This is a genomic window from Pedobacter caeni (genome assembly GCF_900129215.1).
GTDB classification, from domain to species: Bacteria; Bacteroidota; Bacteroidia; order Sphingobacteriales; family Sphingobacteriaceae; genus Pedobacter; species Pedobacter caeni.
On sequence record NZ_FQUQ01000004.1, the window covers coordinates 115,343 to 173,013 of the forward strand.

Consider the following 57,671-nt stretch of genomic DNA (forward strand, 5'->3'; position numbering starts at 1 on the left):
ACATAACGATTTTTTAAGCATCCTTAAAGGATGCTTTTTATTTTAATTCCAGCTTAGCGCATGCAGATTTTAGCAGTATCCGATTCAAAGACAAAAAGAGAATTTTTAAACGTTGCCCGTTTTCTATATAAAGGTGATCCCAATTGGATCTGTCCGCTGGACCCTGAAATTGAGCAAATATTCGACGCGAAGAAAAACCCTTTCTTTAAACACGGTAAATGCACACGCTGGATTTTAAAAGACGATCAGGGAAACACCATCGGCCGGGTGGCTGCTTTTGTCAATGATAAAAAAGCACACCAATATGAACAACCTACCGGCGGTATGGGTTTCTTTGAATGTATCAACGATAAAGCTGCCGCTTTCCTCCTGTTCGATACGGCAAAATCCTGGCTACAGGAACAGGGAATGGAGGCCATGGATGGCCCCATCAATTTCGGGGAGAACGATTCCTTCTGGGGATTACTCGTAGAAGGCTTTACACCCCCTTCTTACGGCATGAATTACAACCATGCATACTATCACAGCTTTTTTAAAGATTATGGATTTGAGACAGCCTATGAGCAAATCACCAATCACCTGGCAGTACGTAAACCTTTCCCGGAACGTTTTACAAAAATCGCCAACTGGGTAGCCAATAAGCCAGGTTATACTTTTGAATACTTTTCAAAGAAAAACTCTTCAAAGTATGTACAGGACCTGATGGAGATCTACAATGATGGATGGCAGGATTTTGAAAACTTCGTGCCCATCAAAAAAGAAACTTTAGAAGAGAGTTTTAAGAAGATGGAGGCCATTATGGACGAGAAGCTGATCTGGTTTGCCTATGTGAACGGTGAACCGGCCTCTTTTGTGGTGATCATTCCCGATGCGAATCAGATGATCAAGGGTTTCCATGGAAAATTAGGCCTGATAGAAAAGCTGACTTTTCTTTACAAGCGCTGGGTTGGAGTGAGCAGGATGCGTGCGATTGTCATGGGCACTAAGAAAGCTTATCAGAAACACGGACTTGAATCTGCACTATTCATTAAACTGAAAGAGTATGTGCTGCCTTTAAACCAGTATGACGAACTGGAGCTTTCCTGGGTTGGAGATTTTAACGATAAAATGCTTTCTATTCACGAAGCAACAGGTGCCACTTTTGGTAAGCGACACCTGACACTACGTAAGGTCTTCTAAAAGCTTATTTTTCTCTGATTTCTTCATAGAGGTCAATCACCTTCTTCTGAAGTTTGATGATCTCTTCTTCTCTCAAAGAAAGTTTATCTTTCAGGCTATTGATTTCTTCAAAATTAAGTGACTGTGGGTTCTCTCCTTCTTTAGAGATGATGTCCATAGTCGATACTGCAAACAGGTTTGCAATTTGTTCTAATCTTGAGATGTTAATATCTGTGATACCAGTTTCGATTTTAGAAAAGGCAGGAATAGAAATATTTAGACGTTTAGCCACTTCCCCTTGGCTCCAGCCATTTTTCTGGCGTAGTTGTCTAATGTTTTTTCCAATGATATTCATGTGATTAATTTAGGTGTATTGTTAACAGTTAGTACTTTAATTTATTTTGTATTCAACTCGCGTGCCAATTTCACCAAATCCAGTCCACCAAAATTCCCGGAGCTCATTAACAATAAGTTAGTACCAACAAAATTCAACCCTAATAAGTAATCTTTAAGCGCATCTGAATTATTAAAAAACTGCAATTCCTTACGCTGAAACGCCATTTGAACCTCAATTTCGCTAAAAGGTTTAATCTTTTTATGTTCAAAAGTTTTTTCATCAATATATACAATTGCCGTATCAGCCTGTATCATCGTGTTCGCATATTGTGCTAAAAAATCTTTATTCAAACTACTAAATGTATGTAACTCTATACACGCTACCAATTTCCTTTCAGTAAATTGAGTTTTCACGGCCTGAATAGTCGCTTGCAGTTTTGACGGGGAATGTGCGAAGTCCTTATAGACATTTGTCTGATCAGTTTTACTCAGCAATTCCAGCCTTTTTGCAGCTCCTGTAAAGGAAGAAATGGCCGCATTAAACTGCTCATCACTTAACTCTAAAGCATTACAAACCAACCTGGCCGCATTGAGGTTCATCAAGTTATGATTTCCAAAGACATTTAAGACCGTGTGATCAGGCAACAGGGAAGTTATACCATCTTTCACCTCATGCTGAGGAATTTCATAACCTATTTTTTCTACATTGGCGGTCGACTTCAGGACCATTTGATTCAATTCTTCATCTTCCCTGCAGTAAATCAGCTGACCACCTGGTTGAATGGTATCGATAAACAGCTCAAACTGGCGCGTATAATCTTCAAAAGTAGGGAACACATTGATGTGGTCCCAAGCGATTCCACTGATCACGCCGATATTTGCCTTATACAAATGGAACTTTGGCCTCCTGTCAATAGGAGAAGCCAGGTATTCATCTCCCTCAATAATGATCAGCGGAGCGGAATCCGTTACCTTTACCATGGTATCAAATCCTGCCAGTTGTGCACCCACCAGGTAATCAAAATCCCTGTTGTAATAATTTAATACGTGCAGGATCATGGAAGTAATGGTCGTTTTGCCATGACTTCCACCAATCACCACGCGAAGTTTATCTTTTGTCTGCTCATAAATATACTCCGGATAAGAGTAAATTTTCAGTCCCAGTTCCTGGGCCTTCAATAACTCCGGATTATCCAGCAAAGCATGCATTCCCAGAATCACCACATCTAAATCAGCCGTAATGCGACTGGCATCCCATCCCATATTTTCAGGCAGGATACCATGCCTGGCAAGCCTGCTTACAGAAGGTTCAAAGATAACGTCATCAGATCCCGTTACCTGATATCCTTTTTTATGTAATGCAATGGCAAGATTGTGCATGGCACTGCCACCGATAGCTATAAAATGTACGCGCATATTTCAATGATAAAAATGAATAAATTATACCGCCGGAGCGGTATTAATCTTTTTTAAAGCGGGCAGCAACCCATTCTCCGATTTTCTTATGATCGACATACCTGATCTGGAATTTCTCACATTCAGCCTTGATCATGTCCAGGTCCGGCGTTTCATAAAAGCCACTGAAAAAGATGCTACCGCCAGGATTCAGTACCGAAGCATATACTTCAATCTGATCCAATAAAATATTCCTGTTGATATTGGCAAGAATGACCTCAAAAGGTCCCGCCGGAATTGTTTCTTTTCCGCCACATGCAGCAGTAATATTGCTGATCTGATTGAGTGCGGAATTCTCTAAAGTACTTTGGTAACACACCTCATCATTGTCTATCGCAACCAATGATGACGCTCCTTTTTTGGAAGCCAGAATAGCCAGAATTCCTGTTCCACAGCCCATATCAAGAACGGTCTTGTCCTGAACATCATCCGACAGGATATACTGCATCATCATCGTAGTGGTCTGATGATGTCCTGTACCGAAAGCCATTTTAGGATCAATCACGATCTCGTAGGGATATTGAGGTTGTGCTTCATGAAAAGTGGCCCTTACATAACACTGATCGTCAATGATCAGGGGCTCAAAATTCTTCTCCCACTCTTCATTCCAGTTTTCCGCAGCAATTTCTGTGATGGTGTAATTGGATTCAAATTCCCCCTCATACCTGGCCAGAACATCGCCAAGGTTTTCCTTCTTATAACTATCGAAATCAATAAATGCGGCAAATCCATTTTCAGTATCTTCAAATGTATTGTAACCGATTTCTGCCAGATCACTGATCAGCAGATCCTGCTGATATGCTTCTATCGCTGTAAAGCTGAATGTTACCTGTATATACTGCATTAAGAATTGAAAGTTTTAACGATGTCTACAAAATCTCTGGATTTCAATGATGCACCACCAATCAGGCCACCATCAATATCCGGCTGAGCAAATAACTCGGCTGCATTTTTCGGGTTGGCACTTCCACCATAAAGGATAGAAGTCGCTTCTGCAATCTCCTGACCATATTTAGCTGCAATTTCTTTACGGATATAGGCATGAACTTCCTGAGCCTGGTCTGATGTTGCCGTTAAGCCTGTACCAATTGCCCATACCGGCTCATAAGCGATGACCAGTTTAGAAAAATCTGCAGCCTCCAGGCCAAAAACACCTTGCTCAAGCTGAGATTTAAGCACCTCAAAATAACTTCCGTTGTTTCTTTCGTCTAAAGTCTCTCCGATACAGAAAATCGGGGTTAATCCGTTTTTCAAAGCAATCGTTGTTTTCTGAGCCAGTAAGGCATCGCTTTCTGCAAAGTACTGACGTCTTTCAGAGTGTCCGATGATCACATATTCGCAACCTACAGATTTGATCATCTTTGCAGAGATCTCTCCCGTAAAAGCACCACTTTCGTTCTGGTGACAATTCTGAGCACCAATCTTAACGGTTTCGCCACCTAGTTTTGCCAAACTGTTTAAATGAATATAAGGCGAGCAGATGATGGCGATCTGATCCCCTTTTTTCTCATCTCTTACCATATTTACAATTTCTGAAAACAAGGATACACCTTCGGCGTAATCCAGGTTCATTTTCCAATTTCCGGCAACAATCTTTTTTCTGGTCATATATTTATTGTTTTAGCGCGCATGAGGCAAATCAGCACCTCAATTCTGCTGGTTTTTCTATTGATTAATGTCTGTAAGCCTGAGTCAGCTCAAAGACTTCTTTTAAAATGTTTCTTTCTATTTCGTCGAATGGTGTTTTTCTCCGCTCAAAGACCTTCTCTGTGGTTTCGAACATCTTATCCAGCTGATAGGTCTCAAAGCCATCTGCACCGCCCCAGCCAAAGTCAGGGATAAAGTTTTTGGGGAATCCGGAACCAAAAACATTGGCACTTACGCCAACTACTGTTCCGGTATTGAACATGGTATTGATGCCGCATTTGGCATGGTCGGCCATGATCATCCCACAAAATTGCAAGCCCGTTTTACGAAGGCCTTCTGTTGCATAATCCCAGAGTTTGACCTCTGCATAATTATTTTTAAGGTTGGAATTATTGGTATCCGCGCCGATATTACACCATTGACCCAATACAGAGTTTCCCAGGTAACCTTCGTGGCCTTTGCCGGAATACCCCCAGATGACGGCATTATTGATCTCTCCACCTACCCTGCTAAAAGGCCCGATGGTGGTTTGTCCGTAGATTTTAGCACCCATCTTTACCTGTGAATCATGACAAAGTGCAAAAGAACCCCTGATGTGTGATCCTTCCCAAACCTGACTGTTCTTTCCAATATAGATTGGTCCGTTCAGGCTATTGAATGTTGAACATTCTGCACCTCCACCTTCTTCAACGAAAATATCGTCCCCAAGCAAAGTATTGGTATGGCTCAACAACTGGGATGTTCTTCCTTTTGTCAGTAAAGCAAAATCTCTCTTCAACTCTCCATCATTGTTCCTGAAGATATCTTCCGGATGATAAATTCTGATCAGCTCCTGCTCATAAGCTACAGGTGCTAAAGTTAAAGCCTGTTCCAATTGCATACCCGCTGATCCGCGATAAGCGATCACCAGGTCCTGTTGTTTCAAAACCTCTCCTTCAGCAAGTTTGTCGATGGCTTCCAGCAATCCGGAATCAGGACATACCGACCCGTTAATAGCCAGGGTAGCAGCCGCTTGAGCCGGATATTTAACCGAAAGATAAGGAGTAGTCAAAAAACCCGCAGTTGCATCCAGGTGCTTCTCCCATTTTTGAGCGATGGTTAAAATTCCTACACGGAGGTCAGCAACCGGTCTGGTAAAAGATAACGGGCGAAGGGATAGCCAGGCATTATCATCAAATAAATTGATTGTCATAAGCTACAAAAATAAAAAAAGTCCCGAAGCAACAGCATCGGGACTTAAAATAATTACCTTTTTTGGTGGAATTACTTCTTAGCGTAACGAGTTTTAAATTTATCGATACGACCAGCAGTATCTACCAACTTCATTTTACCAGTATAGAAAGGGTGTGAAGTGTGTGAAATCTCTAATTTGTAAAGAGGATATTCGTTACCATCTTCCCACTGAATTGATTCTTTAGTATCTACACAAGATTTAGTTAGAAAAGAATATTCGTTTGACATATCTTTAAATACTACAAATCTATAGTTTGATGGATGCAGATCTTTTTTCATAATGTTTATATATTATTATATTTCCTTATTTCTCGCTTATTTTTAAGGTTGCAAATATCCTAAAATTATTTTTCATTAGCAAGTAAGTGTGGAAAAATTATCTACTATACTTTTTCCGGGTTTCAATTTTCTCTTTTTGCCTTGCCAAATAGGCATCAGCGATGACTTCAGCAGAGGGCAGCTCAGAATTACTGATCAGCAGTTGCTTCAATTTATCCTCATTTACATCTGTACGGTACAATATATTCATCATTTTGGAGATGTCATTGTCCAGCAGATAGGCAAAAGCCTGTACCAGTCTTTCTCTTAACAAAGCTTCCGATACTAAATCCTCAATCTCAAAATCCCGGCTGATGATGGTACTTAACGATTTCAGGTCTTCCATTATTCCGTTTTTATTTCCTGACACAATTCTACCAGGACTCCGTTTGTTCCTTTTGGATGCAGGAAACAAACCAGCTTATTGTCGGCCCCTTTTTTAGGCTGCTCATTTAATAAGGTAAAGCCTTCTCCCCTCAGCCGCTCCATTTCTGCCTGAATGTCTTCCACATCAAAAGCAATGTGATGAATTCCCTCCCCTCTTTTTTCCAGGAACTTCGCAATCGGACTGTCCTCGTTTGTAGCAGCCAACAATTCGATCTTGTTTTCTCCGGTTTTGAAAAAAGCGGCATTCACCCCTTCTGAAGCCACCTCTTCTTTTTTATAGCAAGCGGTATTTAATAACTTTTCGTAAAGATCGCAGGATAAATCCAGGTCCTTTACGGCAATACCTATATGCTCAATCTTCCTCATATTTGTTTAAACGGTTAGAAAAATGTAAAAATGCATGTTTTAACTATACGGTCATAGCTATTATTTATTATTGTTGGCATTCTTTTTTCGTACCTTTGTGTATTAATAAGAATAAATATATACGATGGAACTTCCTATTTACTTAGATAACAATGCGACTACTCCTCTTGATCCAAGGGTTTTAGAAGCGATGCTACCATATTTCACCAGCAAATTTGGTAATGCTGCCAGCCGTAACCATGCTTTTGGATGGGTTGCTGAAGAAGGTGTTGACTACGCCCGTGAACAGGCCGCAAAACTGATTGGCTGTACTGAAAAAGAAATCATCTTTACCTCAGGCGCAACAGAAGCAGACAATTTAGGTATCAAAGGGGTTTTTGAAATGTACTCAGATAAAGGTAATCATATCATTACCGCGACTACTGAACATAAAGCTGTTTTAGATACTTGTAAACACCTGGAGAAATTAGGTGCTAAAGTAACTTACCTGAAAGTGAAAGAAGATGGATTGATCGATCTTCAGGAACTGGAAGCAGCAATGACAGAACAAACGATCTTAGTCACCATCATGTATGGTAACAATGAGATCGGTGTGGTTCAGCCTGTTAAAGAAATCTCTGCAATTGCACATAAATTCGGTGCCTTATTCATGACAGATGCAACACAGGCTGTAGGAAAGATTCCTGTAGATGTAAATGCAGACGGAATTGACTTAATGGCTTTCTCTGCACACAAAATGTACGGACCTAAAGGTGTTGGTGTATTATATGTACGTCGTAAAAACCCAAGGGTTAAAGTAACCGCACAGATTGACGGTGGTGGTCATGAGCGTGGCATGCGCTCAGGAACGTTAAATGTACCTGGAATCGTTGGTTTAGGTAAAGCATGTGAGCTTTGTCGTCTGGAAATGGACGAAGAAGCAAAACGCTTATCTAAATTGAGAGATAAACTGGAAGCTTCATTGAGCCAGATGGAAGAAAGCTATGTAAATGGTAACGTAGAACACCGTTTACCACATGTAGCGAACATCTCCTTTAAATATGTAGAAGGTGAAGGCCTGATGATGGCGATGAAAGACTTGGCGGTATCTTCAGGTTCAGCTTGTACTTCAGCTTCACTGGAACCTTCTTATGTGTTAAAAAGCTTAGGTCTTTCGGATGATTTAGCACACTCTTCTATCCGTTTCGGATTGGGTCGTTTTACGACTGAAGAAGAAATTGATTATGCTATTGAGAATACTAAAAAAGCAGTTAACCACCTGAGAGATCTTTCTCCACTGTGGGAAATGTTTAAAGAAGGAATTGACTTAAGCAAAATTGAATGGGCAGAGCACTAAGCTTTACCCTTAAATAAACAACATTAAAATCAATCCCTCTGACCAGGGATGTGGAGGAAAAACAAAATGGCATACTCAGAAAAAGTAATGGAACACTATACCAACCCCAGAAATGTTGGTACTTTAAATAAAGATAGCAAATCTGTTGGAACAGGATTAGTTGGCGCACCTGAGTGCGGTGACGTGATGCGCCTTCAGATTGAAGTAGATGAGAACAATGTAATTACAGATGCTAAATTCAAAACCTTTGGTTGCGGATCTGCAATTGCTTCTTCTTCTTTAGCTACAGAATGGTTAAAAGGAAAAACTGTGGACGAAGCGTTAACCATTGACAATATGGATATCGTGGAAGAACTGGCTTTACCTCCGGTAAAAATCCACTGTTCTGTATTGGCAGAAGATGCGATCAAATCAGCAATCAACGATTACCGTGTTAAAAATGGTATGGAGCCGATTGCAATGCCAAAATCTCATCACTAGTTTTTTATCAGATTTTAGTTTGGTATAACATTTGAATTATCATTCCTGAAATTAAATTTTATAAAAGATGATTACGATAACCGATAAAGCGAAAAGCAAAATTGATCACCTGATGCAGGATTCGCATCTTGATGAAAAATATTTTTTGCGCGTCTCTGTTAAAGGTGGAGGCTGCTCAGGTTTATCATACAATTTAGATTTTGATAACGAAGAGAAACCCGGAGATCAGTTTTTTGAAGACCGAGGAATAAGGATCGCATTAGACATGAAATCCTTCCTATATCTTGCAGGTACTGAACTTGACTTTACAGATGGTTTAAACGGAAAGGGATTTAACTTCAATAATCCCAATGCAAGCCGCTCTTGCGGTTGCGGCGAAAGCTTTTCAGTTTAACTGATAAACCTTATTTATTTTAAAGGGCACAATAGTGCCCTTTTTTCATTTCCAAAGAAAAAAGTTTATCATTGTCCCTCCAATCAAACAAAACAAATCAATATGGTATTATTCAATGAGTTTTCTACTATCCCAAGCCTCTTGAGAAATGTGGTGGAAAACATCCATAAACCAGAGGAAACCTTTCTTATTCATAAGAAGAATACGGAATGGGAAGAAATCTCCTTTGGGAAAACACTTGAACACGCTGATGCTGTAGCCACATTTTTCCTCAACAAAGGAATCGTAAAGGGCGACAGGATGGGATTAATGATCGAAAATTCACCGGAATATGTGTTTTACGATCAGGGCATTCAACAGATTGGAGCCATTAATGTTTCCATCTATCCCACCCTATCCGAACATGAGGTAGAATACATCATCAACGACTCAGGAATCAAAGCCATATTAATAGGCAATCCTTTTCTCTATAAAAAGATCGTTAAAATTGCAGGAAACTGCAGACAACTGTTATACATCATCCCCGTTTTTCCGGAGTATCAGAAGATTGCTTTACCGGAAGACCTGAAAGCGGAGATCATTCCTTTTTCCGAAGTACTGGAACATCCGGTAAATGACGAAAACCGATCAGAAATTACACGTTTACGCATGGCTTTAAGCCCTTCGGATATCTCCTCCCTGATCTATACTTCGGGCACCACAGGAACACCAAAGGGAGTGATGTTATCGCATTATAACTTTGTTGAAAACGTAAGGGCCTGCCTGGAGCAGATCACAGTGATCAACGAAACAGACACATTTTTATCCTTCCTACCGTTGTCTCATGTATTTGAGCGTACTGCAACCTATCATGTATGTTGTGCTCAGGGTTGTAAAATCGCCTACGCCCAAAGCCTGGAATTGCTGGCAAAAAACATGGGAGAGATCAAACCTACAGTGATGAGCTGTGTTCCCCGTTTACTGGAAAGGATTCATGATAAAGCCATCAAAAGCGGAACTGCTGAAGGTGGCCTAAAAGCGAAGATTTTCCTTTGGGCACTGGAAACCGGACAGGAATACCGCAGACAGAAAGAAGCAGGTAAAAATCCCGGAATCATCCTATCCGGCAAAAAGGCAATTGCCGAGAAACTGGTATTCAGCAAGATCAAAGAAAAAACCGGTGGAAGGCTAAAATTCATGCTTTCCGGCGGAGCAGCGCTTCCGAAAAATGTAGGCGAGTTTTTTGGTAACCTGGGAATTAAAGTACTGGAAGGATTCGGATTAACGGAAACTTCTCCGGTAATGGCGGTGACAGAATACGACAGACAGGTCTATGGAACTGTTGGCCGCGTAATTCCGGGAATAGAGATTGGTATCCAAAATGTAGAAACAAAAGAAATACTGAGCATTCAGACACACGAAACATTCAAGGAAGACTATGAATGTGAAGAAGGAGAAATCATTGTTCGCGGTCATTGCGTCATGCAGGGATATTTCAATAAACCTGCAGAAACTGCGGAAGCGATAGACAAACACGACTGGTTCCATACCGGAGATATTGGCCGCTTCTTTAAAGGAAACCTGCAGATTACAGACCGCCTGAAAAATATGATCGTCAATGCTTATGGTAAAAATGTATACCCTACCCCGGTAGAGAACATTTACCTGAAAAGTCTTAAGATTGACCAGCTGTTTTTAATTGGTGACAAAAGAGAATACCTGACTGCTTTCATTATTCCGAATAAGGAAAACCTGCAGGAGGAATTTAAACTTCCGGAATCGTTTTTCCAGAAACCTGATTTGTTTATAGAAGATAAAGAGATTGTGGAATGGATCGGAAAAGACATTAAAAAGCTGTCTAATGACCTGGCGAAATTTGAACGCATCAAGAACTTCAAGATCAAAAGAAACCCTTTTAGCATTGAGGAAGGTGAAATGACACCAACCTTGAAGATAAAAAGAAAGGTTGTTGAGAAAAAGTATGCCGCTAACATTGATGAAATGTATGCGGAATCTGTGGAAGCGGATTAAACACCATTCTATCTATACCCTTTCTTATCATCAGCACAATCAGATATTAAAAAAGGATGTACAGAGCCTGTGAAAAATGGTGATTGTACATCTTTTTTTTAAAACATATGTTGTATTAATACAACATATATTTTATTTATATCCATATAATAAATATTAAAATATATAAAAACACTTCAAATCGCTATTTTTGCGTAAACACTAAAAACTGTGTTGAATCAATAACACAACAAACATTTTCCGGCGAGATGCCGGACAGATCACATATATGAGTACAGGACTATCAGAACAAGAGTTATTGCGCAGAAATTCGCTAAATCAACTCCGTGAATTAGGGATTGATCCCTACCCTGCTGAAGCATTTGAAATCAATGCGAATGCGGCAGATATTTTAGCTAACTACGAAAGAGATAAAACAGCTTATAAGAATATCAGCATTGCAGGCCGTATCATGACCCGTAGAATTATGGGAAGTGCTTCCTTTGTAGAATTACAGGACTCCACAGGCAGAATCCAGGTTTATCTGAAAAGAGACGACCTATGCCCTGATGAGGATAAGACCTTGTACAATACTGTATTTAAGAAGTTATTAGATCTTGGCGACTTTATCGGTGTAAAAGGTTATGTTTTCACCACTCAGACAGGCGAAATCTCTCTTCACGTGACTGAATTTAAATTATTGTCTAAATCCTTAAAACCTTTACCAGTGGTAAAACGTGATGAGGAAGGAAATATTTACGATGGTTTTACTGATCCGGAAATGCGCTACAGACAGCGTTATGTGGATCTTACGGTAAACCCTGGGTTCAAACAAATCTTCATCAACCGTTCCAAAGTGATCAATACCATGAGGAACTACTTTGATGAGCAGGGATGGATGGAAGTGGAAACACCGATCCTTCAGCCGATCCATGGTGGTGCTGCTGCGCGTCCTTTCGCTACGCATCACAATACCCTGGATATGCCATTATACCTTCGTATCGCCAACGAATTATACCTGAAAAGATTAATCGTAGCTGGTTTCGACGGTGTGTATGAGTTCGGTAAAATGTTCAGAAATGAAGGTATGGACCGTACACATAATCCGGAATTTACTTCCATGGAGATCTATGTAGCCTATAAAGATTATATCTGGATGATGGCGATGGTAGAAGAGTGCCTGGAGAAAATCACCCTGGCAATTCATGGAAAAGCGGCAATTGAAGTGGGTAAACATACCATCAACTTTGAAGGTCCTTATGAAAAACTAACCATGTATGAGTCGATCCAGAAATACACTGGCATTGATGTTTCTGCCATGACAGAAGACGAAATCAAAGACGTTTGCAAAAGTCTGAACATCGAAGTTGATGCTTCTATGGGCAGAGGTAAACTGATTGATGAATTATTTAGTGAGAAAGTAGAAGCTAACCTGATTCAGCCAACTTACATCACGGATTATCCTCTGGAAATGACCCCTCTTGCTAAAAAACACAGAAGCAAAGAAGGTCTGGTAGAGAGATTCGAATTATTTGTAAACGGAAAAGAAATCGCAAACGCTTATTCTGAGCTGAACGATCCGATTGATCAGAAAGAACGTCTGGAAGATCAGTTAAAACTGGCTGCAAGAGGTGATGATGAAGCCATGGCCATGGATGATGATTTTATCCGTGCGCTGGAATACGGAATGCCTCCAACCTCAGGTTTAGGAATCGGAATCGACAGACTCGTAATGTTGATGACCAACCAGTCGACCATTCAGGAAGTATTGTTCTTCCCTCAGATGAGACCGGAGAAAAAAGCAAAAGTAACTACTGATGAAGATTTCGTGAATGCCGGAATTCCTGCAGAATGGGTTCAGGTGATCAGAAAGATGAACATCAATACGATTGAAGAGTTAAAAGCAGCCAATCCGAATAAAGTTTTCAATGACCTTGGTGGCATGCGCAAGAAAATGAAGTTAGAATTAACCATGCCTTCAAAAGAGGACGTAACTACCTGGTTTTCTTAACAAACTGATAACAAAAATTTAAAGGCTTGCTACAAATAATGTAGCAAGCCTTTTTTATTTTTAGACATATTTAAATCACCCAAAATTATGAACAGTTCAAGTTTAGAAATAACCGAAAAAGAATACTGCATCAAGTTAAGCAAAGATGCCTTTGACCTGACCCTGATCCGTCAGCTGATCACCAGAATCCAATCCGAGCAATTGTTCTTCAGCAAGAAGAAGGATTATATGGAAGATGACATCATCAGCAGAACTACACGCGATAGCATTGAGAATTTCGACAGATTGAGTGAAAAATAAAAAGCCACATTTGCATGTGGCTTTTATTTAATTTTTTGATGTTATCTGTATCTTACTTGTTGTTGTCTATCCATCATTCCCATCTGATCTTTCATCTGTTTGATCTGATCGGCAAGTAATTTATTCTTATCGGCTTTCTTCGCTTCTGTCAGGTACATCTGCGCTTCTCTCTTGTTTCTCTTTCCCATTGCAATTCCTGCAAGGCTTAATTTAGCCAATGCAATATTGTGGTCCATTGTCATTCCTAATGAAAGTGCTTTCTTGAAGTATTTCTCGGAAGCCATAGGTGCTTTTCTGGATTCAATCAAACCGATCAACAGGTTATAATAACCGTGTTGGGTTCTGATCAATTGTTTTTCATAGTTGGTAATCCTGTTCAGAAAAACTTCTGATTTAGGCATGTTATCTTTTCTCAGATACCATTGCGCAAGCAACATATTCTCATTGAAGAAATAAGTCACCAAAATTAAAATACTTATGAAAAATGCTAAAATTCCCCATCCCCATAAACCGAAGACCATCAGGGCTATTGCCCCTCCTAACACTGCAAAACCTAAAATAAGGCGAACTATATTTGGCATATTCCTTTTAAATTATTTTTTGCAAATATCGTGTTTATATAACAAAAAGTAGATTTAAAGTTATAATTTCAACAAAAAAAGGAAGGAGCGCTGACCTCTTTAAACAAGGAAAGCGATTATAGATCGCGATAAGCCCTTATTCTATGAAAAAACAACAGATTACCATGAAAAAATTAATCAGCGCTGTACTATTACTATTCGCCATGAATGCCAGTTCACAAGAAATCAATAAGAAATTTAAGGATGATGCAGGCAATGTGCTTGGATTGATCAACACCTGTACCAGAGAAGGTTTAAATGCCATTCCGGAAATGAAAAGCAGGTACGAGGTAGAATATCCGAACTACCAACCGGACAGTGCTACCTTAAAAGCCTTAAAACCACTGCTGAAAGGAAAGAAAATCACCATTGTGATGGGTACATGGTGTGGTGACAGTCATTTACAGGTTCCCCATTTTTACAAAATCCTGGATGCCCTGAAGGTTTCCGAAAAAGAAACCACACTCATTTGTGTAGACCGCAGCAAAAAAGCAGAAAACGGACTGATAGACCAATTGAACATTTTACACGTGCCGACCTTTATCTTCACAGAAAAAGGAAAAGAAATCGGCCGCATTATAGAATCTCCAAGGGAAACCCTGGAAAAAGATATGTTGAGTATCTTAGCAAAAAAATAATTTTATGCCTGTTGATTTAGATAAAAGCTGGGTGAAAGCCCTGGACGGTGAGTTTGATAAAGCATACATGAAAGCTTTAAAAGCATTCTTACTGGAAGAAAAAGAAAACGGATATACCATTTATCCTAAAGGTGCAGACATTTTTAATGCACTGAACCATACTCCTTTTGAGAAGGTAAAAGTGGTGATTTTGGGGCAGGATCCCTATCATGGTGTCGGACAAGCACATGGCTTATCCTTCTCTGTACAAAAAGGAATGACCATCCCTCCCTCTTTAAAGAACATTTACAAAGAATTAATGGAAGACGTTCCTGGTTTCCAGATCCCTTCGCATGGAAATCTGACCCAATGGGCAGATCAGGGGGTATTGCTGCTGAATGCAACCCTGACCGTAAGGGCACAAACTGCTGGCTCTCATCAGGGAAAAGGCTGGGAAAATTTTACAGATAAGGTCATCACCGAATTATCTGCTCAAAGAGAAGGCTTGATTTTTATCCTTTGGGGAAGGTATGCACAAAACAAAGCGGCACTGATTGATACCAGTAAGCATACTATTCTTACTGCCGCTCATCCCTCTCCTTTCTCTGCTTACAATGGATTCTTTGGAAGTAAACATTTCTCTAAAACAAATGCAAAACTAATTGAGGAAGGCAAAGCCCCGATCGACTGGCAAATCAGTTAAAATAACAAATCAGCTAAAAAAAATAAGGGGGTTGTATCAAACAACCCCCTTATTTATAAATCAAAAGAGAGATTTTCCCTCCTCAAAATCAACTTAATACTCCAAAGGAACAATCGGTTCTTTTTTCGTTGTAGACATGATCATCATCGTCTGAAAAGTTTTCACTACAGAGATCTTACTGATCTTATCCATGATCAAACGCTCGTAAGCTTTGATATCATTCACGTATACTTTTAACAGAAAATCTGCCTGACCGGTTACATGGTGGCATTCGGTAATCTCCTTGATCTGATTCACCTCATCAAGAAAGATCTGGATGGTATTGTTCTTATGAAAGTCCAGTTGAACCTGGATAAAAGTTTTGATGCCTAAGCCCAGCTTCTCCTCATCCACCAAAGCGTGATAACTCTTTATAAAACCAGACATTTCCAGTTTACGTACCCGCTCTAAAGTCGGTGCCGGAGAGAGTCCAATCTCCTGAGACAGTAGTAAATTGGTAATCCTACCATTCTCCTGTAGTAATTTAAGTATTTTAAAGTCTGTTTTATCTAATTCTGCTGCCATCTGTGTTTTAAAATATGGCCAAAGGTAGGCTATCAATGTGCAATTCACCAAATTTTATTCTAATAATCGTGTAAATAATTATAGTTTATTTCTCTTTATTTTTTTAGATTTGTCTAAATATTTAGTTAGATACACAAAAATGCAATCATTCACTGAAGAGAACTACCTGAAGATCATCTATCACTTATCAGAAAACAATGACCAGGCGGTACAAACCAATGCCATCGCTGAAAAAATGCAGACGAAAGCTGCTTCAGTAACAGACATGATTAAAAAGCTCGCCGATAAACAACTGATAGACTATAAAAAATATCAGGGTGTCCGTTTAACAGATACCGGAAAGCGCGCTGCCATCAATATCGTCCGGAAACACCGCCTCTGGGAAGTCTTTCTGGTAGAAAAACTAAATTTCAAATGGGATGAGGTGCATGATATCGCAGAAGAACTGGAACACATCAACTCTGCCGAACTGGTAGAACGTCTGGATGAATTCCTCTCTTTTCCAAAAAATGATCCTCATGGTGATCCTATTCCGGATAAAGACGGAAAATTTGATGCCATTCCATTCGTCAAACTGGGTAAACTTAAAGCAGGAGATCAGGGCCTGATCATGGGGGTCAGTGAACACTCCTCCGCATTTTTAAAACACCTGGAAAAACTAGGGCTTACCCTGGGAAAAACATTAACATTAACCACCATTACAGATTTTGACGGTTCGGTAGAAATCATCGTCGAAGGCAAAAAAATCAGCGTAACCAGGGAAGTAGCCAAACACATACTCATCAGGATTTAATATGAAGCATTCCGAATCATTAAGCGAAGTAAATCAAAGTGTAGACACCAGTAAACGAACCGGATGGCGACGTATATTATCTTTCATTGGCCCGGCCTACCTGGTCAGTGTGGGCTATATGGATCCGGGAAACTGGGCAACAGACATTGCAGGCGGAAGTAAATTCGGTTATCAGCTGATCTGGATTTTACTCATGTCCAACCTCATTGCCTTGTTGTTGCAGTCGCTGAGCGCAAGACTGGGAATTGTACGCGGACTCGATCTGGCACAGGCTTCCAGAAATGCTTATCCGAAATGGATCAACATCCCTTTATTTGGACTGGCCCAAACCGCCATCATTGCCTGCGACCTTGCAGAGATCATCGGAATGGCCATTGGTTTACAACTCTTATTTGACCTTCCGCTGATCTGGGGAATCAGTGTCACCATTTTTGACACCGTTTTACTCCTCTTCCTCCTCAACAAAGGAATGCGCAAAATGGAAGCTTTCATTGTTTCCATGGTCTTTATCGTGGGCCTCTCCTTTCTGGTAGAGATGTTCATTGTAGAACCTTCCTTAAAAGAAATTGTGAAAGGCTTTGAACCTTCTATGTTATCAGGAGATGCCTTATATATTGCCATCGGGATCATCGGGGCAACGGTAATGCCACATAACCTATACCTGCATTCTTCCCTGGTTCAGACCAGAAAGTTTGAAAGGGATCAAAAGGGGATTAAAGAGGCTATCAAATTTAATTTTATTGATACTGCTGTAGCACTGAATCTTGCTTTTTTTGTCAATGCAGCGATCTTGATTCTTGCCGCAGCCGCATTTTATAAAAACGGATTACATGAAGTTGCAGAGATTCAGGATGCCCATAAATTGCTTCAGAACATCTTTGGAAATGTAGCGCCTGCCCTCTTTGCCATTGCCTTAATTGCCGCCGGACAAAGCTCTACCGTTACCGGAACACTTGCCGGACAGATCGTGATGGAAGGTCATTTAAATTTGAGGATCCAACCTTGGTTGCGTCGTCTGATCACCCGTTTGCTGGCCATTATCCCTGCATTCTTTACCATTCTATATTTTGGCGACAGTGCCCTTGGAGGACTCCTGATCCTGAGCCAGGTGGTACTCAGTTTACAATTAGGTTTTGCCGTGATCCCATTGATCCATTTTACCTCGGATAAAAAAACCATGAAAGGTTTTGCCATCAAACCATGGGTAAAAGTATTGGCATGGATCAGTTCCCTGATGATCGTTGCCTTAAACGTAAAACTGGTGATAGAAGAGATTGCAACATGGTCCAGTTCCGGAGGTTGGTATCTATACGTAATTGTCATTCCGGCAGCCATTCTGATCGGCTTATTGCTACTTTATGTATTCGTCTATCCAATGCTCAGCACTAAAAAAGAAGGGCATAACAATGTCCCTCATGGAAATGCCCTGGATATTGGAAGTGTAGAAAAAATCAATTACACCCGCATAGGAATCACAGTTGATTTCTCTAAAAACGACCGGAACACCATCCGTCATGCCCTCCTTCAGGGTGGTAAACACGCCGATTACTACCTGATCCATGTGGTAGAAACTGCCGCAGCAAGGTATCATGGTAAGTCAGTAATGGATTATGAAACGCAAAGCGATGCTGAGAATCTGGAAAAATACCAAAACAACCTGAAAGAACTCGGCTATAATGCGACCGCTCATATTGGTTATGGAGGTACAGTAACGGCAATTGTAGAGATCAGCAAGCAAAATAACCTGGAATTACTCGTGATGGGTGCTCACGGGCATCAGGGCTTAAAAGACCTTATTTTGGGAACCACCGTTAACTCTGTAAGGCATAAAGTAACTATTCCGGTATTAATTGTCCGATAAAATTCAGAAATCCCTATTTCTTTCGGATATTAGCGCTATTCTTATCAAACCTGAACTCAATTCAGGTTTGATAATTGCTTTGAACCCATCAGCAGATGAATTGATCAAGGCCGAAACAACAACATTACAGATGAAGAACGATATCCAGATTAAAAATAAAAGAGCCTACTTTGATTACCATATTGTTGAGGAATTTAATGCCGGACTAGCCCTGTTGGGTACGGAGATTAAAGCGATCAGACAAGGTAAAGCCAATATGTCCGATGCCTTTTGCATGTTCATAGGTGAGGTCCTTTACGTAAGAAACTTACACATTTCCGAATATAGCCACAGCTCTTTTCACCATCACGACATTAAGCGCGACCGGATTTTGCTGCTCCATAAAAAGGAACTGAAGAAACTGAAAGCAAAAAGTGAAGAAAAGGGATATACGATTGTTCCTTTAAGGATCTATACGAACGAAAGAGGCTTTGCGAAAATCCAGATTGCTTTGGCACAGGGTAAGAAAGAATTCGACAAAAGAGACAGCATCAAAGACAGGGAATCCAAAAGAGAAATGGATCGGGCAATGAAGTTTTAACTTACCAGGCCTGATCCCCTACTAAAGGCACAAAACGAAAAGTGTCGAGTTCTATCCGCTCATAATCCGTTTCGCTAACCCGGATCACAGTGACCATCTTCTGCGAATGTTCATCTCCGACAGGGATCACCAGAATACCTCCTACTTTCAGTTGCTTGAGCAGGATTTCAGGAACAAAAGGTGCACCTGCAGTAACGATGATTTTATCGTAAGGCGCATACTCAGCAATACCTTTAGAACCATCCCCAAAGAAAAAATTGGCATTGTATCCCATTCCCGGTAACACCCGGATGGTATGCCTGTAGATACTTTCCTGGCGTTCTATTGTATATACATTAGCACCCAGTTCCATTAAAATGCAGGTTTGATAGCCCGATCCGGTACCGATCTCCAATACTTTATCTCCCTTTTTAATGTGGAGCAGTTCACTTTGGTAAGCAACAGTATAAGGCTGAGAAATCGTTTGGCCATCTCCTATCGGGAAAGCAATATCCTTATAAGCCTGGTTCCAGAAGGTTTCATCGAAGAAAAAATGACGCGGCACTTTTCCGATTGCATTCAGCACATCTTTATCGGTGATGCCCCTGCCTTCAAGATGAGCAACTAATTTTTTTCTCGCTCCCCGCTCTCTGTAATTGTCTACAAACTTATATGCCATTTATTCAAAAATAGGTTTTTGAAATCTAATCCTCTCATATAATTGAAGGCAAAATTCTAATCCTCACAGTATCAATCGCTATAAAACTAGTAGGGATCAACATCCACCTGAACAATTGCACTCCTGTAATCTTTTTGCGATTGGAAATGCAAAATCACCTCTTTCAGCACAGATTTAACTTTTGTAATTGCGGTGTTTTTATCACTTTTAATGATGATCTGTTTGATGTAATAATTCCTGATCCGGCCCACCATCGGCTGCTCCGGTCCAAGAACACGGTTCCCAAGCTGAGTCCTTAAAGCTGTTGCAAATTGCTGTGCAGCCACATTCAACACGTTCATGTCCTTATGCTTAATGTTTACGAAGATCAACCGGGTAAAAGGCGGGTAATGAAACTCCCTTCTTTCCCTGATTTCATCCGTATACATGTCCTGGTATTTGTTCTCAATCACCTGTCCGATGATGCGGTGTTTATCATCATAAGCCTGAATGATCACCTTCCCTTGTTTATCCCTTCTTCCGGCCCTTCCGGCAACCTGTGCCAGCAACTGATAACTTCTTTCAAAGGCCCTGAAATCAGGATAATTCAAAAGGGTATCCGCATTGATCACCCCAATCAGGGTCACATTGTCAAAATCCAGTCCTTTAGCCACCATTTGCGTTCCAATCAGGATATCTGTTTTTTTCTCCTGAAAATCGGAAATGATCTGTTGTAATCCATTCCTTGTTCTCGTGCTGTCTACATCTAAACGGGCAATCTTCGCATCGGGAAAGATCAGGCTCAGCTCTTCTTCTACGCGTTCTGTTCCGAAACCTTTCTGCTCAATATGTACCGAACCACAGGCCGGACAAACATTGATGCTGCTCTGGTGATAACCACAATAATGACAATGCAGCTTTCCACTCGTTTTATGATAAGTCAGACTCACATCACAGTTTACACATTTAGGCGCATAACCGCAGGTCGCACAAATCAGAATCGTTGCATATCCTCTTCTGTTTTGGAACAGGATCACCTGCTCTTTAAGTTGCAGGGTGGCCTCTATCTCATCTACCAGCTTATTGGAAAAATAAGAAACCATCTTTTTCTTTTTGGTTTCTTCCGCAATGCTGATGACTTCCTGAACGGGTAGTTCTACCCCTCCAAATCGCTCGCTCATCGTCACCAGTCCGTATTTCTGGTGCAAGGCATTGAAATAGCTTTCAATGGAAGGTGTGGCAGAACCCAATACAATTTTTGCTTTATGCAGCCAGGCCAGGTATACCGCCGCATCCCTTGCCTGATAACGTGGGGCAGGTTCCTGCTGCTTATAGGAAGATTCATGTTCTTCATCAACCACGATCAGCTTTAAATCCTGAAAAGGTAAAAACACGGCCGATCGGGCTCCCAAAACGATTCTGTATTTACCATTTAATACTTTGTTCCAGATCTCTACACGTTCATTGTTATTGAACTTGGAATGATATACCCCGATCGCATCTCCAAAATAACGTTGTATACGTTCTACAATCTGTGTCGTCAGCGCGATCTCCGGCAACAGGAAAAGAACTTGTCCTCCTTTTTCAATTGCCTTCTCAATCAGCTTAATATAAACCTGTGTTTTACCTGAGGCCGTCACCCCATGCAGTAAAACCACATCTTTCTGTTCAAATTCGGTTTCAATTTGTGTCAGCGCCTCTTGCTGGCTCCCGCTCAATTCAAAGTTCAGCACGAAATCATCGTCCTGTTCTTTCAACCTGCTCACCGGCTTCTTCTCTATCACAAAAATCTCTTTATTCAGAAGCGTTTTAAGCGTACTCTGGCCACAACCGCTCTCTTCGATAAGCTGATGTTTAGGAATCACACTTTGTTGCTTGGAAAGCTTTAAAAACGCAAGCAAAACATTCATTTGTTTAGGTACACCTTCCAGCAAAGAAAACAACTGTTTCAGGTTTTCTTCTTCATGATAAAAAGGATGCAGGCTGACAAATGATTTGAGCAGCGGTTTATATTTCTCTACCACCTCCTCAGCGATATAAACCATTTCCTTATCGAGTAAGGTATTGATGATCGGATATACCGTTTTCTGACCTAAAAGTGCCGAAACCTGATCGATCGTCAGGCGGTTATGAATTTTTAAAGCATTGATCAGCACTTCCTGTTTGGCAGTCAGCACCTCTCCATCCTGCGGAAATTCTTCCTTCAGCACAATGATCGTTTCACTCGCCAGTTTTAAGCCGGCCGGCAATGCAGCAGACATCACTTCGCCTTCATTGCAAAGGTAATACCCCGTCATCCAATCCCAGAATTCCAGTTGGGAAGTCGTGATCACCGGATGTTCGTCCACTACATCAATAATATATTTTGCCTGGTATACTTCAGGGGCATTGTGACTGATGCTCTTGATTAATGCTGTATAAATCTTATTTTTTCCGAATTGCACCACCACACGTTTTCCTATAGCAACCTGAGCATTCAGGTCGAAGGGAACCCTGTAAATATAATTTTTGGCCAGAGATAAGGGCAGGATCACCTCTATAAACAGGGTTTCCCTTTCTTCGAATTCCAATTGGTCAGCATCCATCATTATTTATTTTTTGAAGCGGCCATAAATAAACTCAACCAGCCCAGGATAAATAACAATCCACCTATAGGGGTTACAGGACCAATAAAACGACCAAAAGCAATCTGGGTAATCTCTCTGGTTGCCAGCAGGTAAAGTGATCCTGAAAACAGGATAATTCCAAAGCTGAAGAACCAGTAGGCCATTTTAATCAGCTTAGGCTGATTCAGGCTAAGCTGTGAAAGGAACAATAAAGCGAAAGTATGATAAAACTGGTATTCCACTCCCTTGCTCCAGATCTCCAAAGCGTCCGGGCTGACCTGACTCTTTAAACCATGGGCGCCAAAGGCTCCCAATACTACAGCGGTTAATCCAAATAAAGATGCGGTTAAAATAATACGTCTGTTCATCATAAAATCGGCTTTTTTAATCCTCCAAAATTAAGAAACTTGGTTGCATTTTCTTAGTAATACCAACTTATTAAATTAAATTTGTAGTAACGACAATGAAAAAGATCCTCTTTAGCATAATTATTCTCCTGACGGCCATTGTTACCATGGCTTACTTATATTTTTCAAAACTAAACACCGCACATGCCAGTTCAGACCTCAGTCTTTATGCAGCGGTCAGTAAGTCTGGATTTGTATTTTCTTTTGAGAATGACAAAAGCATTCTTGACATCTTCAAAGGACAGGACAGTTTTGAGGAAATCATCGGAGCAGACAAGGCAAAGGAAATGCAATCTTTAAAAACCTTCCTGCTCTCTTCTCCAGGAATTAACAAACTATTCCATAAGCAAACGATCTACCTGAGTTTCATTCCGGAGGCAAAAGAGATCAACTATTTGCTCAGCACGCAAAGCGAAACAAAAATTAACAACCACCAGTTGTTTCAGGTCTTAAAATCCAGAAATATCCTGTTGGATAAAGACAATGCCAGCAACACCACCAAAATCACGCTTCCCGATAGTACCGTATTTTATCTGGGCGTAAAAGATCAGTTGGTCCTGCTTTCCAATACCCTGAAACCAGTCAAAGAACTGTTATCGAAAACATTTGATAAAAAAGACGATAAGTTTGTGGCCTATATTAAGTCGGGCAGTAAACTCTCTAAAAATAGCCTTGCCCAACTGTACCTGGATTTCAACAGAATTCCTACAGTCCTGAAAACAATTATGCCGGGAAAATTAACAGGAGAACTGGCAGTCCTTAATCATCAGAATGCCTTCGCCCTGCTCAGCTATAATTTCAGTAAGGAAAGGGTTTTATTTACAGGAACGACGCATACAAATGACCCTCATAGTTATTACCAATTATTTTCTGAGACTCCTCCGCAAAAGATCACCATCAATACGATCCTTCCTGAGCAAACAGCCAACTATAACCTCTATGCAGTAGACAATTATGCCAACTGGAGAAAAAAACTGGACCAATGGTTTACCTATCATAAAGAAGATAAGAAAAGAGCGAAGCTGATTGAAGACATCAACCAGAAATACCATTTAAATCTGGAAGCGCTTTTCCCTAAATATTTCAGGAATCAGTTCCTGAATTTTCAATTGAGCAATACCGAAAAATTGGGAGCTATCAACCTGACAAACGGAGATAAACTCAATCAGCTGCTCCTTGATTTGTCTGAGAACTATTCTGATGACATCAAACAGTTTAAAGAAGCGGATATTTTGTATGCCTATTTTGGAATGCCTTTTAAAGATTATAAAAAACCTTACTACCTGATCATCGATAATTACCTTGTTTTTTCTAATCATGCAGGTCCTTTACAGGGCTTTTTAAACGACTACAGGAATAATAAGCTACTGATCAACACCCATAGTTATACGAATGTCAACAACCAGCTGCCAAATAATTCAAACATCAATTTCTATGTAGATCATCAAAATTCTACTGAGCTGCTGAACAAAAACATTTACCTTCCTTACCTGAAACACCTCCAATCTGAAAAGGGATTAAAGCAATACGAAGCCTTTGTATATCAGCTAAGTGGAGATAACGGAACCTTTCAAAGTAACATTCTATTAAGCAAACCATTGGTTATTGAAAAAGATTTTTAATTTTTTCACCATAAATCATTTATAATCATCAAGTTTGTTTAGTAACGTTCGAAAACATGTATAAAAGGAGACTAATCATCTGCATCTTACTTTCGTCAGTATATTGTTCAAAAGCGCAGCAATATGGCTTGTTTAACACAAGAACACTCTTTGATGGCTTTGAAAATCCGGCACAAAAGACCTTTGTACTGGACTCTTCCAGAAAATTCGCTTCTAATTTTTTACTGCCATATTTTGGGGTAAATGCGGCGAGTAAGGGAAATTCAGACTTTATCAGGAAAGCAATAAATGGGACAACTGATGTCAGTCTTCTCCCTCAAGGCCAGAAAGGAAACAATACCGTTGCTCAGAATGCGAACGTGTACCTATTCAATCTTAAAATATTCAATACTTACAAGTATCAGAAGGAACTGGGCTTCTCCTGGCAGTTGAGAACGGATGCTCATGTAAATTACACAAATGAAACGCTGGATCTGTTCAATAATTTCAGACAGCTTCTTAGTAACCTCCCCACAGCCGATGCTTTTGATAACAATGGTTATGTTCAATCTTATCATCAATTCAGTGTAAGTTACCGGGAGAATTACACAAAAAAGCTTGCTTTTGGTGTCAAATTCAGTATCCTGAGCGGAACCAGTTATAACAATCTGGACATTTCAGATTCACAACTCAACACAATGGGTAGCAGCATGGATCTGCTCTTCAAAGGAAGCTATCGGGGTACCTTTCTGAAAGGGAATGAAATCTCGTACAATACCTTCATGCCTAATTTTAAAAACCTTGGCGCATCAATCAGTCTTGGAACATCCTACAATTCAAAAAGTGGATTTTTTATCATGGCCAATCTAAAAGATCTTGGTTTCATCCGATGGAATAGCGAATCTTATACAAAAAAAATCGATACAGCCATCCAAATTTCAGTGGCAGATGGCCAGAAAAACATAAAAAATCGCATTACTGACGCCATCACACTCAGCCCCGACACCAATAGCTTCTATTCCGCAACCAATGCTAAAGCAGATTTTATGATTTCCAAAAGCTTTGGCTTCTACACTCCAGGCATCATTGTCTCAAAAAATCTTTTTTACAAAGGTGGTGATGCCGCATTTGTAAATAAATTCAAATACCAAAATTTTTCCGTTACGGCCATCCCTACTTACAACTTCAATAACCTGTTTTTTATGGGGCTTCAGGGAATGTATCAAACTCCTAATTTTGAGGTATTCCTGGGTTCAGATGACCTCTTTAAAACGGTAAGTCAGGCCAAAGGTTATTTTGATAAAGATCAGGCAACTGGAAAAGGCTACAATGGCGCAGCGGTTTACTTCGGGCTGGCGATAAAATTTGGCAATTTCGTGGAACACCCACAAAACAGCAGCACCATGCCTGGTGTTGGTGATGAACCTCAAAGCCTTTTCAAACGGGTTTTCAGCATCTTCTCTAAAAAAAGATAACAGCTATAATTAAAAACAGGATGCTGACGAAGGAATGTAAACTGATCACAGGAAAATGCGATACAAATCTGTAAGTAATACCTGAATTCTCCGTACACTCTCCGGGGTTGGAAGGTATTTGAAAGGTAATTGGAAGACATCTGAGAGGTAGTTCCATAGTTTTTTAACCTTTCAACTACCTTCCAATTACCTCTCAGCTACCTCTCAGAGAAGAAGTCTATAAAGCGCATCTTATATATGCGATAAGTTTGTCACAGCGTACTTTATTGACTCATCAGAAATGAAATCTTTTAGAAGAAAAGAAAAACAAGATCAGTTGATCCCGAAAAAATTACTTTTTCTTAGGGGTAGTCAGGACGAAGTCCTTCAGATAAAAAGGCTCAAAATAGGCTACATCTTCAAAATTGGCAGCTTCAAAAGCTTCCATGGCCAGGCGGCTCATATTGGAAGCTGAATTAAAATTGGCATCAGAAAAGCTGGCATGTTCATGGCTCAGCGCTTCGGCGCATTTTGCGGCACCATCTCCAATAAAAGTGATGGAATGATCTTTCAGTAAGTCTCCAAAACTTTGCTCATCTATAATTTTTGCCTCTACCGGAGAGCAATGTTGTAATTTCGGGTCAAATACAGCCGTAAAAACTTCCATTCTTCTGGCATCAATCATAGAACAGATCAGTCCTTTATTTTCCGGATGCTGTGTGGCAAAACCTTCTGCCATCATCTGCAGCGTATCGATGGCAATCAAGGGCTTATCTAAAGCAAAACAAAGCCCTTTGGCAGTAGAGACACCTATCCTCAAACCCGTATAAGAACCAGGTCCTTTACTTACGGCAATTGCATCCAGCTCTTCATACTTCAGACCAGCCTCATCCATTACAGATTTGATGAATAAAGTCAGGCTGCCGGCATGAATATTATTCGCCATTTCTTCTTTCAACGCAATGGTTTTCCCATTGCGGGAGATGGCGGCAGAACAAACTTGTGTAGCAGTTTCGATTTGAAGTATAGTAGTCATCAGATAAAATTAAATACTCAGGCTTAGGGAACAGGATCGTGTCCATGTTTACCCCAGGGGTGACAACGTCCAATCCGTTTCAAAGTTAACCATCCTCCTTTAAAAGGCCCGTGTTTTTTTATCGCTTCTATTCCGTACTGGGAACATGTTGGTGTAAAACGGCATTGCGCCCCTAATAAAGGCGACAACAGCAACTGATAGCCTCTGATGAGGACCAGAAAGAACCAGCCGATGACCTGCTTAACTGCCCTGATCATTTTTGATGCTGCTGATCAGTCTTTTTAAAGCGCCATCCATCTTTTTCTCCATGAAGGAGAATTCATAGATTTTCTTTCCTACAAATTGCAAAGAAAAAATAAGCAACTGTTCTGATTCCGAAAGTGCCGGATAAAGTTCATTTTGCTTTTGCAGACGATAAGCCTCCCGACTTCTTCTCTTGATCATATTCCTGTCTACCGCTTTTTTGAAGCGTTTTTTAGAAACATTGATCACTACCTGGGCAGGGAAGTTGTGCGGGACATCTACAAAAAGATAGGAAACGCGGAATGGATATAATAAAAAAGAAGAACCGTTTTTAAATAGCAGATCTAATAATTTTCTACTACATAACCGTTCTTCTTTATTAAATGTGTTCATGTTTTTGATCGCAAATTTGCAGATATTGTGATCTGCTAACACTTATTGTGCTGCAATCAAAAATTATGCTTTGTGACGACGTTCGTCAGAAACTGATAGTTTGCTTCTTCCTTTTGCACGACGAGAAGCTAATACTCTTCTACCGTTTGCTGTAGCCATTCTTTCGCGGAAGCCGTGTTTGTTTCTTCTCTTTCTTTGCGAAGGTTGGAATGTTCTTTTCATAACTGTATTATATCTTAGACTATTTTTTTAAATAAGAGGTGCAAATATAGCTTGATTTTTATTTAATTGCAAATAGAATTCAAGGTTGTTTTCTTTTTTCTTGATTTCTTACAAGCCAAGCGCTGCTTTAAGCTTGATATAGCCCGTTTTACTGACCGGAAGCCATATGTCAGATTTCAACAATACAATATAACTATCCTTTTCTTTTAGCTCTATTTTTGTCACCTGGGCCAAATTTATGATATATGAACGATGAATACGAATAAATTGTGAAGATTCTAAAGTCTGCTCAAAGAAACTCATCGTTTTGTTCTTATGAAAGATCCCCTCAGTAGTGCTCAGTTTCACATAGTCATCATCCGCTTCCAGGTAATGAATGTCTGTCACTGCAATGATCTTAATCACCCCATTCTTCTTTACCACTACCCTGTTGTTCTGTGCAGGGTTCAATGCTGCCGAGTCCAGTAACTCCTGTGTATTGCCATCCCCGTTATTTAACCTCGCCGGTAATTTCTGTATCGCCTGGTCAAACCTGCTTTTTTCTATTGGCTTCAGCAGGTAGTCCACCGCGTTTACTTCAAAAGCTTTAATCGCATATTCATCAAAAGCAGTAGTGAAGATCACTGCAGGATGTTTTTCCACCAGCTCCAGCATCTCAAAACCATTGATCTTTGGCATTTGAATGTCCAGAAATATAAAATCAGGCTGATGCTGTGTAATTGCCTTAATACCTTCAAAGCCATCACTACACTCCGCAACCACCTCAATATCCGGAAAGCTGCTTAAATAATGTTTTACTACGTCTCTGGCCAGGGATTCATCATCTATTAGTATCGTTCTCATCATTGTTTCTGAGGTATTTTAAGCGTGGTGATATACATGTTTTCTTCTGTGGCCCTCGTTTGCAGTAATTTCTCATCCCCAAACAATAAATAAAGCCGTCTTTTAATTGCAGTCAGTCCAAATCCTGTTCCTCCGGTGGCTTTCATTTCCGGATCGAAAGGGTTTTGAACGGTCACTTCCAGCATTTTATTCTCCACCGTGACCAGGATAGAGATCGTAATTGCAGCCGCTGTATTGTATAAACCAAATTTAATCGCATTCTCTACAATAGGCTGTAACAAGGTGCCGGGCAAGCATAAATTTAGGGTTTCTTCCTCAACTTTCACATCAATATTTAAACGATGACTAAAGCGTACTTTTTCAATATCCAGGTACAACTGAATGTATTCCATCTCCTCCCCTACATTCACCCAAACCTCATCATCTCTTTTTAAGGTTCCCCTCAGAAAAGAAGCCAGTTTCATAATCATGGTCCCTGCTTCTTTGGGGTTCATGATCGTCAATGCATATACTGAATTCAGACTGTTAAAAAGAAAATGAGGCTGAAGCTGATGCCTTAATTTATTCAACTCCGCTTCTTTAGATAAGTTTTGTGCCGTCAGTAAACGCTCCTGTGTGGCTGATTGCTCCTCCAGTCTGTACCATAAAATATTAGCCAGGGAACACCAGGCCAGGAAGATAAACACAATAATAAACCTCATAATGAGCGACAATTGCAGGAAGCTCTTATAAGTAGGTTCATCATCAAAAAGATAACTCAGTGAAACATTACTGATAAACGTAATCAGTCCTGCCAGCATTAAGGTAAGTACCAGTATAAAAAGAATCGTTTCGTTTTTTGGTTGATAATAGCCCAGCATATTGCTCAGAATCATACAAGCCATGGCCAGCAATCCATTTGTAATCAGACTGTCTGCAACAGAGATAAACAAATTGAAATTCAACGTATAATAATAAAGCAGGATAAACACGGAAACCCAGGCCAGAAAAATGACCAGGGCAAATCGTTGAATGTTCTTGTTGGCTAGAGGTCTACCGGTCAAAATTTATTTAATTAGGATTTTCTATGAATATACTTTGATGCAGAAATGCCTCCCGACGTTTCAATTCTTCTAAAAAAAATGCCATATCTTTTGGTTCATGTAATACAGAGGCGATTTCAGACCCATCGCCCGGAGGTTCAATTTCATAAAGATCAGCAATACAGATAAACTCCCATTTCACCAGTTCACCGTTACAGTTACGGAATGGACGATGAAAGTGTTCTGACTGTCCTTCTCCTTTAGTTAAGGCATCCTGAGCATCTTTTGCCTGGATTAAACGCAGTTGTTCATCAAACTGAGAGGCATAATTCCCATCTCCACTGATGATTTGAAAAATATATCTTAGTGCAAACCATTTCATCGGTATTCATTTTAAAAGTTTCTGATCTCTATCCCTCCGAACAAAGCCAATCCCGTGATCTTAACAATTTTCCCCTCATTGCCTGCAATAATAACAGGCCCTCTCTTGTCATCGCTACCTCCAAAAATGGCGGTCACCTCCGACTTTACAATCCAGCTTGGAGGAAGAATAATTTTAACCCCACCAAAAACGGCAATGATCTCCAGTACAATCGTTCCCTCAAAATCAGCCTGACTAAGGTTTATATTACACCCGCCAAAAACCGCCACGACCTCTCCACCTTTAAAATTCTTGGAATAAACCATCTGATCTGTTCCGCCAAAAACGCTAACCGCTTCAATGACATCGTTTTCATCTACCCATTCCCCCTTTTTTTTCTTTTCTTTTGAAGCTGCTCCAGTTCCATCATCTCCCACTCCTGAGCCGTAATCCGCACCTCCGGAGCCATCACCCATATCTCCTGAACCATCCCCCATACCTCCAAAACCAAAGTCGGTATTAAAGTTAGCGTGTTTTTTCTTCCATTTCTCAGCGTTAAACCCTTTGCCTTTAGGTTTCAGAATCAGATAGATCCCTCCAATAATAAAAGCACAGGCAAAATAATATTTAGACATATTAAAATCTGCAATATCTTCCAGCGTGAAGTAACCACCTACCAGTACCATTACCCACCAGCCGCCACCATCAAAGTTCCGCTTATACCCAATCAGTAATCCGATGATCACCAATAACGTGTGCCAGCTCAGGACCCAGTGAGGAATGCGGATTCCCATATTCCCAAGGAAGAACACCAAACCAATCACGAGCAGAATCAATCCACTCCAGACCCTGTTATTCTTTGAACAATCTTTCCACTTTTCCATTATTCCTTATTTTCAGTATACATTGTTTTTTTTAGCAATGATCCGATCAACATCGTTTCATCAATATTACCCATCTGTTCTTTCTTATCAAAAGTATCTGCCGATCTTTCTATCGTCAAACACATATAGGCTTTATATCATCAAATGTATATAGGTTCCCTGCATTTACAAAGGCCGCACACACAGGAAGGAGTGAATAGTCGGTAAACTCCTATTTTTTATCGGTAAAAATTATCCGTTAATTTGAATCCATAACTTTTATTTGCAAAAAGCTCCCTTTATCATGAAGAAATTACTGATCGCCTTTCTCCTGTGGCTCCCCACAGCTACATTTGGACAATCTCCTGAACAACACTATAAAATATATGATGTAAAAAATCAAAAGAGCATCAGTCTGGATGAATTGATCAGCCAGACTAAAAATATCGATGTGCTCTTTTTTGGAGAAGAACATAACGATTCCATTGGCCATATCCTGGAATTTGAACTGTTCCAAAAACTCAGTCAGGCTTACCCTAAAACGGCCTTAACCCTGGAAATGTTTCATACAGATACCCAGCCCGTGCTGAATGAATACCTGGCTGGTGTCATTTCAGAAAAGAACTTTATTAAGGAAGCAAGGGCATGGAACAATTATAAAGACTACCGTCCGATGATTGAACTGGCAAAGAGTAGCCACCTGAATGTAATTGCCGGAAATGCAGCCGCAAGATATAGCAATGCCGTCAGCAAATCAGGCCTGGATGCGTTAAAAAACTTCCCCGAAAGCTCTCTTGCCTATCTGCCTCCCCTGCCTGTAGATACTGCTACCGGAAGGTATTATGATAAATTTATTGAAACCCTTGGCGGACATAGTATGGGGGCAATGAAAATCTACCAGACACAGAACCTCTGGGACGCCACCATGTCCTGGTCAATCGCCAGATATTACAAAGCCAATAAAGGCGCAAAGATTTTCCAGGTCAACGGACGTTTTCATAGCGATGAAAAACTGGGCACATTGGCAAAGCTGAAGAAATTAGTGCCTAAGCTTCAGGTATCCAATATTTCCTGCTTTTCGGGAGATGATTTTGCCAGCCCGGACTGGAACAAACACCAGCACCTTGGTGACTACATCATTCTTACCGACCCCTCTGTAAAAAGAACCTTTTAAAAAACCTCAGGACATAAAAAAAGGCTTTAAGAAAATGATCATTTTCTTAAAGCCTTTTTAGTTTTTCAGACTTATTTACTTTTCAGCAAATCGCGTATTTCGGTAAGTAACACCTGATCTTGTGTAGGTGCAACCACGGCAGGAGCTGCTTCTTCTTGTTTTCTTTTCATTTTGTTGATCGCTTTCACCATCAGGAAGATGATAAAGGCTAAAATGAAGAAATTGATCACCTCTGTTACAAAGTTACCCCAGGCGAATACCGGACCAATTTTCCTTGCTTCTTCAAGAGAGGCTGCAGGATTTGTTTCCACGAATTGCCTTACTTTTTCGCTTAGTGGCAGATAGAAGTTGATAAAACCTTTATCGCCAATCAATAAGCTTACAGGAGGCATGATCAAATCATTCACTAAAGAGGTCACAATCTTCCCGAATGCACCTCCGATGATCACACCGACAGCAAGGTCAATCACGTTGCCCTTGACTGCAAATTCTTTAAATTCTTTTACAAAACTCATAAGTAGTATTAGTTTTAGTTTTTAAACATCGTAATAAAAGTATAAACTTTATTTTTAAAACAAGGCAATAATCCGCGCTATTGGCTGTTTTTTTTAGTGAGGCTAAACACCATGATCCAAAACTCTCCTTCAGAAATTCAAAAAAAGAACATGAAAAGAAAATATTCTGATATTTTTCAGAAAATCAATCTATAGAAAAAAACAGGTATATTGCCTGCTCATCCCAAGCTCTTAAAACGATACCTGCCAAACAGATACAAATTAAACAAACAGATTTCTTACCTCATTCAGCTTTAGCGAATACACAATAATACTTTGTCGGGATAGTTTATATCTAAACCAAATTCGTATTTTTGAAGCGGGTACATAAATACCGATTTTATAAAACATGCTTAAACAACATCTACAACAAAAATTACTTCAGAAGCTATCTCCACAGCAAATTCAATTTATAAAATTGCTGCAAGTACCTACAGTTGCATTAGATACCCGTATAAAAGAAGAATTAGAAGAAAACCCAGCCCTTGAAGATCCCAGCTTAATGATCGCTGAAGAGCCAAAAGGAGAATATGATGATCTGAATGACACTCCTGATGATTTCGATCCCGGTGCCAAGGAAGAAAACACAGATGAGTTTAATGTAGATGACTATTTACAGGATGATAACGTAAATGATTACAGCACCTCATATAACAATGACGATGATGAGGAAAAAAAAGAAACTCCAATTGCAATTGAGAGCACCTTTTTTGAAAGTTTACAGGAACAGCTGGATTTAGTCCCATTATCTGATCAGGATTTCATCATTGGTAAACAGATCATCGGAAGTTTAGATGATGATGGCTACCTGCGCAGACCAATCACCTCCATGATAGATGACCTTGCATTTTCGCAAAATGCAATGGTAGAAGAAGAAGATGTACTGGAAATGCTCAAAGTGATCCAAAGCTTTGACCCTCCGGGAATCGCAGCAAGAGATCTTCAGGAATGCCTCACTCTTCAGCTAAGAAGAAAAGATCCGGCAAACCCCATCATTCAGAAAGCCATTATCATCGTTGAAAATCACCTCGATGAATTTACCAGGAAACATTATGATAAACTGGAAAAATCTCTGGGACTGAACAGTGATGACCTCAAGGAAATCATTGCAGAAATACTACGTTTAAATCCAAAACCAGGAGATTCCAATCAGGTAACGACCAAACAGCTGCAGGTGATCCCGGATTTCCATGTTTCCAATAATGACGGGACCTTAATCCTGACTTTAAACTCAAAGAATGCACCGGAATTAAGGGTTAGCCGCTCTTATATTGACATGTTTGATCATTACGATAAAGCAGCTCAAAAAGATAAAAAACTAAAAGAAGCCGTACAGTTTGTAAAGCAAAAGCTGGATTCTGCAAAATGGTTTATTGATGCCATTAAACAAAGACAGCAAACTTTATTAAAGACCATGAACGCCATCATGCAGTATCAATATGAATACCTGCTGACCGGCGATGAGCGTAAAATGCGCCCCATGATCTTAAAAGATATTGCCGATAAAATTGACATGGATATTTCTACGGTCTCCAGGGTAGCCAATTCCAAATATGTACAAACGGAATTTGGAACTTTCCTGCTCAAATCTTTCTTCTCTGAAGCCATACAAACCGAAAGCGGTGAAGAGGTATCGAATAAAGAAGTGAAGAAAATTCTGGAGGATTGCATCGGAAATGAAGACAAACGTAAGCCACTCGCAGATGAGAAACTGACAGAGATCCTTAAAGAACAAGGTTATAATATTGCCAGAAGAACAGTTGCTAAATACAGGGAACAGATGAACATTCCCGTGGCACGTTTAAGAAAAGAGCTGTAAAGATTACCACATTCTTCTTTGCCCGCTCCACACCTGATACACATTGTTCAGCTGAAGGCCTAACACGATTTCATGACTTCCGTTACTCACCTGATTCAAACCGGAAGTCGTGAAATCATAAGCATAAGTCAGGTTTAGCATTTTACCGAGATTCAGCCCCATCATCGCCGAAAACGAATCGTCCTTCCGGTAACTTCCACCCAGCCAGAACCGATCCTTGAAAGACATCTTCATATTCAGGTCCGCCGAAAAGGTAGCACTCACGATCTTAAACATCACCGAAGGGGTCATTGAAATGTCTTCATCCACAAAAAAACGGTATCCTGAGGTTACAAATAAATGGGGCACTTCCTTACCTGAATTATAATCCCTGTCCTTTGTAAACGACAATTTTTGGGGCAATACAGATTGAAGGGAAGCACCTGCAAAGAAACGTGCCCCGTACAGCCATACGCCAACGCCCAGATCTGGTTTAAGCTGAAGACTATTGGTATTCAATACTGCAGGATCCTGTCTCGTCTGATCCTCAAACTGAAGTGAATTGACGTCGAAAGCGATCCTTGAAATTCCTGCAGCCAGCCCTACAGAAAGGTTTAACGCATTTTGCAATTGCAAATGATAAGCATAAGTTAAATTTACATCTAAGCGGGATATAGCCGCTGCTTTGTCATAAACCGCCATTACCCCAACGCCATGATGAGCTGCTGAAGCCATATAGTTCTGCATATAATTCCTGCTCATGGGATGATCTCCTTTATCCGGCAAAGACAATGGGTTATTCCATAAATAGTCATCTCCAAGCTTCCAGTGTGCAGCTACAAACGAAGTCTGAGGGGCGTTTTCAATCCCTGCCCATTGTCGTCTGTATCCGACTTTTATATCGGTATAGTTTTCTATACCACTTAAAGCAGGATTCAGCAGGTAATTATTAAAAATATACTGCGTATACTGTGGCCTTTGCTGTCCATGGGCCGCAAAACCGAGCAGCAATACAATTACGAGGATATAACCTGATCTTCTCAATTAAATTACCTGATTAAAGTTAAAGCCCCGGACTTATCTTTTCTTCCGTTATGTGGTCTGATCAGGTAATAGTAGGTACCTACCGGTAATACTTGTCCTTCAAAAGTACCATCAAAAGGCCGGGCATAACCATGACTGCTAAAGACCCTTTGCCCATAACGGTTATATATCTCTACTGTTGCCGCAGGATAACTGTCGATATTTTCAATATTCCACACCTCATTTAGGCCATCCCCATTTGGCGAAAAGGCATTGGGAACCCTGATGTCATCCAGAACTTTCACCTTAACCAGATCTGAAACCGAACAACCGTTAGCAGATCTCACCGTTAAAGTATATTCCGTATCCTGATCCGGCTTTACCATAGGATTTAAAACATCATCTCTGCTTAGTCCTGCGGAAGGAGTCCATTTGTATTCCAGACCAGCTCCTGAAGCACTGGCATTCATCGGCTTCTCTTTTCCCGCAACCAACACAACGAGATCAGAACCAGCATCAATTTCCGGTAAGGGCAAGACTTTAATGTCCTGTAATTGCTCGTCTGTACAACCACTGGCAGATTTCAGTTTATACTTGATCGTATGAGTACCTGCCCCAGCCAGTATAGGGTTAAAAAAACCGTCAGAACTAATGCCCGTCCCGGAGAATATGCTGCTCTCCCCTGTTTTCAACGCATCAGCATTCACCTGAAAGCCATCCTGATTCAAACATACTTCTTGCAAAATATTGAAATGGGCAACAGGAATGGCATGAAAGGTCAGTTGCTGAATTTTAGTATCTGTACAACCACGAGTTATCAATCCCGAGTTCACCACTAACTTCAAAATTACCGGTTGGCTTTCCGGACTTACAAAAGCTCCGTAGTTTAAAGTATAGACTTTATTCAACACAGGAGCATTGTCTATCAACTGCGAAACACCATCCAGAAACCACTCCAGAGACCTGATTTTACCGCTGCTTAGCGTTGAAGTATTTTTTACCTTGAAAGATTGTCCACTACACAATACGCCAGGCTCTACCAGTTCAAAAGAGGCTACAGGATCAGAGCTGCTCAGCTCAAAGGAATCATTTTCTTTAGTTACGCTACATCCCGCAGCATTGGTAACCGTTAAGGTGACTTTATATTTTCTGGCTATGCGATATTGATGCCTGCCTTCTCTATCTGTACTCGTATTTAAAGCACCCGACCCTGGGTCTCCAAAATCCCACAGGTACCTTAAATTCAGGGTCGATCCATCATGATCTTCAGACAGATTTTCAAAAACAATAACATCACTTACGCAGGCTTCCGGTGATTCAAAATCTACTTCAGGCAGCTTATTCACCCGCAGCTGTACAGTAAAATCATCAGTACAACCATCACTCCTTTCGACCTTTAATGTCACGGTATATGTTCCGCTTTCTGCATAGGTATGTTCAGGAATCTCCGCAGGATCGGCAATTTCAAAGATATTGCCGGCACTTCCGGGATCTCCAAAGTCCCAATACCACTTATTTATGACTCCCTCTTTTGGAACAGAAAGGTCTCTGAATTTGACAGGTTTCCTCACGCATGCATCAGTATGATCGAAATTAGCTTCAGGAACCTTTTTCACATGTATTTGCTTAGGTAAAGAAGATGATGGCCCGCAACCATTTTCATTATCTACTTTCAGTCTCACCGTAAACTCACCATCTCTAACGTAAATATGCTCAAAAGGAGCCCCGTTATCCCTCACAAGATCACCAGTTCCATCACCAAAATTCCAGGTCCATTTTAAGATGGCTTTCCCCTTAGGGTCACTCTTGTCCGTAAATGTAACAGCAGTACCGGTGCAGCTATTTGTGCTACTCATTCTGAAGTCAGCCACTGCCGGAGCAAAAACTTCAAAATCCAGGCTCACCTCTTCCTTAGGTTCACAGCCGGAAGGATTAGGATTAATGGCCTCCACCTTCATCTTATGCTTTCCGGGCGCATTAAAAACGAGGGGTTGATGATAGTGGTACGTATAGACAGTTACTCCATCAATAACTACAGGGGTTGCCACAGGAGTAGTTAATGCAGGCTGAGGCACACCATCAATAACCCAGGTCAGACTACTTGTCGGGTAAGGCAAAGTCAGTACAAATTCTGAAGATGCATTCGTACAAACATCAGGTGTCTTCAACCCCGTTGTTGTATTGATAATTTCAATATTCTGGAAAAGATTACGGACATCTGCCCCAGCCAGGTATCCATAAGATTCGACACTTCCGTATCCATAGGCAATTGCCGAAAACCCACCATTAGCGATCAAAGTATGTGTAGGTTTGAGCAGCGAAACCTGGGTCACATTCTCCTGAAGGTAGGAGTAAACACTTCCGGCAATGGGTACAAAAGCCGCAACCGGAACTGCACCATTAATCCGGAAAGAGGAAATGTAATCGTTTTTAATGATCACATTGATAAAATGCTGTGTGATCTGGGTCCGGGGACTTACCTGATCCCTCAATGCGGAATAAACAGTAATCCTGGATAAGGTTTGTTCCAATGGATTCAAAATGGTCATCTCCGGATCTCCGGGATGTACAGGATTATTTGAATTGACATTCAGTGGATCACAGCCCTGACTGATCTGATATTGAACAAGACTAATGGGTTCTGATGCTACAATATGGTTCGGCTGACTCGAACTAAACTCAAAAAATTCACCTTTATTATAGCTGTTTTTCAGTGGTCCCGGAGAAAAACCAGAACTTCCTGCATTGATCAGCGTACCGTTAATAGTCAGGCTGGTATTGTCTTTGCTAAAATACACCCTGAAAATATCATGAGGTTTATTGATCATCGGGGCAGTCATAAACTCCTTACCCCATGCAGAGGTTGGGTAGAGCTGTTGGTAAAGGTTATCACCTCCCTGGGTAGAAGACACCTCCGAACTGCAAAAACCTACCCAGGAGCTCCCCGAAAAGACAGCAATTGGCTGACAACCACCGGCAGCCCCGGCAACTGAAACGATATGCGTTCCGGAAAGATCCTCCGTAGACTGGTATTGGTAAATCTCTCCCTTCATCAGCTCTTTGGTAAAGGTAAGGCCAGCCTGATGGCGCCCGTTTCTTTCCCTGGCTTTGGGGGTGATTTCTACCTGCGTATGATCTGCAACCCCAATAATCGTAAACTCGGAATAGCCCTGAACAAGTCTTGGATTCCTGTCCGGACTTTCAATATAACTATTCTGAACATAGGCAGATACATAATACTCCCTCCCCAATACTTTTGTCGGAAGCACCAATGTAGCTCCTGACCTTGCGGCATGGAAAATATGGGAATAGACCACAACCGGTTTTTCCGCTGTAATCAGAATGGCCTTATCCTGTTCAATCTCATCCGAAGTCCCAACATATACATTCAGTAATTTGGGATCAATAAGGATGGCTTTGATTGCATTTGCGCTGATCGTAAACGGAGAACCGGAAATTTTCGTTCCTCCAATACTGACTTCCACTTTTGTATTTACATCAGAGGTGATGTATAAATACAATCTGGAATTGTCGCCATCCACATGAGCAGGATAGGCTACCCAGAACTCCGTTCCTTTATTGGAAGTGTTCTGGCCATAAGCAAAAGTGAAGGAGAGTAGTAACCATAGCACCAATCTCCATCTTTTCATCTTCTTTTAGCTGAATTAGGCCTCAGGGTCTATTGTTCCGTTCTCAATTGCGCCCCTCAACAGCTCTTCGAGCTTGTCATTAGCCACAATCAAGCTGGCAATCAGGTCTTTATTCTCCTTTCTCAACATAAAGAGCTCATAGGCTTTCTCTATATTAATCCGCAGGTCTTCATCCATCCAGGGTTTCTGGATATAACGGTAAACCTGCCCTTTATTGATGGCATCAATCACCGCGTTGATATCGGTATAGCCGGTCAGCAGGATTCTGATGGGATCCGGGAAATCAGGAATAATTGATTCCAGAAATTCTATACCCGTCGTTACCGGCATCCTTTGGTCGGTTACAATTACATGAATATGCTCTGACTCCAGCACCGTTCTTCCTTCAACTGCAGAATTTGCAGTAAAAACATTGAATTGACGTCTGAAACTCGCCTTAAAAGCAGTTAAGTTATGGACTTCATCATCAACATAGAGAACGTTTACAGAAGTGTCAGAATTCATATAAATCGGGCTTTTTTTGTTAAATATATTTCAATTATTATTAACAAAGAAACAATTTTAGGATTAAAAGCAGGGCACTTTTAATTCTTAAATAATTACACAAAAAGGCACTAAAATATCTCAGCAACAATAGTAAATAAAGAAATCATCAAAAAAAATCCCTTAAAAAATCTCGGCAGATCAGGCCACATCCTGAAAGCAACAATTTAAGGGCTAGGACAGCAAGCTTTGTCTGAACAAGAACTCAAGCTGCTGATTTACAACCAACAGCTTCTCTGTCAGCTCCCGGTTTTCTTTTCTCAGCGAATAAATTTCATAAGCCTTTTCAATATTGATCCGCAGGTCTTCAGCCATCCATGGTTTCGCAATATACTTATACACCTGTCCTTTATTGATCGCATCAATAACGGCATTGATATCTGAGTACCCTGTTAATAAGATTCTGATGGGATCAGGAAAGTCAGGAATGATAGATTCCAAAAACTCAATTCCGGTAGTCACAGGCATGCGTTGATCAGTAATGATCACATGAATGAGTTCTGTTTCGAGAACTTTTCTCCCCTCTATGGCGGACTCTGCGGTAAAGACATTAAACATCCTTCTAAACCCTGCTTTGAAAGAGTTCAGATTGTGTGTTTCATCGTCTATATAAAGAACATTTATGGATGCGTTAGAATTCATCTGATGAATTTAATATATTTTTTTTAAATATATTGCTTTTATAAGCTTCAATGAACTAATTTGGTGGAAAATTTATAAAATCAAAATCTTCAGTCATATATAATTGCTTAATAGACCAGGGTAATCATGCTCATTATTAGCAGATAACGAATGAATATAATTACATTCTTAATAATAATAAAAATTATACTTTCTTTATAACCCTGAAAAGTATAATTTTAATACAATTTTTAGATCATCCCCCAGTCCATTACGCATATATTAAAGGGTATATTTCAAAGAACAAATGCAATTAGATAAAGAATTACGTCAACTAACGAAAGCACGAACTTCACAAACACAATCGTATAGCGAGATCTATACTCCAATCGTTTATAGAATTGGGAATCAGGAAGATCAATCCGCATTATTAGAGCTGCTACAGGTAAATCCGAACATCCAGGTATTTGACAGTATTCAAAATCAGCTGACCGACCTTATCAAAGGACTTAATCCAACCTTAGTACTTAGTAAAGAGCAAATTAGCGAGAAGATCCTCGAACATTTAAATGGTACAGAACCAGAAGAATATGGCGTTTGGATATATTACCCATGGCTGGAAAAACTCGTTCATATCTTAGATAAAGATGAATTTATCATGGTCCGTACCAACCGCAATAAACATAAAATTACCCAGCTCGAACAGGATCAGCTGATGCAGAAAAAAATTGGCGTAATCGGCCTTTCTGTAGGGCAATCTGTATCCTTAACCCTTGCCATTGAAAGAGGCTGTGGTGAACTGAGGATTGCTGATTTTGACCACCTTGATCTGACCAATTTAAACAGGATCCGTAGTGGTGTTCAAAATATAGACTTAAGAAAAACTGTAATCGTTGCCAGAGAAATTGCGGAAATTGACCCTTTCTTAAAAGTTGTTTGTTTTCATGAGGGCATAACAGAAGAAAATATAGACGCTTTCCTTACGGAAAATGGGAAACTCGACCTCCTCATTGATGAGTGTGATGGAATAGACATCAAGATCCTTTGCAGAGTAAAAGCCAAAGGACATCAGATTCCTGTATTAATGGAGGCCAGCGACCGCGGTACGATAGACATCGAGCGCTTTGACCTTCAGCCGGACCGCCCGATATTACATGGTTATATCGAGCACCTGGACATTTCAAAAGTAAAACACCTTAAAACAAACGAAGAAAAAATACCATACATCTTACCTATTGCAGGGGTAGAAACTTTATCCACCAGGATGAAAGCTTCTATGATCGAGATTCAGCAAACGATTACATCCTGGCCGCAACTGGCCAGCGCGGTCACCTATGGTGGCGGAATTACCGCTGACCTTTCCAGAAGAATCCTGCTTCAGGAACTTTCGGTTTCGGGAAGGTTTTTTGTCGACATCGAAGAAATCATTGCTGATCCTCCATCTGATGCTCCCAAACCGGAAATGCCAAAACCTGAAAAAGGAATTTCATTCCCTGAAATCAGGACATTGATTGCCGGTACAAATATTGAAAAGGCGAAGGGTGCTGTTGCACTGGATGAAACACAGCTGGAGCAGATCATGCAAACCGCCCAAAGGGCAAGCTCTGCGGGGAACAATCAGCCATGGAAATGGTATTATGAACAGGGAACCTTATTTCTTTTCCATGATACAGAACGTTCTTTCTCCTTTGCGAATCATAAAAACATTGTTGCTTATGTAGGATTTGGGCTGGCATTGGAAAGCCTCCGCCTGAAAGCAGATTCATTGAATTTAAACCTTCATGAACAGCTCTTTCCGGATCCGAACATCCCAACATTAATTGCCGCATTACAATTCTCTGCTGCTGATCAGCATCAGGTCAAAGATACCCTGGCCGGCTTAACCGGAATCCGGAATACCAACAGAAACCAGCCTAAAGAGAGAAAACCGGTTTCCACAGAAATACTAAGCACAATCAAAACTGAAACTGAGCAGGTTTCCGGTGCAAAGATCCATTTCATTGAGGATGAAAACACCATTCGTAAAGTTGCCGATATCATGGGAGAAGCAGATAAACTCCGCCTTTATACCCCTACCGGACACCACGAATTGTTTAACCTCGAGCTCAGGTTTACCAAAGAAGAAAGCGAAAGAACCGGTGATGGTCTTGACCTGGAATCTTTTGGATTAACCCCTGGTGAAGCCATCGGAATGAGGATTGCCAAAGATCCCGAAGTACTTTCTTTATTGAAAAAATGGAAGATGGGTACCGGTTTGGAACGACTATCTAAAAAATCAGGAATAGCCTCTTCTGCCATTGCTTTAATTACAATGCCTGCCCATACTTCTGCTGATTTTATCAATGGAGGAAGAGCCGTTGAACGCATGTGGCTAACCGCCAATCATGCCGGCATCGCCATACATCCTATGACAGCAAGTATTTTACATTTTAACATCCTTAAATATGGTGAAGGCCTTAATCAGGACTCATACCTCAAAGACAGATTTACTGAACTGAACGGCATTTTTTACGATTGTTTTTCAACAGTAGACCAAAAAGAAGAAGTTAGTGTGTTTCTTTGCAGACTATTTTATTCCGAAAAGGAAGACGCGCCCTCAAAACGTTTACCAATTGACAAAATATTCATTCATGCCTAATTTAACCTGATAAATGGTAAAGTTTACAGCATTTAAAGCTACAGACAACGAGGCTTTATGTCATAAGTTTATTGAGGGACATAGAAAGGTACTGGAGATTTATGGAATCACGATGATTACTTCGGCAAAACACGCCTGGGTTCATCATGAAAATACTTATGTGATCCTCGTAGAGTCCACCGAAGACGGAAGAGCTTTGGGTGGTGCCCGCATTCAGATTGCCGATGAGGAGTTGCCGCTTCCTATTGAAGATGCCGTGGGAAAACTTGATGCCAAAATCTTTGATCAGCTTGCAGAAAGAAAATTACTGAAAACAGGGGAGCTTTGCGGCTTGTGGAACTCCCGGGAAATAGCGGGCTTAGGCGTAGGAAGTATCTTTTTAATCCGGGCTTCAGTAGCACTCGCCTATTCCCTTGGTTTACACAGTTTATTTGCCTTATGCGCTCCGGCAACAGTCAGGGGTGGAAAAAAAACCGGCTTTGATGTAAACGTTGCCATTGGCAATAATGGCCAGTTCTATTATCCAAAACTGGATTTAATTGCCACTGCAGTTATCATTGACAATGTCAGGACTTTGGAAAAAGCAGAACCCGACATCAGAGATCTCGTTTTTGACTTAATTAACAACCCTGTACAGGTCCGCTCAGAAAGCGGCCCAAGAGGAGATGTAGATATCATGTACGATTTAAAATATACTTAATTTAGCATTCGTGAAATCCGCACATCAGATTCTTATATATTGCATTTTTGCTTTTGTTACGCTATGCTCAAACCTGGCGGCAAAAGCACAGGTCATCCGGCTTGACCAAAAAACCGAGAAACAAATCAACATTAGTGATCAGATCTGTACCTATGAAGATCCTTCAGGTCAGCTCTCTATTTCAGAAATTATCAAAAGAGATGATTTCAAACCCAATTACAGAAAGATTGCCAATTTTGGATTAACAAAATCCAACATCTGGCTTAAGATCAAAATTGCAGATCCCAAAACCAATCAGGCCTTTTTTCTGCAGCTGAAAAGTCCGAATCTGGATAATGTGGTTTTCTACTATCCGGAACATAATGTATATAAACCCATTTATTCCGGCAACAGCACTCCATTATCAAAACGTGACATTGTGCATCAGGAACCGATTTTCAAATTAAGGTTCCTATCAGACACGACTACTTATTACCTGAAAATTTCGGCCTCCAGCCCGATTACACTGCCTTTATTTGTTGGAACTTTCTCTTCCACATTAAACTCCATCGATCGGGAAGGCAACATTTTCAGCATGTATATCGGTCTGATCATTACAATGTTTCTGTACAATATTTTCATCTATTTTACCGTCAGGGAAAGAAGTTACCTCTTTTATGTGGTGTATATTTTCAGCGTTGGCTTTACCCAGATGGCCCTGCAAGGTTATGCTTTTTACTTAATATGGGGCAATGACCTTTGGCTCAACAACCAGGGACTCGTCTTCTCCATTGTATTTGTCGGCATCAGTTCCATCTTCTTTACCAAGGAGTTTTTACACGTTAAGAATTTCATGAAAAAGATGGACCTATACCTTAATGTACTGATTTTACTTTACCTGATTTGCCTTGGAATCAGCCTGATCGGCTATCCATTGGAAGCACAGATGGCACTTCAGCTGCTCACTATAGTAGCCTCTCTTTCAGTGATCATTACGGGTATACTGATTTACAGAAAAAAATACCGCCCGGCATTGTACTTTACCATTTCCTGGTCTTGTTTCCTGTTTGGAGTGATCATTTTCATTTTGAAAGACCTGGGCATCCTGTCGTATACCTTTTTCACCAATAATGCGATTTTGATCAGCTCCGGTTTAGAGGCGATCTTGCTTTCTTTTGCCCTGGCTGATAAGATCAACATCTTTAAAAAGGAAAAAGAAGATTCACAATCTGAGGCCTTGCGCATCTTAACTGAAAATGAAAAACTGGTCCGCGAACAGAATGTGATCTTAGAGATCAAAGTTAAAGAAAGAACAGAGGCGCTGGAAAACATCAATTCCAGTCTGAATGATGCTTTATCCAATCTGAAGGAGGCACAATCTCAATTGGTAGATTCTGAAAAGATGGCCTCCTTAGGTCAGCTTACTGCTGGTATTGCCCATGAGATCAACAACCCGATCAATTTCGTAACTTCTAATATCAAACCCCTTCAAATGGATATTGATGACCTCAACGAGCTCATCAACAAGTACGAAAACTTAAACCTGGAAGGAGACCTTCCGGCACAGATCTCATCGATAGAATCTTTCAAAAAATCAATAGACCTCAATTTTGTCAGGGATGAAATCAAGTCCCTTTTATCAGGAATCGGGGAAGGCGCTAAACGTACAGCCGAAATTATCAGAAGTTTAAAGAACTTTAGCCGTCTGGACGAAAACGACACGAAGTATGTAGACCTTAACGAAGGACTGGATTCGACCCTGGTCCTGGTCAGGAACACCTTTCCTGACAATTTAGATATTAATAAAAATTATGGTATCTTACCTAAAGTTGAATGTATGCCCGGCAAAATCAATCAGGTTTTCATGAACCTGATCAGTAATGCCATACAGGCAATTAAAGGAAAAGCTGATAAAACGGAACAGAATTTTCTGAACATCAGGACCTGGAAGGAAGATGAGCTGGTGAAAATCAGCATCCAGGATACGGGACCAGGAATGTCTGAAGAAGTTAAACAAAAGATTTTTGAACCTTTTTTCACAACTAAAGATGTGGGAGAAGGAACCGGTTTGGGATTATCTATAGTGTTCAGAATCATCGAAAACCACCATGGCCAGATTGATGTTGTCACAAAAGTAAATCACGGTACAGAATTTATTATTACCTTACCCGTAACCTCAAGATAATACGCTTTGTTATGAATGCAACAACTATACGTGTTCTGTATATAGATGATGAAGAAAACAACTTGCATGCTTTTAAAGCAAGTTTTAGACGGCAGTATGAAATTTACACAGCCCTATCCGCTGACGAAGGATTAAAAATTCTTGAAAATGTTTCTGTTCAGGTAATCATTGCGGATCAGAAAATGCCCAATACCACTGGTGTGGAATTTTTCAAAAACATCAAGCATACTTTCCCTGATCCGACCAGGATCTTATTGACCGGATATACCGATATTGAGGCCCTGGCAGATGCCATCAACCATGGAGATATTTACAGATACATCACCAAGCCATGGAACGATCTTGAGTTACACAATTCGATCAAAAATGCCTATGATGCCTATAAATCCAAAATAGACCTCAGAAATAAAGTCGCCGAACTGGAAAAAACCAACGACGAACTGAACAGGTTTATTTACAGCATTTCCCATGAATTAAGAGCACCACTGGTCTCTGCAATGGGAATTGTCAACCTCGTAAAAATGGAAGGGCTCTTTCATTCCAGCGGAGAGTATTGGGGATTGATAGAAACCTGTTCCAACAGGCTGGATTACTACATCCAGAAAACCCTTCAATACTATAAAAACAACAAGACCATTTCCGAAAATACACCCGTAGATTTCAAAAGACTGGTATCAGATCTCATTGAACTGTATTCCTATACCGATAAAGACATGCATTTCAATGTCAACATCATTCAGGATGAACCTTTCTATGGAGATGCCTTCAGAATTGAAGTGATCTTAGGGAACCTGATTTCCAATGCCATCAAATACCAGAAGGAAACAGAGCTGAATAAAAACGTAAACATCAGTATAGAAGTTCAGCCTACCCAGGTCAACATTGCCATCAACGACAATGGGATGGGAATTCTCAATGAACACCTGGAAAAAATATTCCTGCAGTTCTTTAAAAGTAAAATCAACCATGGCAGTGGCCTTGGTCTTTTCATTGTAAAGGAAGCACTGAATAAAATCAACGGAAAAATAGCGGTAAGTTCAAACTCAGTAGAAGGTACCACCTTTAAAATAACAATTCCAAATGTCAAGTAAGTACAATAGAATAATGCTGATAGATGACAATGAAGTCGATCTGAAGATCAATTCAAAAATCATTACGATATCTAAGTTATTTGATGAAATCATCCTTTGCCAATCCGGAGAGGAAGCCCTCAATTACCTTAGCAGGAATCTTAAAGAAGAGGATAAATTACCGGACTTCATATTACTGGATATTCAGATGCCGGAAATGGATGGTTTCGAGTTTCTGGAAATCTTCAAAAGATTACCGGCCCCGATCACAGAAAAATGTCTGGTGGCTATCCTTTCTTCCACACTGGATTTCGGCGACATCAAAAAAGCAGAAGCAAATCCTTATGTAACCCGGTTATTTAAAAAACCCTTGTTTCCAAAAGAACTGGAAGAGGCCCTGACAAAATATTTATAACAGACCTGTATCTACGACAAAGGGCAGTTTTCAAATGAAAACTGCCCTTTTATGCTGACCTGGAACCGGATTATACCAATCCCGGGATTTCTACCATTTCATCTGTCTCTACCTCATAATCGATGCCCGCAACATCAAAACCAAACAGGTTAAGGAAATCCTTTTTATATCCTGCCAGGTCTCCGGTTGACGGAAGACTTTCTGTAGTAGATTCCAGCCATAAAGCAGCAACTTTAGCCTGGACATCTTCGCGCATTTCCCAATCGTCTACGCGGATCCTTCCCTGCGCATCGGTTTGTACTTCAGCACCGGTGTACAAACGCTCTTTAAATAAGCGCTGGATCTGCTCAATACATCCTTCATGAATTCCCTCTGCTTTCATCACTTTATATAAAAGTGAGATGTACAAAGGAATGACCGGAATTGCCGAGCTCGCCTGGGTTACCAGGGCTTTGTTTACCGACACATAAGCTTTTCCATTAAGATCCTTCAACTTATCAGTGATCGTGAAAGCTGTGGCTTCTAAATGATCTTTAGCGCGGCCTATAGTTCCTTTACGGTATACTGCTTCTGTTAATGCAGGGCCGATATAAGAATAAGCAACTGTAGTTGCACCCGGAGCAAGTAATCCTGCGGCTTTTAATTCGTCGATCCACATTCCCCAGTCTTCGCCACCCATTACGGCAACTGTATTTTCAATATCTTCTTCATTCGCCGGTTGAATAGAGATTTCAGAAACGATTCCTGTATGGAAATCTACCGTATTGTTGGTAAACACCTCACCTATCGGCTTCAATACAGAATTATGCGTCACTCCCGTCACCGGATGGGTTCTTTTAGGAGAAGCCAGACTATAGATTACCAGATCGATCTGACCTAAGTCAGCCTTGATCAGTGCCAGCGTTTTCTCTTTAATTTCTTTAGAGAAAGCATCTCCGTTTATGCTCTTTGCATATAAACCAGCGGCATGCGCCTGAGTTTCAAATGCGGCAGTATTGTACCAGCCTGGTGAAGCTGTTTTCCCCGCTGCCGGTGGTTTTTCAAAATACACACCGATAGTTGAAGCATCAGATCCAAAGGCACTGGTAATCCTGGAAGCCAGACCAAAACCGGTAGAAGCCCCGATAACGAGTACTTTTTTAGGCCCTTCAATAGGTCCTTTCGATTTTACATAGTTGATCTGGTTCAACACATTTTGTGCACACCCTTCAGGATGAGCAGTCAGGCATATAAACCCACGTATTCTAGGCGCAATAATCATAAATATTTTTTTTATAGCAGTTTGTACTCAATTATTCAGCAAACATAATAAAACAAAAAACAAAACCCGGTACTTTAGACCGGGTTCTGTCAGATCACCTATTCACGGGATCGGTATTAGTTTTCAGGAATTAATACAGATAGTTCAGCGCAATAATATCATTTGCGTTAAAAGTACGGTTTCCACCGTTTGAGCAAGCCAGCATCCATGAGCCAGCATCAGGTGTTGTTGGCGTTCCTGGAATATGGATGGCACCAACTCCTGCCTGACCTTCGTTACCTGCACCTGCAGAACCGCAGCTAAATGCACGGTTCATATAATCTGTATGACGCATGCCGATGCAATGTCCAACTTCATGCTGGATCACAGAAGCAAGGTAATTCAGATTTGGATTCGTACCATAAGCTGCCGGATTGGTATTCATACGGATCTTGTTAAAAGGTTTACCTTGTGAAGTAGGGAAACCTGCAGAACCTAACGTAATAAAGCCACCGCTTGGACCTTCGTTAAAACCTACAATATCAATTTTTCCGATCGTTCCGGTTGATGCCAGTTGAAAAGTAAGTGACAAACCAAGTGCATTGTATCTGCTGATCATAATATTGGTCGCATCTTTATACACTTGTGGAAGGTTCGATACGGATACCGTGATGACCTGTGGAAGGCCGGTTACCGTATTAGTGGTTCTATATTGTTCAGCTTTGGCGATCACCAGGTTAGGGCTTTCGACTTTTTGTGAAAGATTTTCGTCTGTTAAAAGGATGTCTCCTTCAACAAGGTACCCGCCTTCGACTTTTCGGGCATCCTCAGTGCTAAATCCCTGGGCTTTAATCTGAGCTAAAGTGGAAGCAGAAAGTTCTTCCTGTTTTGGAGCTTCTTCAGCTACACTTTTGTCTTTTGTACATGAGTAAATACCCCCGGTTAATAAGCACAGCACGGCTAGGGTTAAGATTCGATTAGTTTTCATGAATAATAATTTAATAGGATGATTAATGTTGATTAGTTAGTTTGTGATATAGGTGATTAATTGTAATTTAGTAAGAATTATTTACGTAATCAAAATTTTACAACAAAAATTTATTGAATCTTCTGACACGACTTCTTTTATTGCTCTTCTGGCTAATCAGTATTGATGCCCAGGCCCAGATTCCCTCAAAGAAAATTGAGCGGGTGTATGAGAAGTACCTTTCTGTCCCGGAAAAAAAATTACCCATATCATCTGACAGCCTGATACTTGTAAAACTAAACAGGGTACTCAGCCCGGCTGAACTGGCAAAAATAAATCCCAGCAGACGCTTTTCTTCCACTCATTTTGTCCTGAACAAATCGGCACTGAAAAGCTTATCCGCAGACCTGGTTTACCAGGCCCCGGCCAACTCCTTATGGAAGGCCAGTGACGAGCTCGGTCAGCTGCTGGGAGAAAAAAATAAACAAGACAAAATCTTAAAAATAAAGTTTGTCCTGAAAGACCTGAAAAATGGAATCCCCTCCTTTTTGTCCCCATACCAACCGGAGGTCGACTACCGTTACCACCTCATTACCGTCCTGATCCCAATTGCCAGAGTACCCTCCATATTGCAAGAGGAAACTGTTCTTTTTGCGGACATCACCCAGGCCGTAAAAGAAGAGGCTGTACAGAGTTACTTTGACCACACCCTGAATGAGGTTTCGACGGTGCATGCCCTTTTTCCGGAGCTCAATGGAGCTGGGATCACCATTTCTTTAAAGGAAAGGATGTTCGATGTCAATGACATCGATTTATTAGGAAAATATATCCCGGGAGCAATCGCTCCCAGCAGCCAGGTTATCCCGCATGCCACAGATATGGCCACTACGGCACTTGGCAATGGCAATTCCTTCTACAAAGGTCTTGGTGTAGCACCATCAGGAAAACTAAGTTCTTCAGATGTGGACAAAAGCCAGCTTCCCGACGACCTGAAAAATTTTAAAGACCTCAACATTAACATCCAAAACCATTCTTACGGAACAAGGATACAAAGCATCTATGGTACTGAAGCACTCGCATATGATCAGCAGGTATTTGAATCCAATGAGTTAATACATATTTTTTCTTCCGGAAACAGCGGAGATTCTATTCCAAAGGCAGGGACTTATATTGGTCTTCCGGCTACTGCAAACCTGAGTGCAAATGTTAAAAATGCAAAGAATATCCTTGTCATTGGCGGGATAGACAGGGAGAATAACATTATGCTGAAAAGTAGCAGGGGCCCGGCTTATGATGGAAGGGTAAAACCAGACCTCGTTTCTTATGGCGAAGATGGTACTTCTCCTGCTACAGCGCTTACCAGTGGTGTATCCATGCTCTTTGAACAAAAATATAAGAGTTTATATGGAAAAGCCCCTTCCTCTGCTCTTTTGAGGAGTATTTTGATCAATTCTGCGGATGACCTGGGCAGGCCACAGCTGGATTATATCTATGGATACGGCAAATTAAATGCCTTCCAGGCTTTAAATACCCTGATAGAAAACCGCTTTAAAACCGGAGTACTGAGCCAGGATCAGGATTTCAGTTTCCCAATCCAGGTTCCTGCAAATCAGAAATCCATCAAGGTAACCCTGGTCTGGATTGATCCGCCGGCACAAATCAACGCTGCCCAGAGTATCATCAATCACCTGGACTTGTCTTTGACCAGCCCATCTGGAGAAGTGACTTTACCCTGGGTTTTAAGCACTTACCCTCATCTGGATTCTCTTGCCGCCCCTGCGGTACGTAAAATCGACCAGCTCAACACGGTGCAGCAGCTTACGCTGGAAAACCTGAGTCCCGGAACTTATACTGTTCATATCAAAGGCCGCCAGGTAAAACAGGCGATTCAGGAGTTTTCCTTTGCCTATAGCCTGACAGCAGCAAATAGCTTCCGATGGGCTTACCCTGAAAATAACGACCAGGTGATTGCAGGGGAAGAAAATTACCTGCGCTGGCAAACCAGCTTTCCAACAGGAAAAACAGGAAAATTATCTATCAGTTATGACAATGGAACCAATTGGGAAGTCCTCAACAACAGCACGGATCTGAGCAAAAATTTCTATAAATGGGCAACTCCCGGCAACCTGATGACCAAGGCATGGCTTAAAATGGAAACCGAAGGACAAACCATTCAAAGCAACGCCTTCATCGTTTCCAGAGCTCCTCAACTTCAAATCGGATATAACTGCGATGATGCACTTCTTTTTCACTGGAAACCGATTGCCAACGCAAGCAGCTATACCTTGTATCACCTTAAAGATCAGAAAATGGTTCCGCTCGCGGAGAACATTACTGATACCCTGACCATTGTACAAAAAAAAAACAGCAGCAGCAGTACAGTCTTCGCCATCTCTGCAACCGCTGCGGGTTTTACGGGATTAAGAAGCCGTACCATGGATTATACTGCACAAGGTATTTCCTGTTACACCCGCTCATTTACCGGTGATCCATTTGAAAAGGAGATCCGACTGAACCTCAATATCGGGACCACCAATAACCTGAAAAAACTCATCTGGGAAAAACAAACAGCAAAAGACATTTTCATTCCTTTGGCAGAAACCAATGTCCTGACCAATCAACTAACCTATAATTACAGCGATCTTAACCCACAAGTGGGACCGCAGTGGTACAGGGTTACGATGGAGACCCTCGATGGACGCAAAATACCAACAGAGGTCATCCTGGTCAACTTCCTTAAAGAAACCGACTTTAGCTTTTATCCCAACCCGGTAGTCAGTCAGATCAACATCCTCAACGGAGGGTATGAAGAATACAAATTCGAATTGTACAACCTCCTTGGCCAACGCGTTTTTGAAGAGAAAGCTAATGGCAATACACAATTTGACATTTCCAGATTAACCACCGGCCTCTATATCGGTGTCATCACCGTAAATGGAAAATCCCTTAAAAAGATCAAAGTACTTAAGAAATAAGAAGCAAGTTTATGAATGAGATCATCTTCAGATCTATGGAAATCCCTGAAATTGAACAGATCAGAACAATTGACCGGACAGAAACCATTTACGAATCTTATGAGTACAAGGAAGGTACACTTCAGTTATTTCCCGATTTTTTTCAGGTCGATGGCTGGGATGAGGAAGAACTCGACGACCTGATCCGCTGCCAGTATAAAATTTTAGAGGAAGGAGGAAAAGTGATCGGTGCTTTTGATCAGGAAATCCTTACTGCTGCTGTTTCAATAGAAAGAAAGAAAAGAGGCGCCCTGGCCGAATATTGCAAAATGGACATGTTATATGTCAGTGCAGCCTATAGAGGAAAACAAATCGGACAACAACTCATCAGGGAAGCAAAAACAACAGGAAAAGCCTTCGGAGCAAAAAAATTATACATCTCTGCCACCCCTACTAAGGCAACCGTTGACTTTTACAGAAAAACAGGTGCAATACTTTGTCAGGAAATAGACCCGGAATTATTTGAACTCCAACCACTTGACATTCACCTGGAAATAGAAATCCAGGAAAATCCCCCTTCCGGTTTCTGAAAAAATATCACTACAATAAACCAAGATTACCAGTAACGTAAATTATATCAAAAAACAACTTCTTATTTTTACAAAAACAAACCAATAGGGAAAATTATAATTATCTTCGTTTAAATTTAAATTAACACAGACATAATGAAGAAAAACATTTTATTCTCTGCCCTTTTATTAGGGGCTCTCGTTTCCTGCAAAAAAAAGGATTTCCTTGAAAAACCACCAATAGACCCTACAGTTAAGTTGGAGTACTCCAAACTCAGCGTTGAAGAACACAAAAAGACCTTAGAAACCAGTGGGGTTAATTTTTTAGGAAAGATCAACACCTTACCTAATGAGAAATTTATTGCGGTAATCAGCAGACTGGCGGAACTGGATTTAGAACTGCTTTCCAATTCTGTAGTAGGAAAACAGCTGCTCTCCAGCAGTCTCGCAGCTAAAGGTAAAAATGTAGATGCCATCTTTTCTGCAGTTACCTCCACAAATACAGGAGTTAAATCTGGTTCTTTAAACGAATTCTACGGAATTTATACCTGGGATCCTAAAACCAGCCAGTTTACAAAAACAGCATCTAAGGATAAATTAGAAATCAGCTATCCGGCCACCGAAGCTTCCAAGACTAACAATGCCATATTAACGGCCAGTTATACCGCTTCAAAAGCAACTGCAACCGTCGACGGAACAGCTTATGAATTGCCTGCCACTGTAAAAGCAACATTAACTGTAGATCAGAAAAAAGAACTGGAATTGAACTCTCAATACGAATTCAACGCAGATGGTACACCTTTAAAATCAAACATAGAACTGACTTTAGGTTCATTTGCCCTAAATGTTAAACTGAGCAATGATTTAAAAGCGATCAATTCAACTGTTGCTTTTCTTAAAGGAACAGAAACCCTTTTTGCCATCGTGGCATCAGGAAATGGAAATGGGAACCTTAATGCGATTAAAGAGGCAACCAGATTCGATGAGGTTTTGCAAAATGCGAATGCGGGTATACGGATCATGAATCTGCAATTGGCTGGTCAGATTGATGTGAAGGCAATTTCTGCAGCAACTAAAGCCGCTGAAAAACTTCCTGAAGCAGAAAAAAGTAAAAAGAAAGCAGAAGCGTATGCAAACAATACCATTCTAATGGCCTTCTATACAACAGATAATACCATCATTGCAAAATCAGATTTTGTATCGGTCGAAGACACCTATTCTTATTGGGGATGGGATCCGATCACCAATAAATCTGTAGAGAAAAAGGTTACCTATTATGAAGTAGAACCTCGCCTGGTATTTCAAGACGGTTCTAAATTAAGCCTGAAAGCATTCTTTAAAGTTGGGTTCAGCAAATTAATCGGCGATTTCGAAGCCTATGCCAACCGTTTCTAAAACGCAAAAAGCATTCATAAAAAAGGGGATCAGTTAGAACTGATCCCCTTTTTTATTTGGCAATGACCCGATACACCGTGGAAGCATAACCACACCAGATTCCAACTCCAGGCCCTTTAATATTAGTTTTCAAGGCCTTTGTACTCCCAACCAATGGATTGGAACCATTCAACACTTCATCCTGAAAACTATTCCAGAACTCAAATCCAGTCTGCGGTATCCCTGAAAATTTAACCATCACCGTATCTCCTTTGATAAAATAAGGATCATGTTTACTCGTCAGGTTACTCTCCGGGCCCCTGTTCACCTGTAACCGCAATTCCTTCCCGTTAAAGTACTGATCATTCTGGTTGGCGAGCAAGGTTGGAATAAAACTTTTCTCCCGCTCTAATTTCGTATACAAGCGATAGTAGTTTTTATCCTCAGCGGCATCCTTAAAGCGGACATTTAGCTGCATGGTATTCTTCGGCTTCGAAACAAACCAGATGCTATCCAGAGGTGTACGTTTAGGGATGGAAGTCTCCGCTTCCAGTGTATTGCCTGCATACTCCACCTTCAACTTATAATTGCCTCCGGTTTTCCCTTTAAGAGAGTAGCCCCTGTACAAAAAGTAAGGAAAATAACGTTTATCAGTTGTACCGGTCAACACCTCTGTTTCCACTCCATCAGACACTGTTACCTTAGCATAACGAATGATCACCTCTGCCAATTGTGCAGAATCTATCGCCGTAAAAAAAGGCAGATTATGGGTTACAATCACATAAGGATAATCATCTTTCTCTATCCAGCCCTCCAGCACAAATCTTGGCTTATAAACGGCAGGTTTCTCTTCCTTCTTACAGGAATAAGTCAATAGTACCACTACGATATAAAACACATTTCTCCAATAATTCATCATCTGAAAATTACTTTATAATTGATTGCGGGAAGGACAGGGAGTAAAGCAATAGACTTTTCCTGAACAGACACCCTGCCCGAATTCAGGCTTCCCCTGGCCATATAATAATTGAACATGGGGTTACTTTTATTGTATACATTATAAACTGATAAGGAAAGCACACTTTTATACTTTCCTGTACGAAACTGATACCCTGCAGACAGGTCAAGTCTATGGTACAGCGGCATCCTGGAGCTGTTATATTCGCCATATTCGTTCACCACATTTCCTGCAATCAGGTACCTGCTCACCGGTTTGGTATAAGCATTCCCGGTTGCCAGTGTGAAAAGCGCTGATAAATTCCAGCGTGCATTTAATTTGTAATCAGAAACCAGGGTTAAATCATGTGTTCTGTCGTATTTAAAAGGAAAAGTATTCCCCTCATTAATTTCATTAAATGTACGTTCAGACCTGGAAAGTGTATAACTGAGGTATCCGGTCAGTTTTCCTTTTTTCTTTTTTAAGAAAAATTCTGCCCCATAGCTTTTCCCGTTCCCCAGGTAAAGATGGTCTTCAATCCTCAGGTTATCGAATAAATTCATCATGCCTCCGGAAAATTCAATGACGTTTTTCATATCCCTGGCATACAAATCAATATACCCTTCATAACCGGATGTACCCCATTCCTTAAAAATGCCCAGGCTGTATTGGTTCCCCTTTTCAGGAGGGACTCCATTGATACTTGGCATCCAGAAATCACTTGGGAAGTTGGAGGCGGTAACAGGAATAAGGTGGATCGTCTGCACATTTTTGGAGTAGGAAATTTTCAATGCCGTGTTCTTGTTCAGATGATACCGCAGCGTAAAGGAAGGTTCCATAAACAGCTCATCGCTCAAGGTCTGTCCCTTTGGGAATGCCACCACTGAACCATCCTTGCCAGTCAGACTGTAAGGCCCTTTATGGCGATACCAGGTTAATCGCAATCCACCATATACACTCAGGCGCTCTGAAAATTTATAGTCATCACTGAGGAACAAAGCGGCTTCATCAGCGAAATAAGTATTGGGAATTCCATAATCAAAATCGGTAAGCCCGTTTCTTGCAGATGGGGTATTGGGCTTAAACTTATGCTGACTGAGTTCCAGCCCCGCTTTCAGCTGATGCTGATCAAGGTAAAACTGTAAAGCCGAGCGATAGGTAAAATCCCTGATTGCGGATTGGACACCAATTTTAAAACCTTCCTGCTGCATCCCGAAATTAAAACGGTACCCGCTATAACTCAAGGTATGGTCCATGACTACCTTATCCGAAACCATGCGGTTCCAGTTGATCGATGCGGCACTATTCTGCCAGTCCATTCCATTGTTGATCTGGAACCTGCGGATGTCAAAGCCAAAATCATCCCCTCCCATATAAAAAGTGGCGAACAAACGGTCCTTTTTTGTTAGAGATAAGGCGGATGAAAAGTTCAGGTCATAGAAATCATACCTCATTTGGTTGCTATTTTCATCCTTATTTCCTAACCGGTTTACAATTGGCCATACAGAATGGTTCATAAAGGTTTTCCGCATCGAGGTTGCGAAAGACCATTTTTTTGTAACGGGGATCTTCAGGTTCAGGCTCATTGCCAATACACTCAACTCCCCTTCCAGTCTCAGCGAATCTGCAACCTCCTGATCACTCCTGATATCGATCACAGCAGATAAGCGCCCACCGTATTCCGAGGGGATACCAGACTTATAAAACTTTACCTCCTCTACGGCATTGTGGTTAAATACAGAGAAAAATCCAAGCAGATGAGAAGGGTTGTAAACAACAGAATGATTAAAGAGCACCAGGTTTTGGCCGGAGCTGCCGCCACGGACAAACAGTCCTGAATTTCCTTCTCCCCCTTTGCCAATCCCCGGAAGGGTCTGAATCGTCTTGATCAGGTCATGCACACCTAAAAAAGCAGGCCCCTTCTCTAGATCAGCCCTCTTCAGCAGGTGATAATTATTCAGGTTACTTTGCAGTACCGCTCCTTTATTCCCGCTGATCTCGACCTCATTCAAAAATTGTGTGCCCGATTTCAGATAGAAAGTCTGACGATGGTCCTTTGTAAGGAACAATTCGGATTTTAGCGCGGCATAAGCCACATGGCTGATCAGCAGCTCGTTTCTCCCCCTTTCCAATGACAGTTTAAAATAACCGTTCTGATCAGTCAGGGCTTGCCCGGTACCTGATTTTGAGTAAATCCTGGCTCCTGAAACCGGCTTCCTGCTGGAATCAGCCAGGACAACTCCTTCTAAAAATACCTGCTGGGCCTTGCCATTAAAAGCCAGGAACAACAGCAACAAAACGAGAAACGGTTTAGACATATACTTACAAAAACGGGATAGCGCGTTATGTTCGTAAAGAACGTCATTTTTTAATCAAACCGACCATAAACCGCAAATAAATCAATAAATAAGATATAAAATTTCATCAAACAAATAAAAAAATCT

At 40.8% G+C, this 57,671-nt stretch carries 54 protein-coding genes; 24 read left to right on the forward strand and 30 right to left on the reverse strand.

Annotated elements, in window-relative coordinates:
• Positions 1–60: 60 nt before the first annotated feature.
• Positions 61–1,179 (forward strand): N-acetyltransferase, encoded by a 1,119-nt coding sequence (locus BUC20_RS19870; RefSeq protein WP_073232842.1) that lies wholly within the window; start codon positions 61–63, stop codon positions 1,177–1,179.
• Between the two features lie 4 nt (positions 1,180–1,183).
• Here BUC20_RS19870 and BUC20_RS19875 read toward each other — a convergent pair whose 3' ends face one another.
• The 8 genes from BUC20_RS19875 to mce all read right to left on the reverse strand — a co-directional run bounded on the left by BUC20_RS19875 (position 1,184) and on the right by mce (position 6,900).
• Complete coding sequence (locus BUC20_RS19875) at positions 1,184–1,513, reverse strand: helix-turn-helix domain-containing protein (protein ID WP_073232843.1); 330 nt, start codon at positions 1,511–1,513, stop codon at positions 1,184–1,186.
• Between the two features lie 41 nt (positions 1,514–1,554).
• Complete coding sequence (locus BUC20_RS19880) at positions 1,555–2,910, reverse strand: UDP-N-acetylmuramate--L-alanine ligase (protein ID WP_073232844.1); 1,356 nt, start codon at positions 2,908–2,910, stop codon at positions 1,555–1,557.
• Between the two features lie 43 nt (positions 2,911–2,953).
• The gene (gene prmA / locus BUC20_RS19885; RefSeq protein ID WP_073232845.1) at positions 2,954–3,793 is read right to left on the reverse strand and encodes a 50S ribosomal protein L11 methyltransferase; all 840 of its coding nucleotides are present in this window, start codon (positions 3,791–3,793) and stop codon (positions 2,954–2,956) included.
• The gene (gene tpiA, locus BUC20_RS19890; RefSeq protein WP_073232846.1) at positions 3,793–4,557 is read right to left on the reverse strand and encodes a triose-phosphate isomerase; all 765 of its coding nucleotides are present in this window, start codon (positions 4,555–4,557) and stop codon (positions 3,793–3,795) included. Before tpiA ends, prmA begins: the two co-directional genes overlap by 1 nt.
• A 64-nt stretch (positions 4,558–4,621) precedes the next feature.
• Positions 4,622–5,788 carry a GlmU family protein gene (locus tag BUC20_RS19895; RefSeq protein ID WP_073232847.1) on the reverse strand — a complete coding sequence of 389 codons (1,167 nt, stop codon included), beginning with the start codon at positions 5,786–5,788 and terminating at the stop codon, positions 4,622–4,624.
• A gap of 71 nt (positions 5,789–5,859) precedes the next feature.
• Positions 5,860–6,108: a type B 50S ribosomal protein L31 gene (locus tag BUC20_RS19900; protein WP_069377557.1), complete on the reverse strand. Its 249-nt coding sequence runs from the start codon at positions 6,106–6,108 to the stop codon at positions 5,860–5,862.
• Positions 6,109–6,205: 97 nt separating this feature from the next.
• A complete protein-coding gene (locus BUC20_RS19905) occupies positions 6,206–6,493 on the reverse strand; it encodes a hypothetical protein (protein ID WP_073232848.1) in 288 nt (95 codons plus the stop codon).
• Positions 6,493–6,900: a methylmalonyl-CoA epimerase gene (mce, locus tag BUC20_RS19910; protein ID WP_073232849.1), complete on the reverse strand. Its 408-nt coding sequence runs from the start codon at positions 6,898–6,900 to the stop codon at positions 6,493–6,495. Before mce ends, BUC20_RS19905 begins: the two co-directional genes overlap by 1 nt.
• 124 nt (positions 6,901–7,024) lie before the next feature.
• On the opposite strand from mce, the gene BUC20_RS19915 reads away from it, so the two are divergent.
• The 6 genes from BUC20_RS19915 (at position 7,025) to BUC20_RS19940 (ending at position 13,410) form a co-directional block, all read left to right on the forward strand.
• Positions 7,025–8,236, forward strand: coding sequence for an IscS subfamily cysteine desulfurase (locus BUC20_RS19915; protein ID WP_073232850.1), 1,212 nt, complete (start codon positions 7,025–7,027; stop codon positions 8,234–8,236).
• Between the two features lie 66 nt (positions 8,237–8,302).
• The gene (gene iscU / locus BUC20_RS19920; RefSeq protein ID WP_037445199.1) at positions 8,303–8,716 is read left to right on the forward strand and encodes a Fe-S cluster assembly scaffold IscU; all 414 of its coding nucleotides are present in this window, start codon (positions 8,303–8,305) and stop codon (positions 8,714–8,716) included.
• 67 nt (positions 8,717–8,783) lie between these two features.
• Positions 8,784–9,110 carry a HesB/IscA family protein gene (locus tag BUC20_RS19925; protein WP_073232851.1) on the forward strand — a complete coding sequence of 109 codons (327 nt, stop codon included), beginning with the start codon at positions 8,784–8,786 and terminating at the stop codon, positions 9,108–9,110.
• A gap of 102 nt (positions 9,111–9,212) precedes the next feature.
• Positions 9,213–11,120 carry an AMP-dependent synthetase/ligase gene (locus BUC20_RS19930; RefSeq protein ID WP_073232852.1) on the forward strand — a complete coding sequence of 636 codons (1,908 nt, stop codon included), beginning with the start codon at positions 9,213–9,215 and terminating at the stop codon, positions 11,118–11,120.
• 268 nt (positions 11,121–11,388) lie between these two features.
• Complete coding sequence (lysS, locus tag BUC20_RS19935; protein WP_073232853.1) at positions 11,389–13,110, forward strand: lysine--tRNA ligase; 1,722 nt, start codon at positions 11,389–11,391, stop codon at positions 13,108–13,110.
• Between the two features lie 87 nt (positions 13,111–13,197).
• A complete protein-coding gene (locus tag BUC20_RS19940) occupies positions 13,198–13,410 on the forward strand; it encodes a hypothetical protein (protein ID WP_073232854.1) in 213 nt (70 codons plus the stop codon).
• 41 nt (positions 13,411–13,451) lie between these two features.
• On the opposite strand, the gene BUC20_RS19945 is transcribed toward BUC20_RS19940, so the two are convergent.
• Positions 13,452–13,991 carry a hypothetical protein gene (locus BUC20_RS19945; RefSeq protein WP_073232855.1) on the reverse strand — a complete coding sequence of 180 codons (540 nt, stop codon included), beginning with the start codon at positions 13,989–13,991 and terminating at the stop codon, positions 13,452–13,454.
• Between the two features lie 164 nt (positions 13,992–14,155).
• Here BUC20_RS19945 and BUC20_RS19950 point away from each other — a divergent pair, with 164 nt between their 5' ends.
• On the forward strand, positions 14,156–14,668 hold the full coding sequence (locus BUC20_RS19950) for a thioredoxin family protein (RefSeq protein WP_073233889.1): 513 nt from the start codon (positions 14,156–14,158) through the stop codon (positions 14,666–14,668).
• A 4-nt stretch (positions 14,669–14,672) separates the two neighbouring features.
• Positions 14,673–15,350: a uracil-DNA glycosylase gene (gene ung, locus BUC20_RS19955; RefSeq protein WP_073232856.1), complete on the forward strand. Its 678-nt coding sequence runs from the start codon at positions 14,673–14,675 to the stop codon at positions 15,348–15,350.
• A gap of 93 nt (positions 15,351–15,443) precedes the next feature.
• Here ung and BUC20_RS19960 read toward each other — a convergent pair whose 3' ends face one another.
• Positions 15,444–15,914 carry an Lrp/AsnC family transcriptional regulator gene (locus tag BUC20_RS19960; protein WP_048906633.1) on the reverse strand — a complete coding sequence of 157 codons (471 nt, stop codon included), beginning with the start codon at positions 15,912–15,914 and terminating at the stop codon, positions 15,444–15,446.
• Positions 15,915–16,053: 139 nt separating this feature from the next.
• Here BUC20_RS19960 and BUC20_RS19965 point away from each other — a divergent pair, with 139 nt between their 5' ends.
• The 3 genes from BUC20_RS19965 to smpB all read left to right on the forward strand — a co-directional run bounded on the left by BUC20_RS19965 (position 16,054) and on the right by smpB (position 19,148).
• Positions 16,054–16,707, forward strand: coding sequence for a metal-dependent transcriptional regulator (locus BUC20_RS19965; RefSeq protein WP_073232857.1), 654 nt, complete (start codon positions 16,054–16,056; stop codon positions 16,705–16,707).
• 1 nt (position 16,708) lies between these two features.
• A complete protein-coding gene (locus BUC20_RS19970) occupies positions 16,709–18,568 on the forward strand; it encodes an Nramp family divalent metal transporter (protein WP_073232858.1) in 1,860 nt (619 codons plus the stop codon).
• Positions 18,569–18,698: 130 nt separating this feature from the next.
• Entirely contained in the window at positions 18,699–19,148 is a 450-nt protein-coding gene (gene smpB, locus BUC20_RS19975; RefSeq protein ID WP_073233891.1) for an SsrA-binding protein SmpB, read from the forward strand.
• Between the two features lies 1 nt (position 19,149).
• Here the strand turns inward: smpB and BUC20_RS19980 are convergent, their stop codons facing one another.
• From BUC20_RS19980 to BUC20_RS19990, 3 genes are all read right to left on the reverse strand, one after another.
• Positions 19,150–19,806: a protein-L-isoaspartate(D-aspartate) O-methyltransferase gene (locus BUC20_RS19980; RefSeq protein WP_073232859.1), complete on the reverse strand. Its 657-nt coding sequence runs from the start codon at positions 19,804–19,806 to the stop codon at positions 19,150–19,152.
• Between the two features lie 86 nt (positions 19,807–19,892).
• Entirely contained in the window at positions 19,893–22,370 is a 2,478-nt protein-coding gene (gene priA / locus BUC20_RS19985; RefSeq protein WP_084529216.1) for a replication restart helicase PriA, read from the reverse strand.
• A 2-nt stretch (positions 22,371–22,372) separates the two neighbouring features.
• Complete coding sequence (locus BUC20_RS19990) at positions 22,373–22,762, reverse strand: DUF423 domain-containing protein (protein ID WP_317042802.1); 390 nt, start codon at positions 22,760–22,762, stop codon at positions 22,373–22,375.
• 92 nt (positions 22,763–22,854) lie between these two features.
• Between BUC20_RS19990 and BUC20_RS19995 the strand changes: the two genes are divergently transcribed.
• Together BUC20_RS19995 and BUC20_RS20000 are read left to right on the forward strand one after the other, a co-directional pair.
• Positions 22,855–24,420, forward strand: coding sequence for a hypothetical protein (locus BUC20_RS19995; RefSeq protein WP_073232861.1), 1,566 nt, complete (start codon positions 22,855–22,857; stop codon positions 24,418–24,420).
• A 56-nt stretch (positions 24,421–24,476) separates the two neighbouring features.
• Positions 24,477–25,874 (forward strand): DUF5723 family protein, encoded by a 1,398-nt coding sequence (locus tag BUC20_RS20000; protein ID WP_073232862.1) that lies wholly within the window; start codon positions 24,477–24,479, stop codon positions 25,872–25,874.
• Positions 25,875–26,205: 331 nt separating this feature from the next.
• On the opposite strand, the gene tsaB is transcribed toward BUC20_RS20000, so the two are convergent.
• The 8 genes from tsaB to BUC20_RS20040 form a co-directional block, all read right to left on the reverse strand.
• Positions 26,206–26,889: a tRNA (adenosine(37)-N6)-threonylcarbamoyltransferase complex dimerization subunit type 1 TsaB gene (tsaB, locus tag BUC20_RS20005; protein WP_073232863.1), complete on the reverse strand. Its 684-nt coding sequence runs from the start codon at positions 26,887–26,889 to the stop codon at positions 26,206–26,208.
• Positions 26,890–26,912: 23 nt separating this feature from the next.
• Positions 26,913–27,146, reverse strand: coding sequence for a membrane protein insertion efficiency factor YidD (yidD, locus tag BUC20_RS20010; RefSeq protein ID WP_073232864.1), 234 nt, complete (start codon positions 27,144–27,146; stop codon positions 26,913–26,915).
• Positions 27,130–27,525 carry a ribonuclease P protein component gene (locus BUC20_RS20015; protein WP_073233897.1) on the reverse strand — a complete coding sequence of 132 codons (396 nt, stop codon included), beginning with the start codon at positions 27,523–27,525 and terminating at the stop codon, positions 27,130–27,132. Before BUC20_RS20015 ends, yidD begins: the two co-directional genes overlap by 17 nt.
• Before the next feature lie 63 nt (positions 27,526–27,588).
• The gene (gene rpmH, locus BUC20_RS20020; protein WP_073232865.1) at positions 27,589–27,747 is read right to left on the reverse strand and encodes a 50S ribosomal protein L34; all 159 of its coding nucleotides are present in this window, start codon (positions 27,745–27,747) and stop codon (positions 27,589–27,591) included.
• Between the two features lie 108 nt (positions 27,748–27,855).
• A complete protein-coding gene (locus BUC20_RS20025) occupies positions 27,856–28,593 on the reverse strand; it encodes a LytR/AlgR family response regulator transcription factor (RefSeq protein WP_073232866.1) in 738 nt (245 codons plus the stop codon).
• Positions 28,590–29,633, reverse strand: a complete 1,044-nt coding sequence (locus BUC20_RS20030; RefSeq protein ID WP_073232867.1) for a sensor histidine kinase — start codon at positions 29,631–29,633, stop codon at positions 28,590–28,592. Before BUC20_RS20030 ends, BUC20_RS20025 begins: the two co-directional genes overlap by 4 nt.
• Positions 29,634–29,640: 7 nt before the next feature.
• Positions 29,641–29,994 carry a DUF4288 domain-containing protein gene (locus tag BUC20_RS20035; protein WP_073232868.1) on the reverse strand — a complete coding sequence of 118 codons (354 nt, stop codon included), beginning with the start codon at positions 29,992–29,994 and terminating at the stop codon, positions 29,641–29,643.
• Positions 29,995–30,005: 11 nt separating this feature from the next.
• Positions 30,006–30,857: a LiaF transmembrane domain-containing protein gene (locus BUC20_RS20040; RefSeq protein WP_073232869.1), complete on the reverse strand. Its 852-nt coding sequence runs from the start codon at positions 30,855–30,857 to the stop codon at positions 30,006–30,008.
• 283 nt (positions 30,858–31,140) lie between these two features.
• Here BUC20_RS20040 and BUC20_RS20045 point away from each other — a divergent pair, with 283 nt between their 5' ends.
• On the forward strand, positions 31,141–32,010 hold the full coding sequence (locus tag BUC20_RS20045; RefSeq protein ID WP_073232870.1) for a ChaN family lipoprotein: 870 nt from the start codon (positions 31,141–31,143) through the stop codon (positions 32,008–32,010).
• A gap of 71 nt (positions 32,011–32,081) precedes the next feature.
• Here BUC20_RS20045 and mscL read toward each other — a convergent pair whose 3' ends face one another.
• On the reverse strand, positions 32,082–32,525 hold the full coding sequence (gene mscL, locus BUC20_RS20050; RefSeq protein ID WP_073232871.1) for a large conductance mechanosensitive channel protein MscL: 444 nt from the start codon (positions 32,523–32,525) through the stop codon (positions 32,082–32,084).
• Between the two features lie 388 nt (positions 32,526–32,913).
• Between mscL and rpoN the strand changes: the two genes are divergently transcribed.
• Positions 32,914–34,383 (forward strand): RNA polymerase factor sigma-54, encoded by a 1,470-nt coding sequence (gene rpoN, locus BUC20_RS20055; RefSeq protein ID WP_073232872.1) that lies wholly within the window; start codon positions 32,914–32,916, stop codon positions 34,381–34,383.
• Between the two features lie 3 nt (positions 34,384–34,386).
• Here rpoN and BUC20_RS20060 read toward each other — a convergent pair whose 3' ends face one another.
• The 4 genes from BUC20_RS20060 to BUC20_RS20075 all read right to left on the reverse strand — a co-directional run bounded on the left by BUC20_RS20060 (position 34,387) and on the right by BUC20_RS20075 (position 40,220).
• Complete coding sequence (locus BUC20_RS20060) at positions 34,387–35,406, reverse strand: PorP/SprF family type IX secretion system membrane protein (protein WP_073232873.1); 1,020 nt, start codon at positions 35,404–35,406, stop codon at positions 34,387–34,389.
• A gap of 5 nt (positions 35,407–35,411) precedes the next feature.
• Positions 35,412–39,035 carry a PKD domain-containing protein gene (locus tag BUC20_RS20065; RefSeq protein ID WP_073232874.1) on the reverse strand — a complete coding sequence of 1,208 codons (3,624 nt, stop codon included), beginning with the start codon at positions 39,033–39,035 and terminating at the stop codon, positions 35,412–35,414.
• A 15-nt stretch (positions 39,036–39,050) separates the two neighbouring features.
• The gene (locus tag BUC20_RS20070; RefSeq protein WP_073232875.1) at positions 39,051–39,539 is read right to left on the reverse strand and encodes a response regulator; all 489 of its coding nucleotides are present in this window, start codon (positions 39,537–39,539) and stop codon (positions 39,051–39,053) included.
• A 213-nt stretch (positions 39,540–39,752) separates the two neighbouring features.
• Complete coding sequence (locus BUC20_RS20075) at positions 39,753–40,220, reverse strand: response regulator (protein WP_073232876.1); 468 nt, start codon at positions 40,218–40,220, stop codon at positions 39,753–39,755.
• A 286-nt stretch (positions 40,221–40,506) separates the two neighbouring features.
• On the opposite strand from BUC20_RS20075, the gene BUC20_RS20080 reads away from it, so the two are divergent.
• Genes BUC20_RS20080 through BUC20_RS20100 form a run of 5 tightly spaced genes read left to right on the forward strand, consistent with a single transcriptional unit; the run spans position 40,507 to position 47,186 of the window.
• Entirely contained in the window at positions 40,507–42,837 is a 2,331-nt protein-coding gene (locus BUC20_RS20080) for an Rv1355c family protein (RefSeq protein ID WP_073232877.1), read from the forward strand.
• A 13-nt stretch (positions 42,838–42,850) separates the two neighbouring features.
• Complete coding sequence (locus BUC20_RS20085) at positions 42,851–43,537, forward strand: hypothetical protein (RefSeq protein WP_073232878.1); 687 nt, start codon at positions 42,851–42,853, stop codon at positions 43,535–43,537.
• A gap of 10 nt (positions 43,538–43,547) precedes the next feature.
• Entirely contained in the window at positions 43,548–45,701 is a 2,154-nt protein-coding gene (locus tag BUC20_RS20090; protein ID WP_084529107.1) for a sensor histidine kinase, read from the forward strand.
• An 11-nt stretch (positions 45,702–45,712) separates the two neighbouring features.
• Positions 45,713–46,792 carry a hybrid sensor histidine kinase/response regulator gene (locus tag BUC20_RS20095; RefSeq protein ID WP_073232879.1) on the forward strand — a complete coding sequence of 360 codons (1,080 nt, stop codon included), beginning with the start codon at positions 45,713–45,715 and terminating at the stop codon, positions 46,790–46,792.
• Positions 46,782–47,186, forward strand: a complete 405-nt coding sequence (locus tag BUC20_RS20100) for a response regulator (protein WP_073232880.1) — start codon at positions 46,782–46,784, stop codon at positions 47,184–47,186. The genes BUC20_RS20095 and BUC20_RS20100 overlap by 11 nt, the downstream gene beginning before the upstream one ends.
• 70 nt (positions 47,187–47,256) lie before the next feature.
• Here the strand turns inward: BUC20_RS20100 and fabV are convergent, their stop codons facing one another.
• Together fabV and BUC20_RS20110 are read right to left on the reverse strand one after the other, a co-directional pair.
• Positions 47,257–48,447 carry an enoyl-ACP reductase FabV gene (gene fabV / locus BUC20_RS20105; RefSeq protein ID WP_073232881.1) on the reverse strand — a complete coding sequence of 397 codons (1,191 nt, stop codon included), beginning with the start codon at positions 48,445–48,447 and terminating at the stop codon, positions 47,257–47,259.
• 130 nt (positions 48,448–48,577) lie between these two features.
• The gene (locus BUC20_RS20110; RefSeq protein ID WP_073232882.1) at positions 48,578–49,414 is read right to left on the reverse strand and encodes a M57 family metalloprotease; all 837 of its coding nucleotides are present in this window, start codon (positions 49,412–49,414) and stop codon (positions 48,578–48,580) included.
• A gap of 113 nt (positions 49,415–49,527) precedes the next feature.
• Here BUC20_RS20110 and BUC20_RS20115 point away from each other — a divergent pair, with 113 nt between their 5' ends.
• The 3 genes from BUC20_RS20115 to BUC20_RS20125 all read left to right on the forward strand — a co-directional run bounded on the left by BUC20_RS20115 (position 49,528) and on the right by BUC20_RS20125 (position 54,311).
• Positions 49,528–52,368, forward strand: coding sequence for a S8 family serine peptidase (locus BUC20_RS20115; protein ID WP_143166861.1), 2,841 nt, complete (start codon positions 49,528–49,530; stop codon positions 52,366–52,368).
• Positions 52,369–52,379: 11 nt separating this feature from the next.
• Positions 52,380–52,937, forward strand: a complete 558-nt coding sequence (locus BUC20_RS20120) for a GNAT family N-acetyltransferase (protein WP_073232884.1) — start codon at positions 52,380–52,382, stop codon at positions 52,935–52,937.
• A gap of 135 nt (positions 52,938–53,072) precedes the next feature.
• Positions 53,073–54,311 carry a hypothetical protein gene (locus tag BUC20_RS20125; protein WP_073232885.1) on the forward strand — a complete coding sequence of 413 codons (1,239 nt, stop codon included), beginning with the start codon at positions 53,073–53,075 and terminating at the stop codon, positions 54,309–54,311.
• A 52-nt stretch (positions 54,312–54,363) separates the two neighbouring features.
• Here the strand turns inward: BUC20_RS20125 and BUC20_RS20130 are convergent, their stop codons facing one another.
• Both BUC20_RS20130 and BUC20_RS20135 read right to left on the reverse strand, forming a co-directional pair.
• On the reverse strand, positions 54,364–55,209 hold the full coding sequence (locus tag BUC20_RS20130; protein WP_073232886.1) for a DUF4249 domain-containing protein: 846 nt from the start codon (positions 55,207–55,209) through the stop codon (positions 54,364–54,366).
• Entirely contained in the window at positions 55,206–57,545 is a 2,340-nt protein-coding gene (locus BUC20_RS20135; RefSeq protein WP_073232887.1) for a TonB-dependent receptor, read from the reverse strand. The genes BUC20_RS20130 and BUC20_RS20135 overlap by 4 nt, the downstream gene beginning before the upstream one ends.
• Between the last annotated feature and the right edge of the window lie 126 nt (positions 57,546–57,671).

Coding starts and splice junctions, on each gene's coding strand:
- BUC20_RS19870 (WP_073232842.1), top strand. CDS start 61: ATGCAGATTTTAGCAGTATCCGATTCAAAGACAAAAAGAGAATTTTTA.
- BUC20_RS19875 (WP_073232843.1), bottom strand. CDS start 1,513: ATGAATATCATTGGAAAAAACATTAGACAACTACGCCAGAAAAATGGC.
- BUC20_RS19880 (WP_073232844.1), bottom strand. CDS start 2,910: ATGCGCGTACATTTTATAGCTATCGGTGGCAGTGCCATGCACAATCTT.
- prmA (WP_073232845.1), bottom strand. CDS start 3,793: ATGCAGTATATACAGGTAACATTCAGCTTTACAGCGATAGAAGCATAT.
- tpiA (WP_073232846.1), bottom strand. CDS start 4,557: ATGACCAGAAAAAAGATTGTTGCCGGAAATTGGAAAATGAACCTGGAT.
- BUC20_RS19895 (WP_073232847.1), bottom strand. CDS start 5,788: ATGACAATCAATTTATTTGATGATAATGCCTGGCTATCCCTTCGCCCG.
- BUC20_RS19900 (WP_069377557.1), bottom strand. CDS start 6,108: ATGAAAAAAGATCTGCATCCATCAAACTATAGATTTGTAGTATTTAAA.
- BUC20_RS19905 (WP_073232848.1), bottom strand. CDS start 6,493: ATGGAAGACCTGAAATCGTTAAGTACCATCATCAGCCGGGATTTTGAG.
- mce (WP_073232849.1), bottom strand. CDS start 6,900: ATGAGGAAGATTGAGCATATAGGTATTGCCGTAAAGGACCTGGATTTA.
- BUC20_RS19915 (WP_073232850.1), top strand. CDS start 7,025: ATGGAACTTCCTATTTACTTAGATAACAATGCGACTACTCCTCTTGAT.
- iscU (WP_037445199.1), top strand. CDS start 8,303: ATGGCATACTCAGAAAAAGTAATGGAACACTATACCAACCCCAGAAAT.
- BUC20_RS19925 (WP_073232851.1), top strand. CDS start 8,784: ATGATTACGATAACCGATAAAGCGAAAAGCAAAATTGATCACCTGATG.
- BUC20_RS19930 (WP_073232852.1), top strand. CDS start 9,213: ATGGTATTATTCAATGAGTTTTCTACTATCCCAAGCCTCTTGAGAAAT.
- lysS (WP_073232853.1), top strand. CDS start 11,389: ATGAGTACAGGACTATCAGAACAAGAGTTATTGCGCAGAAATTCGCTA.
- BUC20_RS19940 (WP_073232854.1), top strand. CDS start 13,198: ATGAACAGTTCAAGTTTAGAAATAACCGAAAAAGAATACTGCATCAAG.
- BUC20_RS19945 (WP_073232855.1), bottom strand. CDS start 13,991: ATGCCAAATATAGTTCGCCTTATTTTAGGTTTTGCAGTGTTAGGAGGG.
- BUC20_RS19950 (WP_073233889.1), top strand. CDS start 14,156: ATGAAAAAATTAATCAGCGCTGTACTATTACTATTCGCCATGAATGCC.
- ung (WP_073232856.1), top strand. CDS start 14,673: ATGCCTGTTGATTTAGATAAAAGCTGGGTGAAAGCCCTGGACGGTGAG.
- BUC20_RS19960 (WP_048906633.1), bottom strand. CDS start 15,914: ATGGCAGCAGAATTAGATAAAACAGACTTTAAAATACTTAAATTACTA.
- BUC20_RS19965 (WP_073232857.1), top strand. CDS start 16,054: ATGCAATCATTCACTGAAGAGAACTACCTGAAGATCATCTATCACTTA.
- BUC20_RS19970 (WP_073232858.1), top strand. CDS start 16,709: ATGAAGCATTCCGAATCATTAAGCGAAGTAAATCAAAGTGTAGACACC.
- smpB (WP_073233891.1), top strand. CDS start 18,699: ATGAAGAACGATATCCAGATTAAAAATAAAAGAGCCTACTTTGATTAC.
- BUC20_RS19980 (WP_073232859.1), bottom strand. CDS start 19,806: ATGGCATATAAGTTTGTAGACAATTACAGAGAGCGGGGAGCGAGAAAA.
- priA (WP_084529216.1), bottom strand. CDS start 22,370: ATGGATGCTGACCAATTGGAATTCGAAGAAAGGGAAACCCTGTTTATA.
- BUC20_RS19990 (WP_317042802.1), bottom strand. CDS start 22,762: ATGATGAACAGACGTATTATTTTAACCGCATCTTTATTTGGATTAACC.
- BUC20_RS19995 (WP_073232861.1), top strand. CDS start 22,855: ATGAAAAAGATCCTCTTTAGCATAATTATTCTCCTGACGGCCATTGTT.
- BUC20_RS20000 (WP_073232862.1), top strand. CDS start 24,477: ATGTATAAAAGGAGACTAATCATCTGCATCTTACTTTCGTCAGTATAT.
- tsaB (WP_073232863.1), bottom strand. CDS start 26,889: ATGACTACTATACTTCAAATCGAAACTGCTACACAAGTTTGTTCTGCC.
- yidD (WP_073232864.1), bottom strand. CDS start 27,146: ATGATCAGGGCAGTTAAGCAGGTCATCGGCTGGTTCTTTCTGGTCCTC.
- BUC20_RS20015 (WP_073233897.1), bottom strand. CDS start 27,525: ATGAACACATTTAATAAAGAAGAACGGTTATGTAGTAGAAAATTATTA.
- rpmH (WP_073232865.1), bottom strand. CDS start 27,747: ATGAAAAGAACATTCCAACCTTCGCAAAGAAAGAGAAGAAACAAACAC.
- BUC20_RS20025 (WP_073232866.1), bottom strand. CDS start 28,593: ATGATGAGAACGATACTAATAGATGATGAATCCCTGGCCAGAGACGTA.
- BUC20_RS20035 (WP_073232868.1), bottom strand. CDS start 29,994: ATGAAATGGTTTGCACTAAGATATATTTTTCAAATCATCAGTGGAGAT.
- BUC20_RS20040 (WP_073232869.1), bottom strand. CDS start 30,857: ATGGAAAAGTGGAAAGATTGTTCAAAGAATAACAGGGTCTGGAGTGGA.
- BUC20_RS20045 (WP_073232870.1), top strand. CDS start 31,141: ATGAAGAAATTACTGATCGCCTTTCTCCTGTGGCTCCCCACAGCTACA.
- mscL (WP_073232871.1), bottom strand. CDS start 32,525: ATGAGTTTTGTAAAAGAATTTAAAGAATTTGCAGTCAAGGGCAACGTG.
- rpoN (WP_073232872.1), top strand. CDS start 32,914: ATGCTTAAACAACATCTACAACAAAAATTACTTCAGAAGCTATCTCCA.
- BUC20_RS20065 (WP_073232874.1), bottom strand. CDS start 39,035: ATGAAAAGATGGAGATTGGTGCTATGGTTACTACTCTCCTTCACTTTT.
- BUC20_RS20070 (WP_073232875.1), bottom strand. CDS start 39,539: ATGAATTCTGACACTTCTGTAAACGTTCTCTATGTTGATGATGAAGTC.
- BUC20_RS20075 (WP_073232876.1), bottom strand. CDS start 40,220: ATGAATTCTAACGCATCCATAAATGTTCTTTATATAGACGATGAAACA.
- BUC20_RS20080 (WP_073232877.1), top strand. CDS start 40,507: ATGCAATTAGATAAAGAATTACGTCAACTAACGAAAGCACGAACTTCA.
- BUC20_RS20085 (WP_073232878.1), top strand. CDS start 42,851: ATGGTAAAGTTTACAGCATTTAAAGCTACAGACAACGAGGCTTTATGT.
- BUC20_RS20095 (WP_073232879.1), top strand. CDS start 45,713: ATGAATGCAACAACTATACGTGTTCTGTATATAGATGATGAAGAAAAC.
- BUC20_RS20100 (WP_073232880.1), top strand. CDS start 46,782: ATGTCAAGTAAGTACAATAGAATAATGCTGATAGATGACAATGAAGTC.
- fabV (WP_073232881.1), bottom strand. CDS start 48,447: ATGATTATTGCGCCTAGAATACGTGGGTTTATATGCCTGACTGCTCAT.
- BUC20_RS20110 (WP_073232882.1), bottom strand. CDS start 49,414: ATGAAAACTAATCGAATCTTAACCCTAGCCGTGCTGTGCTTATTAACC.
- BUC20_RS20120 (WP_073232884.1), top strand. CDS start 52,380: ATGAATGAGATCATCTTCAGATCTATGGAAATCCCTGAAATTGAACAG.
- BUC20_RS20125 (WP_073232885.1), top strand. CDS start 53,073: ATGAAGAAAAACATTTTATTCTCTGCCCTTTTATTAGGGGCTCTCGTT.
- BUC20_RS20130 (WP_073232886.1), bottom strand. CDS start 55,209: ATGATGAATTATTGGAGAAATGTGTTTTATATCGTAGTGGTACTATTG.
- BUC20_RS20135 (WP_073232887.1), bottom strand. CDS start 57,545: ATGTCTAAACCGTTTCTCGTTTTGTTGCTGTTGTTCCTGGCTTTTAAT.